The sequence below is a fragment of the Occultella aeris genome (assembly GCF_902703175.1).
Lineage (GTDB): Bacteria > Actinomycetota > Actinomycetes > Actinomycetales > Beutenbergiaceae > Occultella > Occultella aeris.
Genome location: NZ_CACRYJ010000053.1, coordinates 111,386 through 167,238, shown reverse-complemented (window position 1 = coordinate 167,238; position 55,853 = coordinate 111,386). Strand labels below are relative to the sequence as shown.

Below are 55,853 nucleotides of genomic sequence, written 5' to 3'. Positions count from 1 at the left end.
GCGAGCGCCATCCGTGTGGACCCGGACCTGTACCAGCACATCGACCCGCGCAAGGTCGGCAACGACATGCGCATGCTCGTCTCGGACATGGCCGGCCGGGCCAGCATCGAGCTGAAGGGCCGCGAGCTCGGGTTCGACCTCAGTGGCCAGAGCGACCTGCTCGGCCGGGTCACCGAGCGGGTCAAGGACGCAGAGGCGAACGGGTACACGTTCGACGCCGCGGACGCCTCGTTCGAGCTCCTGCTGCGCGAGGAGATCGCGGGGACCCGGCCCGCGTACTTCCGCACCGAGTCCTGGCGCGCGATCGTCGAGCACACCCAGCAGACCGGCGAGGTCAACGCCGAGGCCACTGTGAAACTGCACACCGGGGACGTCCGGGTGGTGTCCACCGGTGAGGGCAACGGCCCCGTGAACGCCCTGGACGCGGCCCTGCGGCAGTCCCTGGTGACGGCCTACCCGGCGATCGAGGACTTCGAGCTGATCGACTACAAGGTGCGGCTGCTGGACTCCTCCCACGGCACCGACGCCGTCACCAGGGTGTTGCTGGAGATGACCGACGGCCAGGACTCCTGGAGCACGGTCGGGGTCGGCCCGAACATCCTCGAGGCGTCCTGGGAGGCGTTGGTCGACTCCCTCGTCTACGGGCTGGTCCGCCACGAGGTGGTCCCGCTCTGAGCGCACCGGGCGCCGTCGCTGCAGGCCCGACGGCGGGGCGTGCGACCTGCACGGAATCGTCACGTCCGTAGTCGTTTCCCCAGGTGCACGCCCGGTGCCCCGGTGCTAGACCGGTAGGGACCGAACAATCGCTGATCGGGGGCGGCGGCCGGTGGCAGTGGCCCCTGCGGGAGGACACATGCGAAGCACCAGGACCGCGATCCTGTCTCGTGCCACGGCTCTGGCCGCCGGCCTCACCCTGCTGATCGCGGGCTGCGGCTCGTCCGGAGACGACGGCGCCACCTCGCCGCCGAGCAGCGACGGCTCGGCCGGGAGCACGACGGAGCCGGCGCCGTCGGGCGACGGGACGTCGGCCGGCGACGGCACCACCGACGGTGGTGACGCCACCGGGGAAGGGTGTCCCGCCGTCGGGGCCGACGCGAGCGAGGTACCGCCGGACGCGACCCCCGTACCCACCGTGGATCTTGACGGCGACGGGCAGGACGACGAACTCTGGCTCTCCGACGCCGAGGGCCGCACGCTTGGCGTCACCACCGCTGCAGGCGGGGTGTTCGCGACGACCTTCGAGGCCGGAGCACCGCAGGCGGCGACCGCGATCGCCGGGCGGCTGGGCGACGGTTCGGCGATCGTGCTGTTGAACACGGGGCGCTCGGTGTCGCTGTACGCCGTCCAGGACTGCGCCCTCGTCCCCACCCAGAACGACGAGGGCGAGCAGTACACCTTCGACCTCGGCTTCACCGGGTTCGGCACCGGAGTGGGCTGCGTGGACCTCGGCGACGGGCTCGCCCTGGTGGGCCTGAACGCCGTCAGCGACGATGACGGAGCGACGTTCGAGGTGACCCGCACCGAGATCCTGCTCGAGGCGATGGGCACGTCCGCGTCCAACGGCGAGTCCGAGGTCGTCGCCGAGGGGGCGACGGCGGACGATCCGGCGGTCACGAGCGCTCAGTCGGTCAGTTGTGGCGAGCCGCAGGAGGAGGCCGTGGAGCCGGGCGGCGCCTAGGGTGAGTACGTGACCAGAGGTGAGTACAAGGTTCCGCAGGGCAAGCTGGTGGCGGCCGAGGTCGAGGTCGCCGAGGGCAGGCTGAGCAGGGTCGAGATCAGCGGGGACTTCTTCCTCGAACCCGACGAGGCTCTCGAGGCCATCGACGCCGCACTGACGGGCCTGACCCAGGACACGACCGTCACGCAGATGACCGAGCTGGTCGAGGCAGCGGCTGCGGACGCGCACATGATCGGGTTCACGCCGCAGTCAGTGGCGATCGCCGTCCGGCGGGCTCTCGGGCGCGCGTCCGGGTGGAGCGACCACACCTTCGAGGTCGTGCACCCGCGGGCGCTCCCGCCGATCATGAACCTTGCCCTGGACCAGGTGCTCCTGGAGGAGGTGGCCGCCAGTCGGCGCGGTCCCACCCTGCGCCTGTGGGAGTGGGACTCGTCCTGTGTGGTGATCGGCTCGTTCCAGTCCCTGCGCAACGAGGTGGACATGGAGGCGGCCGACGAGCTCGGCGTCCAGGTGGTGCGCCGGATCTCCGGCGGCGGCGCCATGTTCATGGAGCCCGGCAACGCGATCTCGTACTCGTTGTACGTGCCCGGCAGCCTCGTGGACGGGCTCAGCTTCGAGCAGTCCTACGCATTCCTGGACGACTGGGTCCTCGGCGCCCTGACCGAGATGGGCGTGGACGCCCACTACGTCCCGCTGAACGACATCGCCTCACCGACCGGCAAGATCGGCGGCGCGGCCCAGAAGCGGCTCGCGAACGGCACCGTCCTGCACCACGCCACGTTGTCCTACGACATCGACGCGGACAAGATGCTCCAGGTGCTGCGGATCGGACGGGAGAAGCTCTCCGACAAGGGCACCAAGTCCGCCAACAAGCGGGTCGACCCGATGCGCCGGCAGACCGGGATGAGCCGGGCCGCGATCATCGAGTCGATGAAGAACCACTTCCGCGCCCGGTACGACACGGTCGACGGCCTGCTCAAGCCCGAGGAGCTCGCCCGAGCCGAGCAGCTGGTGACGGAGAAGTTCGCGACCGCTCAGTGGCTCGAACGCGTGCCCTGACGGACCGGTACGGATCCGCGGTGTGCCTCACGCGGTGCCGGGTGCCTGGACGCGGGATGCCGTCAACTGTTGTGCGGACGGGCGCGGGCGTAGCCTGGGCGCATGTGGACGCTGATCGTGATCCTGCTCGTTGCGTGGGCGATCCTGTCCGTCGTGGGCTTCTTCTTCGAAGGCCTCCTCTGGCTGGCCATCATCGGGATCATCCTGTTCCTAGGCACGCTGTTGGTGGGCATCATTCGTCGTCGGTCCGGTGCGGCGACTCGGCCTCCCCGCTGAGCAAGGGCCGTGAGCCGGCCGCAGGCTCGACCCGCGCAGGCGTCCGTGGCGACTGAGCACGAGGGCTCGCCGGCAGTCGGGCACAGGGCCGTCGTGATCGTCAACCCGACGAACGTCGATCTGCCACGGCTGCGGACCGCGGTGGCGCAAGCGCAGGAGCAGCACGGGTGGCTGCCGACGGTCTGGCTCGAGACGACCATCGACGATGCCGGGCAACGGGCGGCGGTCAGGGCGCTCAAACATGACCCAACGGTCGTGATCGTCGCGGGCGGTGACGGCACGATCCGGGCCGTCACCGAAGGGCTGCACTCGAGCGGTACCCCGATCGCCGTGGTACCCGCGGGCACGGGCAACCTGCTCGCGCGCAACCTGGGCCTGATGCGTGACATCGAGACCGCCGTGCGCACCGCGTTCACCGGAGCGACCCGCGCCATCGACGTCGGCCTGGTCTCACTCGAGCACGATGACGGGTCCACGACCTCGCACGCGTTCCTCGTGATGACCGGGGTCGGGCTGGACGCACGCATGGCGACCGACACCAGCAGCGCGCTGAAGCGGAGGATCGGTTGGCTCGCATACGTGGACCCGATCAGCAGGTCGGTCCTGGGCAACCAGCGCTTCCTGATGCACTACGGGGTGGACGGCCGGCGAGAACAGTCGATCCGGGCGCACACCGTGATCGTCGGCAACTGTGGCACCCTCACCGGCGGCATGGTCCTGCTGCCCGACGCCAGGGCCGACGACGGGCTTCTCGACGTGGTGCTGTTCCGTCCCACCGGGTTCTGGCAGTGGCTGCGCGTGGCCACCCGCCTCGGTGTCGGAGGCATCCTGCATCGCTCGAGGAACGGCCGGGCCGTGCTGCGCGCAACCCCGGACCTGCGCGTCCTGCCCTACGTCCGGGCCCGCACGCTCACGGCGCGGTTCGACCCGCCGCAGAGCATCCAAATCGACGGCGACGGATTCGGCCGGGTGGTCGCCGTCACGGTGACCCTTCGCCCGCGCGCCATCGGCATCCAGGTCCCGAGCGCCTGAGGCGCCCGGGACGGGGACGTCAGTTGCTCGGTACGGCGGTGGGGTCCGCGGATCCGACCTCGGTCTCGCCGGCCTGCTGCTTGGCGACCTCGGCCCGGACCGCGTCCATGTCCAGGCCCTTGACGCCCTCGATGAGCTGCTCGAGGGACGGACCCGGCAGGGCACCGGCCTGGTTGAAGACGAGGATCCCGTCGCGGAACGCCATCAGCGTGGGAATCGCCTGGATCCCGGCCTGCGCGGCGAGTGCCTGCTCGGCCTCGGTGTCCACCTTGGCGAATGTGACGTCGCCGTGCTTCTCGGAGGACTTCTCGTAGACCGGCGCGAACTGGCGGCACGGGCCGCACCAGGACGCCCAGAAATCGACCAGCACGATGTCGTTGTCGCTGATGGTCTTCTCGAACTCGTCGGTGGTGACGTTGATGGTGGGCATTGCTCTCCTTGATCGGCTGTCCACAAGTTTCAACGACGGCGGAGCCTGGGTATTCCCCCGACGGTACGGTCAGCCCGGGAAGGGTGGTCGGTCATGGTGACCTGGGTGGATGTGGTCGGAACTGTCGTGCTCCCTGGCGCCGCGTTGCTGTTCGCCGTCGTCGGCGTGTGGACGGCGTGGTCCAGTTTCAAACAGCGCAAGGAGGCTGACGCGCGCGGCCATTGGTGGCATCGTGCGCGTTGGGCGACCGAACGTGCCCAGGACCCGAGAGGGAGCGTGGCCCTGTTGGGCGTCAACATTCTCCGGGAGTTGCAGACATCCGAACTCGCCGGCGACGAAGAAGGGCGTCTCGCCGGAGTGCTCTGGGGGGCGATCACCGGCTTTCCGGCCGAGCCATCCGGGCTGCCCTCAACCACCTTGGCGTACGATATTTTTGAAGCAGGAGGCGATCGCGATGAGTAGCGTGGAAGACCTCGACATGAAGCTGGCCGACCGGATCCGCTACGCCCGCGACGGCCGGGTCGCAGTCACCCGCCTTGAGGTTGCAGCAGCGCAGCTCAAGGTCGAGGCCGACAAGAACCTCGGGCAGACGACGCCCCAGTGGATCCTTGACCTTGCTCGTGTGCCACTCGACAGCGCGACGACGAGGCCGCGTCGTCCTGCTCAGCCCATCGACGGTGATTCTGAGCACGAAGCATTCGGAACGAGTCGCGTCAACGAGTCCGAGGACGTGACCCGGATCCGCGCGTGGGCACGAGAGCACGGCTACGAACTCCGCAAGCGTGAGGCCGGCGAACCGAGTCGCGAGCCCGAACGCGCGTAGGCGCGCTCACTGCTCAGCCCCCTGCTCAGCCCCGGGCGCCGAACACCCCGGCACCGACGCGCACCATGGTCGCCCCCGCGGCGATCGCGACCTCGAGGTCGCCGCTCATGCCCATCGACAGTTCCCGCGCGTCGGCGGTGCCGGGCTGCCCCGAGGAGACGACATCGTCACGCACCCGTGCGAGGGCGTCGTAGGACGCGCGGACCCGCGCCGTCTCGGGGGAGTTGGCCCCGATCGTCATGAAGCCGCGCAGCCGCAGGTGCTCAAGGCCGCCGACCACGGCGGCCAGGTCCCTCGCGTCGTCCGGGCGCACCCCGTCCTTCGTGGCCTCACCCGAGGTGTTCACCTGCACGAACACGTCCAGGTTCCGGCCGCGCGCGGCAGCGGCCCGGTCCAGGCGCTCGGCGAGCCTGGTCGAGTCCACGCTCTGCACGCAGTCCACCCAGCGCAGCACCGCGTTCACCTTGTTCGACTGCAGGTGCCCGATGAAGTGCGAGGAGTGCGCCACCCGGACCAGGTCGGGCTCGGTCGTGGCGAGCTCCTGCGCGCGGTTCTGCCCGATCAGGGTGGTGCCGCTCGCCTCCAGCAGCGCCCGGATCCGGGCCGCGTCGATCGTCTTGACGGCCAGCAGCAACTGCACGTCGACGGCGGCGCGACCGCTGGCGAGGGCCGCTGCGTCGATCCGCTCCCGCACCCGGGCGAGACTGGCGGCGTCGTCGCTCATCGGCGCGGGCTCGAGCCGTCGGGGTCCTCCGTCAACCGGATGCCCAGGTGCTCGGCCAGGGACGGCAGCACCGAGGTCGCATCCGACCACGCCAGGGTCGAGCCGCGCAGCGAGTCGACGCCGGTGGCACCCGCGAGGTCGCACCCGGTGAAGGAGACCCGATCGGCACGCAGCCCGGCGAAGCGGGCCTCGGTCAGGTCGCACTCGACGAACCGGACCCGCAGCATGGTCGCGTCCGAGAAGTCCGCCTGGCGCAGTCGTGCTCCGGTCAGCGTCACGTCGGTCCAGGTGGCCGAGTGCGCGGAGAGCAGGTCCGCCTGGACACCCTCGGCGGTGACCTCGCGCCAGCGCGAGCGCAGCCACGACGATCCGGTCAGCCGGGCGTCGTTCATGGAGGTCCGCACCAGCCCGCAGTCCCGGGTGGTGAGCCCGGCGAGGTCGGCGCCGTCGAGGTCCACGCCGGTGAACTGGCACCGTTCCCACGTGCCGCCACCGGCCCGGGCGCGACGAAGGGTGACCGAGTCGAGGTCCAGTTCGTCGATCTCGGCGCCGATCCACACGGCGCCGTCCAGGTCGGTGTGGGACAGCGTCGCGCCGCACAGTTCCTCGGGGGTCATCGCAGCATCGTCCACGTGCGGAGCCTACCCAGGCCCGCGCCCGGCAAGCGGGTCGGTCTCACCCTGCCCCGGTTGTTCCCATACCGCCCGGTCGGGGAATGAGACAATGGCCAGGTGCGCACGATTCTGAACATCATCTGGCTTGTCTTCGCCGGGTTCTGGCTGGCCGTCGGCTATGCCGTGGCCGGCGTGATCTGCTGCATCCTGATCATCACGATCCCGTTCGGGATCGCGTCCTTCCGGATCGCGAACTACGTGCTGTGGCCGTTCGGCCGGGAGGTCGTCAAGCGCCCGACGGCGGGAGTGATCTCCGGGATCGGGAACGTCATCTGGTTCATCGTGGCCGGGTGGTGGCTCGCGATCGGGCACATCATCACCTCGATCCCGCTGTTCATCTCGATCATCGGGATCCCGATGGGGTGGGCCAACCTGAAGCTCATCCCGATCTCGATGACCCCGCTCGGCCGGGAGATCGTCACCACGCACGAGCCGTTCGCGTCCTGACCCGGGCGCGGCCTGCCCCGCGCGTCGGGTTCAGGACGGAGCGGACTCAGTCCCGCTCGCGGACCCCGAGTTCGAGCGAGTACTCCTCGCGCCCGTTGATGAACACCCGCTGCGCGCGCGAGAAGACGTCGAGCGGATCCCCGGACCAGATCACCACGTCGCCGTCCAGCCCTTCCCGCAGTGCCCCGACCCGGTCGTCGAGCCCGAGGAACTGGGCGGGGTTGGTAGTCAGCGCCTGCAGCGCGAGGTCCCGGTCGAGGCCCTCCTTCACCGCCAGGGAGGCCTGGTGGACCAGGAAGTTGATCGGGACCACGGGGTGGTCGGTGGTGATCGCGATTCGCACGCCGGCCTCGGCGAGGCGGGCCAGGTTCGCTATGTCCCGGGTGCGCAGCTCGACCTTCGACCGGGACGTGAGCATCGGGCCGAAGATGACCGGGATGTCCTTCTCGGCCAGCACGCCGGCGATCCGGGCGCCGTCGGTGCCATGGTTGACGACCAGCCGGTAGCCGAACTCCTCGGCGAGCCGGATCGCCGTGGCGATGTCGTCGTGGCGGTGGGTGTGTTGGTCCCAGATGAGCTCGCCGTCGAGAACGGCGACGAGGGTCTCCAGGCCGAGGTCCCGTGCGAACGGCTTGCCGTCGGTTGCGGCGCGGGCACGCTCGGCCGCGTAGTTCTGTGCGGCCACGAACGCCTCGCGGATCACCTTCGCGACCCCGAGCCGGGTGGCCGGGGTCTGCTTGCGCTCGCCGTAGACCCGCTTCGGGTTCTCCCCGAGCGCGGACTTCACGGACACCGCGGTGCGGAACGCCTGCTCGTCCACGGTCCGCGCACCCCAGGTCTTGATGGCCACGGACTGCCCGCCGATCGGGTTTCCCGAGCCCGGCTTGATGACCGCGGCGGTCACCCCGCCCACGAGCGCGTCCCGGAACCCGAGGTCATCGATGTTGATGGCGTCGATCGCCCGCAGCGCCGCACCGTTCGGGTTCGTCATCTCGTTCGTGTCGTCACCGGCCGGTCCCTCGGCCTCCTCGTGCACGCCCAGGTGCGCGTGCGGCTCCACGAAGCCGGGCAGCACCCAGCTGCCGGCCGCGTCCACGATCTCGGCGCCCTCGGGGATGTCCACGTCCGCGCCCACGGCGCGGATCACGCCGTCGACGATCAGGACGGTGCCGGACTCGATCGGGTCGCCGTCGATCGGGACGACGTATCCACCGGTGATGGCAACGGTGCTGCTGGTGACGAAGGATGTCTGCATGACCACAAGTCGTATCACCTGGGGCGGACCGGGCGCGATTCGCTGACGTGCCTCAGCGCGCGATCGGCGCGAACGTACCCCCGGTGACCACGACCAGATCCGCGGGGGCGAGCCCGATGTCGAAGCCTCGCCGACCGCCGGAGACGTACATCGTCGCCAGTGTCTGCGCGGAGGAGTCCACCACGGTGGGCAGCGCCGTGCGCTGCCCGATCGGCGCGATCCCACCCATGACGTAACCGGAACTACGCTCGGCCGCTGCGCCGTCGGCCATCGTCGCCTTCTTGTGCCCAAGGGCCGCGGCGATCGCCTTCAGGTCGAGGGAGGTGCTGACCGGCACCACCCCGACCGCGAGGCCGGAGCCGTGCAATCCGTCCACGTGCACCACGAGGGTCTTGAAGACGACCTCGGGCGGCACCCCGAGCGCCGCCGCAGCCTCCAGCCCGTAGCCGACGTCGCTGCCCGGGTCATGTGTGTACGGATGCGTGGTGAAGGTCAGCCCGGCACGGGTCAGCGCGGTGGTGGCGGGTGTCCGGGGACCGGCCGCCACCTTCTTCCTGGCCACGTCAGGGTCCGGTGACGGTGATGTCGACCGATGTCGCGTTGCCGAAGTACTCGGTCACGATGACCACGAGCGGCCCGGCGGCGAAGGACTCCTCGAGCAGCGGGTCGTAGTCGCTGGCGTCGTAGTCCCGGTCGTCGTTGACGAGGAACCGGCCGTCGGCGTCGAACGTGTACAGGCTCGGGTCCTCGCCCTCGGTGTCGGCGACGTCGACGGTGTAGGTGCCGGCCTCGGGCAGGTCCACCACGGCGTAGTACGCGCCTCCGGACGGGACGTCCGCGGATGTCGTCACGCCCAGCTCGAGCCGGTCGGAGATCTGGGTGGTGGTGAGCTGGAAGCCGGCGTCGGCACCGTTGTGCTCGGACACCACCACCTCGTACTCGCCGGCAGTCAGCGTCACGAACGCGAGCGGGTCGAGGGAGACCCCGCCGAGCTCGGACAGGTCACGGCCGCGGTCGTCGTTGCCGCCGAGGGACGCGCCGCCCGCGTCACGCACGTCCAGCTCGAGGTCGAGGGTGCCGTCGTTGGCGCGAGCGTCCAGCAGGTAGGTGGTGTTCTGCGTGATCGTCAGGGTGCCCACCCAGGTGCCGCCGCCCGGGACCTCGCCGGAGGTGTTCCCGTCGACGACCACGCTGCCGGTGTTCGTCTGGCCACCGCTCTGCGGTCCCGAGGTCGTCGGTCCGGCGGTGGGGTCCGGGTCGGAGGGGTTGCGCCCGTTCACGAGCCACCACCCGACGCCGACCACCAGCATGATCACGAGCAGGGATACGGCGACCACGGCGGCCATCCCACCGGGCGTGCCGCGCACCCCGGAGGTGAACACCTTCGTCTCGTCCGCGCCGCCCTGGGGCTGCGCAGCCGGCCCCCAGGTGGAGGACGTCGGCCAGGAGCTCGGTGTGGTGCCGGGGGCGACCATGACGTCCGGGTGGTTGGCCTGGGCCAGGTAGGGATAGTCGGCGGCCGCGGTGGCGGAGCCGTGCACCTCGGGAACCTTGGGCGCGAGCGGCGTGTAGTACTCCGTCCAGGCGTCCCCGTCCCAGTACCGCTGACGGTTCTGGCCGTCCGGGTCCGGGTAGAAGCCCGCTACCTTGTCGCTCACCCCGCCATGGTAGGCGAGGCTCCTGACCGGACCCGCCGCCTCATGGGGCAGAACTGACCATCCCGACGTCGACCATCCGCAGCACCGCACGGCCCAGCTCGGCGCTCGCGGCCAGGTCCACGCTCGCCCGGAACCGCCAGTCCCGGTCGCCCTCGGGGTCGTCGAGGACCTGGGTGACCTCCCAGTGCTCCGCCCCGGGGGAGATGCTGGTCATCGACGCCGACCTGGCCGCCGCACCGATGCCGAGCTCGCCGTACTCGGCCCAGTACTCCTCCATCGCGTCGGCCCAGTCGTCGGCGCTCCAGCGCTGGTCCTCGGGCAGGGCGGCGTCGAGCTGCGCGAGCCGGTGGTAGTCCTCCCGGGCGGCCAGCTCCACGCGGCGGAACATCGCGTTGCGCACCAGGATGCGGAACGACCGCTCGTTCGCGGTGATCGGCCGGTCGGCGTCGTCGCCGCCGAAGCGGGCTTCGTCCGCGTCGGTGCCGTCGATGCCCGACGGCGTCTGCTCGCTGAGCGCGACCGCTGCGTTCTGCAGGCCGCTCTGCAGGGCCTCCCACTCGGCGAGCAGGGAGGAATCCACCTGCCGCACGGCGTCGCCGAGCCACTCGATGATCTCGGTGAGCTCTTCGGTCCGAGCGGCCGCCGGCACCATCTGGCGCAGCGCCTTGTACGCGTCGGTCAGGTACCGCAGCACCACGCCCTCGCTGCGGGCAAGGCCGTACCGGGAGATCACCTCGGAGAACGTCATCGCGTTCTCCACCATGTCCCGCACCACGGACTTGGGCTTGAGCTCGTAGTCGTCCACCCAAGGGTTCGCGGTCCGGTACTCGGCCAGCGCCGCGGTCAGCAGCTCGGCCAAGGGCCGCGGGTAGGTGATCTCCTCGAGGGCGGCCATCCGCTCCTCGTACTCCAGGCCGTCCGCCTTCATGGCACCGATCGCCTCGCCGCGAGCGGCCTTCTCCTGGGCGATCAGCAACGGGCGCGGGTTCTCCAGGGTGGCCTCGACCACCGAGACCACGTCGACGGCGTAGTCCGGGTCCTCCGGGTCGAGGAGTTCCAGGGCCGCAAGGGCGAACGGCGACAGCGGGGCGTTCAGGGCGAAGTCGGCCGGCACGTCCCGGGTGAGCCGGATCCGGCGCCCGAACGCGTCCGGCTCGGGCAGCTTCTCCACCAGACCGGCGGCGCGCAGGGACCGGTAGATACCGATCGCGCGGCGCACGTGCAGGTTCCGGTCGGTGGGCTCGTCGTGATTGTCCGTGAGGAGGCGGGTCAAGGTGGCGATCGCGTCGTCGTCACGACCCAGCACCCCCAGCACCATCGCGTGCGAGACCTGGAACTGGGACGTGAGCTTCTCCGGCTCGGCGTCGCGCAGGCGCTCGAACGTCTTGTCCGTCCAGTTCACCACGCCGGTGGGGGCCTTCTTGCGCACGATCTTGCGGCGCTTGCGCTCGTCGTCGCCGGCCTTCGCGAGCGACTTCGCGTTCTCGATGACGTGCTCGGGCGCCTGCACGATCACCTCGCCCACGGTGTCATAGCCGGCGCGGCCGGCCCGCCCGGCGATCTGATGCAGTTCGCGAGCCGACAGATGCCGCGAGCGGACGCCGTCGTACTTCGTCAGGCCGGTGAGCACCACCGTTCGGATCGGCACGTTGATGCCGACGCCGAGGGTGTCGGTGCCGCAGATGACGCCGAGCAGCCCGGCCTGGGCGAGGCGCTCGACGAGCCGCCGGTAGCGCGGCAGCATGCCGGCGTGGTGCACGCCGATGCCGTGCCGCAGCAGCCGGGACAGGGTGGCCCCGAACCCGCGGGCGAAACTGAAGTCGCCGATGGCCTCCGCGATCTGTGCCTTGCGCTCCTTGTTGGCGACCTGGATGGACGTCAGCGACTGCGCCTGCTCGACGGCGGCGGCCTGGGTGAAGTGCACCACGTACACCGGGGCGCGGTGGGTGCCGAGCAGTTCCAGGACGAGCTCGTGCAGCTGTTCGGTGGAGTAGGTGAAGGTCAGCGGCACCGGGCGCTCGGTGTTCGCGATCACGGCGACGGGCCTCTTCGTGCGCCGGACGAGGTCCTCGGCGAAGAAGGACACGTCACCCAGGGTGGCGCTCATCAGCACGAACTGGGTCCGCGGCAGCTCCAGCAGCGGCACCTGCCAGGCCCAGCCGCGCTGGGGGTCGGCGTAGAAGTGGAACTCGTCCATGATCACCTGCGCGGCGTCGGTGTCCGCGCCGTCCCGCAGGGCCTGGTTCGCGAGCACCTCGGCGGTGCAGCAGATGATCGGGGCGTCGGTGTTGATGGCCGAGTCGCCGGTCATCATGCCGACGGCATCCGCACCGAACACCTCCACGAGGTCGAAGAACTTCTCGCTCACGAGCGCCTTCAGCGGTGCGGTGTAGTAGCTGCGCTGCCCACGGGACATCGCCACGTAGTGCGCCGCGACCGCGACCAGGGACTTGCCGGATCCGGTGGGCGTGGACAGGATCACGTGCGCGCCGGTCACGATCTCCAGCAGCGCCTCCTCCTGGTGCTCGTACAGCGTGAGGCCACGTGAGCTCGCCCAGTCGGTGAAGGACTCGACCAGGGCGTCGTCGTCGGTCGGGTCGGCGGGCGGGGAGAGTGTCATCTCCTCCAGTGTCTCGCGGATCCACCCGGGTGCGCGCCGCCACCGGATGCGCGATCGCCATCGGCACCGCGAGCACTGTGAGCGGTCCGGGCACAGGAGTAGGTTCGGTCCCCGTGACAACCGCGGAGCACACGGAAGCCGACCGGCACGCATCCTGGCTGGAACTGTTCTTCGACCTGGTCGTGGTCGCCGGCATCGGCACCCTGGCGCACCTGTTGCACGCCGACCACGGGCCGGGGGGCCTGGCGCTGTACGCGATCGCGTTCGTGGCGTTCTGGCTGGTCTGGGCGTGCTTCACGACGTACGGCAACATCGCCGGTGAGGCGACGCGGGCCCGGCCGATGCTGCTCGGCATGGCCGCCCTGGCCGTGATGATGGCGGCCGTGCCCGAGATCAACGGCGAGCACGCGACCGCGTTCTCGATCGCGTACGTGATCGGCCGGATCCTCGCGTCGCGGCCGTTCCAACGAGGGACCGTGGTGCTGGACCTTCCCGTCGTCCAGGCACTCGGGGGCGTCGTGCCCTGGATGGTGTCCTGGTGGTTCGACGGATCGGTCGTCTACATCCTGTGGGCGATCGGCCTCGCGATCGACGTGGGCGTCCTGCTGCTGATCTCCGGGCCAAGGCTCGCCCAGAACGCCCAGGAACACCTGGACGGACTGCGGGACCGGATCGACGGCGGCGAACGACGCGGACGCGCCGGGCGCCGCGACGCGGCTCGGTCCGGTCGGCGGGGCCGCGCGGGTCGCGGCCCTGGGGAGGGTGCCGACCTGCTCGGATCGGGCCGCGGGCGGGACCCGCGACGCGGCGACCGGGACCTGCCGGAGACGGTCAGAACCCTAGCCGGGGACGAGGCGCACCTGGGTGAGCGGCTCGGGCTGTTCGTCATCATCGTGCTCGGCGAAGGCATGATCCAGGCCGTCGCGGCCGCCGGTGAGGCCACCTGGGACGTCGACCTCCTGCTGGCCGGAGCGGGCACGTTCGCGCTTCTGGTCACCCTGTGGGCCCTCGCGGTCCGCGGCGGCTACGCCGGGGTCGCCCTGCTCGCCACGGGCGCCGTGTCCCCGCGGGCGGCGTGGCCGCTGCACCTGGTCACGACCGGTGCGCTGGCCACCCTGGTCGCGGTCCTCGGCGGTGTCCTCGTCGAACCCGGCGAATCCCTGACGGCGGACGTGCGGTGGCTGCTGCTCGTCGCGTTCGGCCTCTACGGGCTGCTCGGCGCCGTGGTGCATCTGGTGCTCGGGATCCGCCGGGCCGACCCGCGCGGCCGGCAGACCGCATTGCTGCTCGCCGTGCCGACCCTCGTGGCCGGCGCCGTGATCGTCATCGCCGGGGATCGGCTCGCGGCCGTCGGGCAGGTCTGGGTGCTCGCGGCGGCCCTGCTGGTGAGCTACGCAGGCTCCGTGCGGGTGTCGCCGCGACCTGCGGACACCGGCGCTCCGCACCTGGCATGATGACCCACATGCTGACGACATTCCGCTCCATGCAGTGGTGGCCCGCCTGACCGGCGGACCACGTTCGAAGCATTCAACGAAACGGCCGCCCATGGGCGGCCGTCACGCGTTTCACTGAGAGATCGACAGCACCCGTGGGCTCGCATCGAAGGAGTCCCGATGATCAACCTGTCCATGCTCAAGCCCACCGGTCACCTCACGCTGGGGAACCTGCTCGGCGCACTGCGTCCGATGGCGGCCGCGCAGGTCTCCCCTGCGCGGAGCACCTGCTACTACGGCATTGCCGACCTCCATGCCCTGACGGTCGGCCACGACCCGGCCCGGTTGCGGGAGGTCCCGGCTGAGATGGCGCGCCTGCTGCTTGCCGTCGGGCTCGACCGGAGCACTCTGTTCATCCAGAGCCATGTGCCCGCGCACTCCGAACTGTCCTACCTGTTGGAGTGCACCGCCCACGTCGGCGAGCTGAACCGGATGATCCAGTTCAAGGAGAAGGGTCGCAACCGGCCCTCGACGCGGGTCTCACTGTTCACCTACCCGGCACTGATGGCTGCCGACATCCTGCTCTACCGGCCGACCGATGTGCCGGTCGGCGACGACCAGCGCCAACATGTCGAACTCACGAGGGACCTGGCCCTGCGGTTCAACCGCAGCTACGGCGAGGTGTTCACGGTCCCCGAGATCGTCACGGCGCCGGCAGGTGCGCGCGTGATGGACCTGCAGGACCCGACCTCGAAGATGGACAAGTCCCGCGACGACGGCGGCGGGACCATCTACCTGCTCGACCCGCCCGACGTGGTACGCCGGAAGGTCGGTCGCGCCGTGACGGACTCGGAGGTGGGCGTGGGCTCGGTGCGACCCGATCGCGAGGCCAAGCCCGGAGTGACGAACCTGCTCGACATCCTCGCGGCCTGCGGCGGCTCGACGGAGGGCATCACGACCTACGGCGCCCTGAAGGCTGCGGTGACCGACGCCGTGATAGCCGAGCTCGAGCCGATCCAGAAGCTGTACGCCGACCTCGATCCCGGCGACGTGTCCTCGGTGTTCGCGTCCGGCGCCGAGGTCTGTCGTCGAGCCACCGCCCCGGTACTCGCCGCGGCCCGGACGGCGATGGGGTTGGCGTAGGTCGCCCCGCAAGTCACCGGCCCGGCTGGGGGCCGGTGACCACGGACTGAGACGGAACTCGGCCCCGCCAGGGCGAGGGGTCGCCGTCGGGAAGACTTGCCGCATGCGCCCCTTCCTCCTGCTCGCCTCCCGTGCGGAGGACGCGGCGGCGGATGAGGAGTACCGCAGCCTGCTCCGCCACGGCGGCCTGCACCCGGACGAGCTGGTGCGGGTGCGTCTGGAGGCCGGGTCCGTGGCCGACCTCGACCCAGCCGACTACGCCGGCGTGATCATCGGCGGCAGCCCGTTCACCGTCTCCGACCGGCACAAGTCGTCCGTGCAGCGCCGGGTGGAGGCCGACCTCGGTGTGATCGTCGACGAGATCCTCCGCCGGGACCTGCCGATGCTCGCGCTCTGCTACGGCGTCGGGATCGTCGGCGCACGCACCGGCGGCGTGGTGGACGCGACCTACGGCGAGGAGACCTCCGCCGCCGAGATCCGGCTCACCCCCGAGGGCGCCGTGGACCCGTTGCTCGCCGGCCTGCCGGCCGGGTTCCAGGCCTATGTCGGGCACAAGGAAGCCGTCACGGTGCTGCCGCCGCGCGCCACCGTGCTCGCCACCTCGCCGACCTGCCCTGTGCAGATGTACCGGCTCGGCCGGCACGGATACGTCACCCAGTTCCACCCTGAGATGGACCTGGCCTCGGTGATCACCCGGATCGAGGTCTACCGCGACTCCGGCTACTTCGACGCCGCCGAGATGGCCGCCGTCATCGACCGGGTCACGCGGGCGGACGTGAGCGCCGCTCACCACCTGGTGCGAGCATTCGTGCTGCGTTACCGTGGCGCCGCGGTGCAGCGCGTGGACGCGGAGCTGCTCGCCGGTTGACCGCGGGTGCCGTCCACCCCGATCGAGGGGAGCCACGCGAGAGCATGGCCAAGGACAGCGCCACGATCTGGCCCACCGTCCACGCCGAGCGTGCCGCGCTGATCGAGGACCTGCGGGACCTGCCCGCCGAGCGGTGGTCGACGCCGTCGCTGTGCCCGGGCTGGAGCGTGCATGACGTGCTCGCGCACCTCGTCGACGACGCCCGCACCACCACGCTCTCGTTCGCAGGCGCGTTCGTGCGGGCCGGCTTCGATTTCGACAGGTTCAACGACCGCGGTGTGGCCCGGGAGCGCGCGGCGGACCCGGCGCAGACGTTGGCCGCGTTCGAGTCCGTCAGCCGACGCAGCACCGGGGCCCCGGCGCCGCTCCCGACCCGGCTCGTCGAGGCGATCGTGCACGGCGAGGACATCCGGCGCCCGCTCGGGATCGAACACGACTACCCTCCCGCGGCGGCCGTGACGGCGATCCGGCACCAGCTCGCCACCTCCACGAGGATGGGCGGCGGCAGGGAGCGGGCCGCCGGGCTGCGACTCACCGCGACCGACGCGGAGCTGACCGTCGGCGACGGCGAGCACGTGCGGGGGAGCGCCGTGGCGCTGCTGCTCGCCCTCTCCGGGCGACCGGTGCGCCCGGGGGAGTTGACCGGACCCGGCGCACAGTCGTTGACGGGCCAGTAGCCTGACGTCTGTCCCGGCGCGGATGCCGGCCTGACGCTCGACGGAGGTCGTCCCATGGCGAATCACAGGCGCCGGTACTGGTGCGTCGGACTCCTCGTGCTCGTGGCGAGCGCGTGTTCCGCAGGCGGCGCCGGGGGCGGGCCGCCGCCGCCGCCGACCGGTGGAGCGATCGAGCTGGCGGTGGCGCAGTCCTGCACTCCCGGCTCCAGCGCGGACTGTGTTCAGGTCAACGGCGAGCACGTCGAGGTCGGCGCCGCGCAGTTCTCGCGCGCCGGCGTCGCGGACGCCGTGGCGGTGCCCGATGCGGGCGACCACGACTCTGTGGACCTGACGTTAGATCCGGACGGTACGGCCGTCCTTCAGGACCTGTCCGCGCAGGCCGCCGGGGCCGGGGAGACGGCCCGCCTCGTCATCAGGGTCGGCGAGACGCTGGTGTCCGCCGCCGCCGTGCCCGAACCGCTCGAGGAGCCGACCGGCACCGTGCGGATCGCGCTGCCCGAGGGCACGAGCGCCGACGATGTGGTCGAGCTGATCCTGGCCGGCTGACGCAGCGGTCCCCGGCGTCAGGCCCGGTGCGCGGCGAGGATCTCGTCGTTCAGCAACGGCCACAGTTCGCCGTGCACCTCGGATCGGAACGACTCGGCGCCGAGGAACGCGGCGACCAGGCCCGCGTCCGGGTCCACCCAGACGAAGCTGCCGGACTGGCCGAAGTGCCCGAACGTGGCGGGGGAGTTCGAGGCCCCGGTCCAGTGCGGGGACTTGTGGTCGCGGATCTCGTAGCCGAGACCCCAGTCGTTGTGGTCCTGCCGTCCGAACCCGGGCAGCACTCCGGACAGGCCGGGAAAGGCGACCGTGCGGGCCGTCTCGCCGAGTTCCGCGGAGATCAGCGTCGGCGTGAGCATCTCGAGGCCGAGCGCGAGCACGTCGTGGGCGGAGCCGCTCGCCGCATGCGCGGGGCTGCCGTCCAGGGTGACGCTGGTCAGCTCCAAGGGCTCGAGCACCGCCGCACGGGTCCACTCGGGGAACGGCTCGCCCACGGCCGCCGCGACGTGGTCGCCGAGGACCTCGAAGCCCTGGTTCGAGTACACCCGGCGCAGCCCCGGCCGCTGCAGCACCGCGCCGGCCTCGAACGGCAGCCCGGAGGCATGCGCGAGCAGATGCCGCACGGTGGACCCCTCCGGGCCGGCTGGATCGTCGAGGCCGACCCGCCCCTGATCCACTGCCACGAGCACCGCGAGCGCAGCCAGTGGCTTCGTCACGGACTTCCACGGATGGACCGCCTCGACGTCGCCGTCGAACGAGAGCACCTCGCTCGCCGAGGAGACCGCCAGCGCCACCGGGAAGTCGAACCGGGCCAGGGTGGGGTAGGAACTCATGCGCCCAGCCTGCCACGCCACGATCGTGCCAGGCGCACGCCTCAGCCCGCGGCGCTCGGCCGTGTGCTCGGGTCCGCCCCGGGTGCGATTGACTGGACACATGCCTCTCGACTCGAGCCCTGAACCCCTGAGCTACCCGCCCGCCCGCCGGTCCGACGTCGTCGACGTCCTGCACGGGGTCAGTGTCGCCGACCCGTACCGCTGGCTCGAGGACCCTGATTCGGCGCAGACGCAGGCGTTCGTCGCCGCGCAGAACACGCTCAGCGAACCGATCCTCGCGGCGCTGCCGGAGCGCCCCGCGTTCGACGACCTCGTCTCGCGGATCCTGCACGCACCGAGCGTGGGCCTCCCGCACGAGCGGCACGGTCGCACGTTCGCGTGGGTGAACGACGGGACCGCGAACCAGGACCGGCTCGTCGTCTCCGACGACGGCGGCGTGCCGTCCCTTGAGGACCGTGTGCTGCTCGATCCGAACGAACTCGACGCCGCCGGCACGACGGCGGTGACCAGCTGGTCGGTGAGCCCGGACGGGGAGTTGCTCGCCTATGCCCTCGCCGAGGCAGGCTCGGACTGGCGCACGATCCGCGTGCTCGACGTCGCGACCGGAGCCGTCCTACCCGACCAGCTCACCTGGACGAAGTGGGTCGAGCCCACCTGGCTGCCCGACTCGAGCGGCTTCCTGTACTGGGTGCACGACGCCCCGACCGGCGCGACCTTCGCCGATGTCACCGAGGCCGGCTACCTGCGGCTGCACCGGCTCGGCGAGGCACCGGCGGACGACGTCACCGTGTGGCACCGGCCGGATGCTCCGAAGCTGTTCGCCTATCCGGACGTCGCGGGGGACTGGCTCGTCATCAGATACGCGGCGGGCTCCTCGGGGCCGAGCGACCTCGCGGTACGGCGGCTCGTGCCAGGACCAGGTGGCATCGACATCGATGCCGATGAGGTCGCGCTGACCTCCGATGCCCGCGCCCGGTGGGCGGTCCTCGGCGCGCGAGGCGGCCGGCTCGTGCTGCACACGGATGACGGCGCGCCACGCCGCCGGATCGTCACGATCGATCCCGACGGCGTCGGTGCGGGTTCGGAGCCCGAGTTCCGCGAGCTCGTGGGGGAGTCCGCGGACGGTGTGCTGCGTCCGGAGTCCGCGCTCACGGTGGACGGTCTCGTGCTGGTCTACTCCCGCGACGCCACGCACCGCGTGGTGCTCGCCGGTTTCGACCAGGCGGACGGCGATGACGTCCCGGTGGGCATCACCGAGGCGCGCCGCGCCGTCGACCTCGGCGAGGCCGTGACCGTGGCGGGCCTCGACGTTGAGGAGGGCTCCGCCGTCGTCCATGTCCGCACCGTCTCGTTCACCGATGCCGGGACGAACCACCGGGTCGTCACCGCACCGGCGCCGAAGCACAAGGTGCTGGCCGGGCCACCCGGCGCGTTCGACGTCGGCGAGGTCTCCGTCACCCGACCTCGCGCGACGTCCACGGAGGGCACCGAGGTACCGATGTTCCTCGTCCAGCGCGCGGACCTCGCCGACGATGCGCCCCGGCCGACGCTCCTGTACGGCTATGGCGGGTTCCGGATCGAGGTGAACCCGGAGTTCCGGGCGATCTTCGTCGCGTGGGTCGCGGCCGGTGGCACGCTCGCGGTCGCGACGCTGCGCGGCGGCGGGGAGTACGGCGAGCAGTGGCACGACGCAGGCACGAAGGATCGCAAGCAGAATGTGTTCGACGACCTGTATGCCTGCGCCGAGTGGCTCCGCTCGTCCGGCACGGCGTCCGCGATCGCGGTCCACGGGCGATCGAACGGTGGGCTGCTCGTCGGTGCCGCGATGACCCAGCGGCCCGAGCTGTGGGCGGCGGCGCTGCCGACCGTCGGCGTGCTCGACATGCTGCGGTTCCACCGGTTCACAGTCGGTTGGGCCTGGTGCAGCGACTACGGCGACCCGGACGACGCGGCGGAGTTCCCCGCGCTGTACGCCTACTCACCGCTGCACCGGGTGCGCGACGACGTCGCCTACCCGCCCACGCTCATCTGCACCGGCGACCACGACGACCGCGTGGTGCCCGCGCATTCCCTGAAGTTCGGAGCCGAGCTGCAGCACGCCCTGTCCGCCGGCTCCGAAGGGGCCGGGCCGGCCCTGCTGCGCGTGGATACCCGAGCCGGGCATGGAATGGGCAAGCCCAAGGACGCCCAGGCGGCGGAGTTCGCCGACCAGCTCGCGTTCGCGGCCCACCACACCGGGCTCGATCCCATACCTGACGCATGACCGGCCGCACATCCGAGGGCGTGCGGTCGACCCATCTCGGCGGTGGGTCGCCGTCGGCCTACTCGAACAGGTGGCGGTTGGCCCGGGACCAGGCGACCCGGGCGGCCAGTACGTCGAGGTAGCCCTCGTTCACCCACCTCGCCTGGGGTAGCACGCCTTCGTTCGCGAGCGCCCGGACCTGGTCGGCCGTAGTCTCCTGCCGCGCGATGACGGCGTCCAGAAGCCCTGCGCTCGAGCCGAGGCCGTAGGCCGCCGCGAACACCTCGGTGCGCCGACGTCGGTCAGGTGGCAACGTGAACCCGTGCCAGCGCACCGCCTCGGCGTCATCCCGGAACGGCGCGAAGTACTCGAGCGCGTATGCGACGTCGTCGAGCGCCGGGCCGGGGTAGGCGTGATCCCAGTCGAAGAGGCCGGTCGCCACGCCACCGGTCCAGGCCATGTTCCACGGGCCGGGGTCGCCATGACAGATCACGGACGTTTCGGCGGCCGCGTCGGATCTGGGCGGGTGGGCCCACCGAGCACTCGGGGGCGGACGCCAGCCACGGGTCGCGTCGTGCACCGCCCGCAGGAGTCGGGCAGCCGAGGCCAGCCCTGGTTCGGTCGCCTGGTACGGCCAGCTGGCCGGCCCGGCATCGCCCGGCACCAGGCGGTCGGTCTCGACGTCCCCCACGATGCCGAGTGGCTCAGGGACCACGTCGGCCAGCCCGTTCGCGGCCAGGTGGCGTAGCAGGGCATGCACGGTGGTCGTCCAGGCCTGCGCGGGGCGGTGCACGACGTCGCCGACGATGGCAACCCGCAGCTCCTCCGGTTCGCTCACCCGATCAGTACACCAGGGACTACGGCTGGTCGGCCCGCGGCACCCTGCCGTCGTCGGCGGCCGCACGGAGCGCGTCGAAGTCCTGACGGGACTGGTCCGCGTAGGCGTATGCCCACTCCGTGATGGCATCGGTGAGTGCGGCCCCGTTGCCGATGTAGCCGACGATCTTGCTAGCGGTCGGGCTCTGCGAGTGGGCCCGCGCCAGGATGGACGCGCAGGCGGCGACATACTGACGGAACGCGGCCGCGTCGAGCGAGTCGAGGTCGATCGAACCCTTCATGTCGTGGAACTGACGCAGGTAGTAGTCCCGCCCAGCCACCTGCACGTGGCCGAGGTAGGGATCGGAGACCCCCTGGAGGACGCGCTGCAGCGCCACCACGCGTAGACCGTTGCCGGCCGCCGCGATCCCTCGGGCGATGTCCGGTGGTTGCTCGACGCGCCCGTACCGGACCAGGACGGACTCGCCTGCCTCCTTCACCTGCAGGAGCATCACGTCATCATCCGCGCCGCCCATCAGGTGCAGATAGCACCGCGTACCGACGCTTCCCACACCGACCACGCGCCGAACGAGATCCAGTGGTTCGTACTGGCGCAGGACGACGGCGATGTCGACGCTCATGCTCGAAAGGACGCGCTCGACGATGTCCGTCATGGCCTCGACGACGGCGCCGCTCGGGTGCGTCATCGTCGGCGGGGTCTCGACGAAGCGCAGCCGTCCGTCCGGGCCGCGTTCGGTGGTGCGCCGGACCGCCCGCTCGGCGGTCCGCTTGCGCGCCGACTCGACCGCGCCCTTCATCGCCGTGCGCGAGGTCTTGTCGAGCCACCCCCGCGCCTTGGCCTTGCCGGTGTGCATGAAGTAGCGGGCCGCCGGAGACAGCGCGGCGAGTTCCTTGAGGCCGGCGGCATAGACCGCCACGGCTTCGCGAGCGGCCCGCTCGGTCTCGGCAGCGGCGTACCCCGCGTGTCTGCCGCCGATGACGGCGCTCGTGACGAGGCGCTTGAGATCCCACTCCCATGGTGCGGCGGCCGCCTCGTCGAAGTCGTTCAGATCGAAGGTGAGGCGCCGCTCGGGGGTCGCGTAGATGCCGAAGTTGCTGAGGTGGGCGTCACCGCAGGCGATGACCGGCAGCCCGGAGCTCGGGGAGTCGGCGAGGTCGAGAGCCATCAGGCCCGCGGTGCCGCGATAGAAGGCGAACGGGTCCTGGAGCATCCGTGCCATCCGGAGCGGGACGAGTTCGGGCAATCGGTCGGCGTTCTGCTCCCTGAGGTGGGCGACGGGGTCCCGGTCGGACGTCGCCAACGTGCCGAGGGTGCGGCGCGGCGCCACCTTGCGTGTCTGCCGGCCCGCCGCGTGCGCGGCCCGTCGCGTCGGGTACCGCTCGATCCTGTTGTGGCCGGTCACGGTCACATCATTCACCCTGCGCGGGACCGCACGCCCGCTCCGGTGGACGGGCGGCGGTGGCGGGGGTCAGCCGATCCGGCGGTAGGTCACGCCGAGCGTGTTCTCGTCGTGCGGCGGGACGTGCAGTCCGTACAGTGTCCCGAGCGCGTCCGTGAGCTCCGGCAGCCGGCCCTGCGCGGCGAGGTCCCGGGCCCGGGCGGTGGGGGAGTGCACGAGGACGCCGGCGAAGTGGCGCAGGGCCCGCTCGACGTCCTCGGAATGCTCGCCGCGCTCGCGGGCGCGGGCGATCTCGGCATCGAGCAGTTCCTCGATGTGGCCGCGGTAGGCCACGATCGCGGGGCCGGCGGTCTCGGCGGCCGTACGGGTCTCGTACTCGCGGGCCGCCGCAGCCACCAGGTCATGGGCCTGCGCGCTCGCGTTCAGTTCCGCCACCGGGGCGTGCCGGCTGATCGTCTCCAGGTCCAGCAGGTCCACGCCGGGCACGGTCGTGACGTCCTTGGCGACGTTGCTGGGCAGACCCAGGTCGATGACCAGCAGCGCCCGCGCGTCCGTGCCGCGGGCGGGCGCGAGTCGCTCGGCATCCAGGGCCGGCACGTTCGTTGAGGTGATGATCAGATCCGCGCGCCCGAGCGCGGCCGGCAACTCGGCCGCGCCGACGGGCCGGACGCCCTCCCGGCTCGCGAACATCTGCTCGCGCCCGGACGGTGAGGACACATCCACGGCGGCGACCCCGCGCTCGCGCAGCGCCGCCAGGGTGGTCCGCGCGTACGCACCGGTGCCGATGATCAGCACCCGGGCGCGGGCCCACTCCGGGATCCGACTCTCGGCGAGGTCCAGCGCCAAGCGCACCATGGACCGGCCGGCCGCGTTGATCCCGGTCGTGTTCTTCACGCCGCGGGAGGTGGTCGAGGCCATCTGGAACAGGCGCTCCAGGGCACCGGTCGTGGCGCCGGCCTCGCGGGCGTCGCTGAGCGCGCGGCGTACCTGGCCCGCGATCTCGTCCTCGCCCACCACCACGGAGTCGAGGCCGCTGGCCACCGCGAACAGGTGCGCCGCCACCCGGCTGGAGGTCATCACGCGGGCCTTGGCCCGCAGGTCGTGCGTGGTCAGCCCCGCCGGCCCGGCGAGGCGCCCGAGCGCGGTCTCGACGGCCGCCTCGACGTCCGCCTCGGACTCGGCGTCCACGTCGAGGTAGGACTCGTGCCTGTTGCACGTCGCGACCACGACGGCGCCGCGCACGCCGGCGTCGGCGAGATGCGCCGTCGGGTCCGGATGCGCTGCGGAGAGTCGCTCGAGGACCGCGAAGCTCGCGGTCCGATGGTTCGCACTCACACACACCAGCACGCCCGCCATCGTACGTCCGCGGCCCGCTGATCGTTATGACGCGGTGTCCGAACCCTCGCCCACGATGCGCGCGAGGGTGGCGGCGAGCGGTCCGGGGTGGGAGATCATGCCCATGTGGCCACCGGGTACCAGACCCAACTCGAGACCCAGCCGCTCCGCGGCGATCCGCCGCTGGAACGTCGGCGGGAAGAGCCGGTCGTCGGCGAACGCGAGCACCGTGGTCGGCAGGTCCGGCCACGCCGGCAGCGGCCAGGGCGCGACGAACGGCGTGCCCGATTGTGGCCGATCCCACCACCTGGCCTGCTCGATCTGCGCCGGGGTCAACCCGTTGTAGAACAGGGCCTCGAGGGAGTCGTCGGGTTCCCGGTTCGCGGCGAGGTCGGCGTCGCGGCGCGCGGCGGCTTGACCGGTCGCCTCCCACCAGTCGCCGGGTGCCTCCCCGGGGCGCGGCACCATCGCCGAGAGCAGGACCAGCCGCGCCGAGGTCAGGCGCTCGGCGGCGAGCGGCGCGGTGAAGGCGCCGAACGAGTGGGCCACCAGCACGACGTCCCCGGGATGGTCCGCGGTGACGGCAAGGACGGCGTCCGTGTATGCCCGCAGGTCGGCGGTGTCGTCGGCGCAGGGGAGATCGACCGCCACCGAGTCGAGCCCGACGGCCTCGAGGGCGGCCCGGAGTGGTTGCCAGTAGCCGGGGTCCGACCCGGCGCCCGGAATGAGAGCGAGAAGCGGGCGGCCGTCGGTGGCCCGGTCGTGCGGCGACGTGGTCATGGTGGCTCCCGATGGGTCGTGCGGCTCAGCGTATCCCCCGATGGAACCCGCATTGCCGGGGGCCTCGAGCTCGGTCAGGACGGTCCTCGGTCGGTCCCAGCGCGACGGAGCCGCTCACGGGCCTCGCTCTCGCGCAGTGAGGTGATGGGCTGTCCGACCGTGTGCTGATACTTGGCGTCGTATGCCCTGGTCCAGACGCCGGCCGCCCACGACCGCTCGAGTTCGTCGGCGCTGAAGTCCCGGCCACGCGCATCGCAATACGCAACGAGGAACTGCTCGGTCTCCTCCACGGTGGCAAGGTCGTCCACGTCGACGGTCGAGTACAGGGCGGCTGCCAACCCGACGAGGACGGCCTCGCTGTCGACGGTCATGCTGTCCCAGTCGTGCACCACCAGCAGCGCGTCGCCGCTCCACCGCAGGTTGCCGGCAAGCCAGTCGCAGTGGCCGATCACCGCGTCCGACTCGCCGGCTCGAAGCCTGTCCCGGGCCCGGCGCCCGGCGTCGTCGATCCAGTCCGCGCCGGCCACCTCGTTGAGGTTGACGTCAGGGCCCTCCGGGCGCGGCCACAGTCCGCCCTCGGCGTGGTTCCACGCCGCCCACGACGGTGCCGGTTCGAGGGTCGACACCTCAGCCGGCCGGGGTGCGAGCCGAATCAGCCGCGCGAAGGCCTCCGCAGAGGATCGGACGGCCTGGTCCGTGCTCGGGAGCAAGGCGCCGTCAGGGACGTAGGCTTCCGCGGTTGCGATGTCGCGGCCGAGAGGCACGGCGTCGGTGAGCGGCTCAGGGCACGGATAGCCGGCCTGGAACATGCGGCGCTGGATTTCGACACAGGCCGCGATCCGCGGCGAGTCCGGACGAACCTTGACCACCACCTCGCGGCCGTCGGCGAGCCGCAGCCCGATGACGACAGACAGGTGCCCGGATCTGAAGATCTCCTCCGCAGGCGGGCTGCCCAGGCGCTCCGTGCACCACTGGGTCAAGAGGGCAGGATCGATCGCATCCGCGCGAGAAGACACGTGGACATCCTGACATGAGCGGGGTGACACCTCGGAGCCGAGTGATGTCGCGTCAACCTCACCATGGTCACGACGCCCGCGCCCGAGATGTCAGAATCGAGCGCGTGACCCTCCTGCCCGCCGACCACCCGCTCACGGGTGCAACGGCTTCCTCGCCCCTCGTCCGCGCCTACTCCGGGGAGCGTTCGCCGACCACGCCGGTGTGGTTCATGCGGCAGGCGGGACGATCGCTACCCGAGTACCGGGCACTGCGCACCGGGATCCGGATGCTCGAGGCCTGCCTGGACCCGGACCTGGTCACCGAGATCACCTTGCAGCCAGTCCGCCGGCACGGGGTGGACGCCGCGATCTTCTTCAGCGACATCGTCGTCCCGCTGCGCCTGATCGGTGTGGATGTGGACATCGTGCCCGGCAAGGGTCCGGTGCTGGCGCACCCGGTGCGGACCGCGGCAGACGTCGCCGCACTGCGCGCTCTCACGCCCGACGGCGTCCCCGCGGGCCTGTTCGAGCCCGTCACCACCGCGGTGGGCCGGTTGGTCGGCGAGCTCGGCAGCACGCCCCTGATCGGGTTCGCGGGTGCCCCGTTCACGCTCGCCGCATACCTCGTCGAGGGTGGCCCGTCGAAGGACCAGCTCGCTGCGCGGACGCTGATGCATAGCGAGCCCGAGGTGTGGGCGGACCTGATGTCCTGGCTCGCCGAGCTGACCGGGGCGTTCCTGCTCGCGCAGATCAGCGCGGGTGCCTCCGCGGCCCAGCTGTTCGACTCCTGGGCCGGCGGGCTGTCCCTGGCCGACTACACCGCGCTGGTCGCGCCGCATTCGTCGGCCGCGCTCGCGCCGGTCCGCGACCTGCGGGTGCCCGGGGCGAGCACCGGGGTGGCCGCGAACGGCGGACGCGTGCCGACGGTGCACTTCGGCGTCGGCACCGGCCACCTGCTCGGTGCGATGCACGACGTCGGGGTAGACGTCGTCGGCGTCGACTACCGCACCCCGCTGGACGCCGCCGCCGCGGTCGTGCCCGGCGTGCCGCTGCAGGGAAACGTGGACCCCGCGCTGCTGGCCGCGCCGTGGCCGGTGCTCAAGGCGCACGTCCACGACGTGCTCGCTCGCGGCGCTGCGGCTCCCGCGCACGTGCTCAACCTCGGCCACGGTGTGCCGCCGGACACCGACCCTGAGGTCCTGACCCGGATCGTGGAGACGGTGCACGCGGCCGCGGACCGATGAGCACGCCGCCCGCCGAACCTGACGACGGCGCTTCCGCGCGAGCGCAGAACCCGACCTCGACCGTAGGCGTCGTCGTCATCGGCGGCGGCGTCGCCGGACTGGTCGCCGCGTGGGAGGCGGCCCGCGCCGGCAGCTCGGTCACGGTCCTGGAGGCCGCGGATTCCTTCGGCGGGCTGGTCGGCTCGAACCCGGTGGCGGGCGTGGCTCTGGACTCCGGTGCCGAGAGTTTCGCCACGCGCGGCGGCACCGTCGCCGCCCTCATCGACGACCTCGGGCTCGCCTCCGAGATCGTCACCCCGAGCCGGGTCCCGGCGCGGGTCCACCACGACGGCTTCTCCCGCGCCATGCCCGCCACCGGTGTGCTCGGCATCCCGACCGACCTCGACGCCCCCGGTCTGGCCGAGGTTCTGGGGGCGGACGGCCTGGCGCGCGCCCGGCTGGATCTGGACCTGCCCGTCGACGTCACCGGCGCCCGACCCGCCGCCGGACCGGGCGCCGTCGCCCGTGGCGTCGGTCCCTCGCCCGCCCCGGGCCCGACGCTGGCCGCCCTGGTCACCGCCCGGATGGGCGAGGCCGTCACCGATCGGCTGCTGCGTCCGGTGGTCCGCGGCGTGCACTCGGTCGAACCCGAGGAACTCGCCGCGACGGATCTGCTCCCCGGGGTGCTTGACCGGCTGGCCCGGACCGGGTCGCTTGCCGCCTCGCTCGCCGAGATCCGCGCCGCCGCCCCCGCGGGCAGCGCGGTGCAGGGTGTGCGGGGTGGCATCCACCGGCTCGTCGAGGCGCTCGTCGCGGACCTGACCCGCGCCGGCGCCGACCTGCGCCCGGGCACCCCGGTCGATTCCCTCACGCCCGACGGCGGTGGCTGGCTCGTGCACGCGGGCTCGATCCGCATCCGCGCGGGCAAGGTGCTGCTCGCCAGCCCGCCGCACACCTGGGGCTTCCTGGGTGCGCCGCCGCAACCCGGTGCCACGACCGGCGACCCGGCGCGTACCGACGGCCGCGACGGCATTCGCAGTACGCCCGAGGCGACCAACGCCCTGGCGCGCCTCGCCGCGGACTGGCCCGCGCCGTCGGGCGTTGACCTGGTGACCCTCGTCCTCGACGACACCGCCCTGCCCGAGCACCCCCGCGCCGGCGTGCTCGTCGCCGTCCCCGGCCGCGGTGCCAAGGCACTCACCTACGCCAGCGCCAAGTGGGACTGGGTGGCGCAGGCGGCCGGCCCGGACCGAGCCGTCATCCGGCTCTCCTACGCGGCCGGGATCGTGCCGGGGGACGCTGCCGAACGTGCCACGCTCGCGCTCTCGGACGCGGGCCGGCTGCTCGGGATCACGATCGGAGCCGACGCGCTCATCGACCATATCCGGGTGTCTCTCACGCTGCCCCGCCCGACCCGGGCGTGGGGAATGTCACAGCACGTCGAGGCCGCCCGTTCCACGGTCACTGCGATGGGCTCGCTCGACGTGGCCGGCACGTGGATCGCGGGCACCGGGCTGGCCTCCGTGATCGCCGATGCGAGGGACGCCGGACGGCGGATCTCCGGGTTCTGACGGACCGTCGTCATCGGCATTCTGGTGCGGGTTTATGGTGATCGGGTGACCACCGAGAGCAACGCGTCGAACCCCCAGCAGACGGCCGCCGAGGAGAACCCCGAGGGCTACACACTCTGGTCGGTCCTGCGCCGTGACCCCCACCGCGCCGCGGACGTCTCCGATGCCGCCGTCGCCGAGGTCGAGGCCACCATCGAGCGCTTGGCCGCAGCCGGCGTCACCACGCGCGGGCTCTACGACGTCTCCAGCATCAAGGCCGACGCGGACGCGCTGATCTGGATCCACGGCGACCGCGCCGAGGACCTCCAGGCGGGCCTGCGGGACCTGCGTCGCACCGCCCTGCTGAGCAGCCTCCTACCGACCTGGAACACGCTCGGCATGCACCGTGAGGCGGAGTTCAACGCCCGGCATGTGCCCGCGTTCCTGCGCGGCAAGGAGCCGGCCGCGTGGCTGACCGTCTATCCGTTCGTGCGCTCCCACGAGTGGTACCTGCTGCCCGAGGACGAGCGCCGGCAGATGCTCGCCGACCACGGCCGCCGCGGTTCACAGTTCCGGTCGGTGCTCTCCAACACCGTCGCCGCGTTCGCGCTCGGCGACTACGAGTGGATCCTCGCCCTCGAGGACGACGACCTCGCGAACCTGGTGGACCTGATGCGGGACCTGCGCTACACCGACGCCCGCCGCCACGTGCGCGAGGAGACCCCGTTCTACACCGGCCGCCGGGTCAGCGTCGCCGAGCTCGCGCAGGTGCTGGCGTGAGCACGGTGGACACCACGGAGCAATCGAGCAGCGCCCCCCGACGGGGCCGCAAGCCCGCCCCCGCCACCACCGTGGCGATGGCTCCCGGCGCCGTCGTCCCCGCGGCCCCGCCGGCCGCCCAGGCCGGACCCGAGCACGTGACCGAGCCGGTCGCCTACGACGCGATCGTGCTGGCCGGCTTCGGCGGCCCCGAGGGACAGGACGACGTCCTACCGTTCCTGCGCAACGTCACCGCCGGCCGCGGTATCCCGGACGAGCGCCTGGAGGAGGTGGCCCACCACTACCGAGCGTTCGGTGGGGTGAGCCCCATCAACTCCCACAACCGCCAGCTCAAGGCGGCGCTCGAGACCGAGCTGGCCGGCCGTGGCATCGAGCTGCCGATCTACTGGGGCAACCGCAACTGGGACCCCTACCTCAACGACGCGCTCCGGGAGGCCGACGCCGCGGGGCACCGCCGCCTGCTCGCCATCCCGACCAGCGCGTACTCCTCCTACTCCAGCTGCCGGCAGTACCGCGAGGACCTCGCCGACGCGCTCGAGGACACCGGCCTCGGGGGCGTCCTCGAGGTGGACAAGGTGCGCCAGTACTTCGACCACCCGGGCTTCGTGGCCCCGTTCGTCGACGGTGTCGCGGCCGGGCTGGCCACGCTGCGCGAGCACGGCGCGAGCACCATCGAGGTGCTCTTCGCGACCCACTCCATCCCGATGGGCGACGCGCAGCGCTCCGGCCCCGCCGAGCTCGGCCTCGGCGACGGCGGCGCGTACGCCGCGCAGCACCGTGCGGTCGCCGAGGTGGTCATGGAGGCGATCGGCGAGCCCGAGACGCCCTGGCAGCTCGTCTACCAGTCCCGCTCCGGCCCGCCCAGCCAGCCCTGGCTGGAGCCGGACGTCAACGACGCCATCGCCGAGCTCCCGGCCAAGGGCGTCGACGGCGTGGTGATCGTGCCGCTCGGGTTCCTCTCCGACCACATGGAGGTGGCCTGGGACCTCGACACCGAGGCCATGGAGACCGCCGCCGAGCACCAGATCGCGGCCGCGCGGGTGCCCACGCCAGGCATCCACCCGAAGTTCGTGGCGGGCCTGGTGGATCTCGTCGTCGAACGGCTCGAGGGCACTCCGGTCGCGGCCCGGCCCGCGCTGACCTCCCTCGGGCCCTGGTACGACGTCTGCCGCCCCGGGTGCTGCGAGAACGCCCGCCGGGGCTTCCGACCCGCGGTGGCCGGGCTGGCACCGTGACCGCCGTCGCCCTCACCCGCATCGGCACCCGTGCATCACGGCTCGCACGGACCCAGACGCAGACCGTCGCCGACGCGCTGACCGCCGCGGGGCTGCGCACCGAACTGGTGCCGATGACCAGTGAGGGGGACCGGAGCCGGGCCTCGCTGGCCTCCCTCGGTGGCACCGGGGTGTTCGCCGCGGTGTTGCGGACCGCTCTGCTGGCGGGGGAGTGTGATGCCGTGGTGCACTCCCTCAAGGACCTGCCGACGACCCCGCACCCCGGCCTGGTCGTGGCCGCCACCCCACCGCGTGAGGACGCCCGCGACGCCCTGTGCGCTCGGGACGGACTGACCCTGGCCACCCTGCCTGCCGGCGCCCGGGTCGGAACCGGGTCCCCACGCCGCGCGGCCCAGTTGCGCACCGCGCGCCCGGACCTGGAGGTCGTGGACATCCGCGGCAACGTCGACACCCGCCTCGGCTTCGTCAGCGACGGCGAGCTCGACGCCGTGATCCTCGCCGCGGCCGGGCTGCGCCGCATCGGCCGGGCCGACGCGATCACCGTCGAGCTCGGCCTCGACACGTGGCCGGGCGCACCCGGGCAGGGGGTGCTCGCCGTCGAGATCCGCGAGGGTGACGCGACCGGCACGCCCCTGGCTGCGGCCCTGGCAGGGATCCACGACGTGGACGCCTGGGCCGCCGCGACGGCCGAGCGGTCCCTGCTCGCCACCCTCGAGGCCGGCTGCGCCGCCCCCGTGGGTGCCACGGCAACGGTGTCCGACGGCGTCCTGACGGTCTCCGGGTCGGCGTACCGTCCGGGCGGTGGCGAGTCACGAACCGCCACCGCGAGCGGCCGGCCGGATGAGGCGGCGGCAATCGGGAGCGCGGTCGCGGCCGACCTGATCGCCGCGGGCGCCGGTGCATGGATCACGGGCTGAGGCGTCGATGACGCTCGCCGGTCGCACGGTGCTGGTCCCTCGGGGCGGTAGCTGGGGTGAGCGGGTCTGTGACCTGCTCGCCGAGCGCGGCGCGACCGGCTGGGTGGTGCCGCTGGTGGACACCCGCCCGCTGCACACCGCGCAGGTCCGTGGCGCACTGGACCGGCTCGCCGCGGGCGGTTACGACTGGCTGGTGGTGACGTCGGCGGCCACCGTCGGAGTCCTCGATGCCTCCACGGACGTGCTGGCCAAGGTCGCCGCCGTCGGCCCGGCCACGGCCGCCGCCCTCGAGGGTGCCGGATTCGCGGTGGACCTGGTCCCGGAGTCGGACTTCAGCGCCGAGGGCCTGTTGCAGGCCTGGGAACTCGCGGGCATCGAGGCCGTGTCACGTAGGGCATCGGCGATCCCCAGCCCGTCCCGGGTCCTGGTGCTGCACTCCGAGCTCGCCCGGGACACCCTGGCCGACGGGCTGAGCGAGCGTGGGCACTGGGTGGACAGCGTGGTGGGCTACCGCGTCGAGGAGCTGGCCGTCGAGGGGGCCACTGCCGCGGACCTGGCCGCCGGCCGGGCGGACGCCGCGCTCGTCACCAGTGGTTCCGTGGCAAAGTCGCTGGCCCGGTTCGACCTGCCCGCCGCCATGACCATCGCCTGCCTCGGCCCGGTGACCGCGCAGGACGCGGCCGCCGTCGGCCTCCGCGCGGACGTCGTCGCACCCGAACGCACGATCGAGGCCCTGATCAGGGCACTGGAGGACGTCAGTTGAGGATCCGACCCCGCCGTCTGCGAGCCACCCCGGCCATGCGCCGACTCGTCGCGCAGACCCGCCTGCACCCGAGCGACCTGGTGCTGCCGATGTTCGTCATCGAGGCCGCCGAGTCCCGGCCGATCGCCTCGATGCCGGGGGTGCTCCAGCACTCCCTCGACTCCCTGCGCCGGGCCGCGACCGAGGCCGCCGAGGCCGGGGTCGGTGGGCTGATGCTGTTCGGCGTGCCCGAGGTCAGGGATGCGACCGGCACCGGCGCCACCGACCCGAACGGCATCCTGAACGTGGCCACCGCCGCCGTCGCCGCGGAGGTGGGGGACGCCGTCGTCGTCCAGACGGACCTGTGCCTGGACGAGTTCACCGACCACGGCCACTGCGGGGTCCTGGACGCCGCCGGCCGGGTCGACAACGACGCCACCCTCGAGCGGTACGCAGAGATGGGCCTGGCGCAGGCCCGCGCCGGGTCCGCGCTGCTCGGACTGAGCGGCATGATGGACGGCCAGGTCGCCGCCGTCCGGGACGCCCTCGATGCGCAGGGCCACACCGACGTCGCGATCCTGGCTTACGCAGCCAAGTACGCCTCCGCGTTCTACGGGCCGTTCCGCGAGGCCGTCGACTCCCAGCTGACCGGGGACCGGCGCAGCTACCAGCTGGACCCGGCGAACCGCCGCGAGGGTGCCCGGGAGGCGGACCTGGACGTCGCCGAGGGCGCGGACGTGGTCATGGTCAAGCCCGCGCTCAGCTACCTCGACGTGCTGGCCGACGTCGCCGCCACCTCCCCGGTCCCGGTCTGGGCCTACCAGGTCTCCGGCGAGTACGCGATGGTCGAGGCCGCCGCCGCGAACGGCTGGCTGGACCGGGACCGCACGATCGCCGAGACGGTGCTGTCCATCAAGAGGGCCGGCGCGGACGCCGTGCTGACCTACTGGGCCGTGGAACTGGCCGACCGACTCACTCGTGGGCAGCTGCCCGGAACGGACCCCCGATGACCCTGTTCGACCGCGCCGCCGCCGTGATCCCCGGCGGGGTGAACTCGCCCGTGCGCGCCTTCAACGGCGTGGGCGGGGACCCGCTGTTCCTCGTCTCCGCGAGCGGCCCGCGGGTCACCGACTCGGCCGGGCGGGAGTATGTGGACCTGGTCGGCTCGTGGGGGCCGGCGCTGCTCGGGCATGCGCACCCGGAGGTCGTCGCCGCGGTGCAGGAGGCCGCGGCCCGTGGGCTCTCGTTCGGGGCGCCCACCCCGGGGGAGATCGAGCTGGCCGAGCTGATCCGGGAGCGGGTGGGCGTCGCCGAGCTGGTCCGGCTCGTCTCCACCGGCACCGAGGCCACCATGACGGCCCTGCGGGTGGCCCGCGGGTTCACCGGCCGGGACCTGATCATCAAGTTCGCCGGGCACTACCACGGCCACTCCGACGGCCTGCTCGCCGAGGCCGGGTCCGGGGTCGCCACCCTGTCCCTGCCCGGCTCGGCCGGGGTGCCCGCCGCGTTCGCCGCGCAGACCATCGTGATCGGCTACAACGACCTGGATGCCGTGCGAGCCGCGTTCGCCGCCCACCCCGGCAGGATCGCCGCCGTCATCACCGAGGCCGCCGCCGCGAACATGGGCGTGGTGGCGCCCAACCCTGGATTCAACGCCGCAGTCGCCGAGATCGCCCACGCCGAGGGTGCCCTGTTCATCGCCGACGAGGTGCTCACCGGGTTCCGGGTGGGCCCGGCCGGCTGGTGGGGCCTCGAGGGCGGCTGGACCCCGGACCTGCTCACGTTCGGCAAGGTCATCGGCGGCGGCCTGCCCGTCGCGGCGCTCGCCGGCCGGGCGGACGTGATGCGGATGCTCGCACCGGCAGGGCCGGTCTACCAGGCCGGCACCCTGTCCGGGAACCCGGTGGCGGTCGCCGCCGGCGCGGCGACCCTGCGCCTGGCCGACGGCGGCGTGTACGCCCGGGTGGACGCCGCCGCCGACACGATCGCGGAAGCCGTGCGGGCCGCCCTGGCAGCCGAGGGAGTCCCGGTCGCGGTGCAGCGGGCGGGCAACCTGTTCTCGTTCGCGTTCGGCAGCCCGGGCGAGTGCGGCTGGTCCGGGCCCGGGCCGCGCACCTACGACGAGGTCAAGGCCGCGCAGGCGTGGCGTTACCCGCCGTTCTTCCACGCGATGCTCGACGCCGGGGTGAACCTGCCGCCCTCGGCGTTCGAGGCCTGGTTCGTCTCGGCCGCACACGACGACGCAGCAGTCGAGCAGATCCTCGCGGCCCTGCCCGCGGCCGCGCGGGCGGCCGCCGCGGCCACGCCGGGCTGACCGGAGCCGGCCGATGACCGACGTGAGGTGGTGACCGAACCCACGTGGACGCCGTCGACCTGTTTGGCTACCCTGGTCGATGAGGCCCGAGGAGGGTCTGCGGACGAGGGAGCAGTACCCGCATCGCGACAAGACTGACTCAGAAGGCCTCATCATGGCTTGGTTGATTCTTGTCCTGTCCGGAATGCTCGAGGCGGTCTGGGCCTCGGCTCTGTCCGCCTCAGACGGCTTCAAGCGGGTTCGCCCGTCGGTGCTGTTCGTCGTCGCCATGCTCGCCAGCATGGCCGGTCTCGCGTACGCGATGACGACCCTGCCGACCGGCACGGCCTACGCCGTCTGGGTCGGCATCGGTGCGTCACTGACCGTCGTCTGGGCGATGATCACGCGCAAGGAACCCGCGTCGATCGCGCGGATCGCGCTGCTGGTCCTGCTCGTCGGCAGCGTCGTCGGCCTCAAGGTGGTGAGTTGAGATGCCGTGGCTCATCCTGCTCCTCAGCGCCGTCCTCGAGGCCGTCTGGGCGACCGCGCTCGGGCAGTCGGACGGCTTCAGCGAGTTGGTCCCGACGATCGTGTTCGTCGTCGCCCTCACGCTCAGCATGCTCGGGCTCGGGCGAGCCATGAGGTCCATCCCGATCGGGACCGCCTACGCGGTCTGGACGGGGATCGGCGCAGCCCTCACGGTGACCTACGCGATCGCCACCGGTGCCGAATCGGTCTCGGTGTGGAAGGTCGTGTTCATCCTCGGCATCATCGGCGCGGTCGTCGGCCTCAAGCTGGTGCCGACCCGATCCGAGGCGTCCGCCGCGGGCACTGACGCTGCGGTGGAGTCGGTGCCGACGGAGTCGGATCGGGACTGACGCAATCCTGCACCATCCGTCCACGGCGCGCGCCCGCGAGTGTGCGGATATCGGCGCGCAGTGATCCTAAAATCGGGGCGATGCCATCCGCCCGCCACGCCAGGTCTTCGGTCCCGATCCGACGGTCCGGCCGCCCCACGACCGAACGCGCCCGGAACTCCACACCCACGGATCGAGGGTTGCCCACACGTCGGCCTCGGCATGCCCGGAGGATCCGGCGCGGCCCGCTGAGAACCGCAGCGGTCGGCGTGGTGGGCGCGCTCGCCTTCGCCCTCACCTTCGGCGGCACGGTGTTCGCCCAGTTGCAGTCCGAGGTGGAGGTCATCGATCCGGGCGCTCTGGTCGTGCAGCCCACCGGTGATGATGGCGAGACCGTCGCCCCGGCGCCGCCGGCCGACCCGAACGCGGGCACGGCGCTGAACATCCTCATCATCGGTTCGGACAGTCGCGCCGATGGTGCCGTCGCCGACGGAACCGACTCGGTGCTGGCGGACACGCACATCATCGCCCACATCTCCGCGGACCGGTCCCGCGTCGAACTCGTCTCGATCCCGCGCGACACCATGATCCAGATCCCGGACTGCCCGACGACGTCCGGCGAGACGATCCGCGGCTGGTACGGGCAGTACAACGCGGCCTACGCGACCGGGTGGCAGGTGGGCGGCGACAAGGAGTCCGCGGTCGCCTGCGATATCAACCTCGCCCAGTCGGCCACCGGGCTCATCATCGACGGGTTCGTCCTGGTCGAGATGGGCGGCTTCGTCGAGATGGTCAACGCGCTCGGCGGCATCGACATCTGCATCCCGGAGGAGATCTCCGCACCCAAGGCGAACCTCTACCTCGATGCCGGGCAGCAGACCCTCACCGGGGAGCAGGCCCTCGGCTACGCCCGCGCCCGCACGGGCGCCGGTCTCGGCGACGGTTCCGACACGAGCCGGATCCAACGCCAGCAGCACTTGATGTCCGCCATGGTGGCGGAGGTCCTCTCCCGGAACATCCTCACGGACGGCCCGGCGCTGTACGGGATGGTCAACGCGGCACTCGGCTCGCTGACGATGAGTGCGAATCTCTCGTCCCTGACCGGCATGGCCGGTCTGGCCCTGAGCCTGCGGTCCCTCTCCGCTGATGACGTGGTGTTCCTCACCACCCCCTACGCCGCGTACCCGCAGGACCCGAACCGGGTCGTCTGGACCAACGCGGTCGATGACATCTGGGAAGCGATGGCCGCGGACGAGCCGATCCTCGGCGCCGAGGACTCCGACGGTGCCACCACGCCGGGCGCCTCGGCGACCACCACACCGGGCGACGTCGACGCCCCAACGGGCGCGCCGCCGTCGGACAGCACGGAATCGGAGGGAGCAGCCTCGCAGGCGCCGTCCGAGGCCGGGACGACCGGTGCCAGCGCGGGTGATCTCACCGGCGCCTGCTGACGCCGGTAGTGGGACACTCGAGGCATGAGCTCCGTCGCCGACACTGAGTCCACACCGACGCGCGCCCCGTACCGGACCACCGCGCGGGTGTGGCAGTTCGTCGCGTTCGGCCTCGCCTGCGCGGCATTCGTGCTGCTGCTGGTGATGCCGCTCTATACGGGAACCACGACCACCCCCGAGGGCACCGAGGACTTCACGGCGACGCTGGTGGAGGTGAACGGACCCGGGGTGCTGGTTCCGCTGCTCGTACCGGTGCTGCTGACCGTGGTGCCACTGCTGATCCCGAGCGGGCGGCTGCCCGGGGTGACCATCGCGTGTGCGGCGCTGCTCGTGTTCCTGATGGCGCTCGGTGGTGCGTCGATCGGGCTGTTCTACGCGCCTGCCGCCATCGCGGCCGTGGTCGCCCTGCTGGTCCGGCGGCGCTCAGGGCAGGAGTGAGGCCCGGTTGTAGTTCAGGGCGTGGTCGCACCTGCCCCAGGGCGGCGCACGGATGACAGACTCGTGCCCATGACTGCACCTACCCTGACGTTGACCTCCGGAACCACCATCCCCGCCCTGGGTCTCGGCACCTGGCCGATGGACGACGCGGATGTCGCCACGGCCGTCGAGACCGCGATCGGCGCGGGCTACCGGCTCATCGACACCGCCGAGAACTACGGCAACGAGGCAGGCGTGGGCGAGGGCGTGCGCCGCTCCGGGATCGACCGTGGCGAGGTGTTCCTGACCACGAAGTTCAACGAGAAGTGGCACTCCTACGACGGCGTCCGGCAGGCGTTCGAGGCCAGCGCGGCCCGGCTCGGTGTGGACTACATCGACCTGTTCCTGGCGCACTGGCCCCGGCCCGCGTTCGGCGGGTTCGTCGAGGCCGTACGAGGCCTCGTCGCACTGCGTGAGGAGGGGCTGATCCGCGCCGTCGGGGTCTCGAACTTCAAGCCCGCGCACCTGCAGGCGGTCCTCGATGCCGGCCTGGTGCCGGACGTGAACCAGATCAAGCGCGACCCTCGCAACCCGCGTCGCGCCGAGCTGGCCTTCCACGCCGAGCACGGCATCCTCACCGAGGCCTACACGCCCCTCGGCAAGGCCGGTGACCTGCTCGCCGAGCCCGCGATCACGCAGGCCGCGCAGGCGCACGGGCGCACCCCGGCCCAGGTGGTGCTGCGCTGGCACACCCAGACCGGGGCGGTGCCGATCCCTAAGTCCGCGAACCCGGGGCGGATCGCTGAGAACATCGCGATCTTCGACTTCGAGCTGACTGCCGACGAGATCGCCGGGATCGACGCCCTCGACACCGGCGACGCGGACGTGGCCGACTCGGACGTCGTCGGCCACTGACCCGGGTTCGGGCCGCGTGGTCAGCCGCGGTGCAGGGCCTCCGCGACATCCTTGAGCCGGGACAGCCGGGCGTCCCAACCGCGGCCGATCGTCTCGAGGTGCCGGGCGAGCTGACCGAGCCGGGCACCGAGGGCGCGGTAGCGGATCGCCCGGCCCACCCGGACCGGCTCCACGAGCCCGACGGCCGCGAGCTGCTGCAGGTGCTTGGCGATCGCCTGCCGTGAGATCGGCAACTCCTCGGCGAGATCGCTGGCCGAGGCGTCCCGGTCGCCGAGCACCGCGAGAATCTCCCACCTGGTCGCGTCCGCGAGGGCCGCGCACAGCGGCACCGGGTCGAGCACGGCGGTGCCCGACGGCGCACCTCGCCTCGCGAGGGCGGGCGCCGCTCGGTCGGTGGTCGGCGGGGGCGTCATCGCACGGCCTGGAGGTCGGCGGGAGTGGCCCGGCCCGCGGTGTAGTCGCGGAGGGCGTCCAGGACGGTGTTCCAGCCGCCGGTGTTCTCGTCCATCGCGGCGCGCCGGGCGGCCGCGTCGAGGCGGTCGAAGCCCGTCTCGAGGACGGTGACCGTGGTGGTGTCGCCGTCAGCGGCGAGGGTGAACCGAACCTGTGTGGCGGCCGCGGACTGCTCCAACGCGGTGGTGTCCAGATCGCCCCAGGTGAGGGCGAACGCGGACTGCGGTTCGAGTTCGTCGATGCGGACCGGGAACGTGTGGTCCTCCCAGACGAAGTGGCCAAGGGAGCCGGCCCGCCAGCCGTCCGGGAACTCCGAGGGGTGGCCCCACCAGGTGGCGATGTGTTCGGCAGAGGTGAGGGCGGTCCAGACGGTTCGGATCGGTGCCTCGATCCGGATCGTGCGGGTGATGGTGCCTGCGTCGAGGTCGGCGACGGCGTGGTCGATGCTCATGGGAGATTCTCCTGGTCAGTAGCTGCTGTGTGGTTGATCGAGGCGTGGCCGATTCAGCGAGTGCCGAATCGAGTCTGCTGCAATCGTTCGGTTGCAGTTAAACCATAGATCACGGATGACAATGGCGCAACGTTTCGGTTGCAGTCCCGGAGGGACGGTCGATCGATAGGGTCAAGTCATGTCCGACACCCCGGCCGTCGGCGGCAAGCGTGACCCCGACCGCCACCGCAGACCACCGCTGACCCGGCGGTTCGCCCACCGGGTCGCGCTCGTGCTGGCCGCGGTGGCGTTCGTGGTCCTGGTGTTCGTGCCGATCTTCCTGGTCCCGGGTCAGGCCGCTACGGAGTCCCCGGCGGACATCGAGCGGATCAGCCTGATCGCGCTGAGTGGTCCGGCCGTGCTGGGTGTTCTCGCGGTCCCGGTGCTGCTGGCCGGGCTCCCATTGTTCGTGAAGGGCCGGATCACCGCGGTGCTGACCGCTGTGCTGCTGATCGCGTTCGCCCTCTTCACGCTCCTGGGCATCGGCGTCTTCTACATTCCCGCGGCCCTGACCGCGGTCGTCGCACTGTTCCTGCCCAGCGACGACTGAGCGGACCGGTCGCCCCCCACCGCCGTCAGCTCATGGCAGGTCAGGGCTCAACTCGCGGCGGAAGAACTCGACGGTGCGACGCCAGGCCTCCGCCCGCCCGGCGGTGTTGGCATGAGGCGACCCGCCCATCTCGAAGGTCACGCCAGGGCCGGGCGAGAGGGTGCTCGTGAACGGGGGCCCGGAAGGCCCGGCGATGGGGTGCCCCACGCCGGTCAGCACCACGTGCTCGATGTCACCGGCTCGGTCGTGGGCGGCCAGCCGGTTCACGGCTACTCGGGTGTAGGCGTCGCTGGGCCACATCCGGTCCTCGTCGCCGCAGATGGAGAGTACCTTCCCGGAGATGCGCTCGACCGGGATGCTCACGCGTTCGAGCTCGTCTGGGTCGGTCGGCACCGGCGGGAACGCGACGCCGAGCGGCACCGGCTCGGTCGCGGCCACGAGCCGGTCGATCTCGTCGAGGTTCCCGTACGGCAGGTAGGGGAGTCGCTCGCCGCCGAGCGTCCAGGACGCGACCTCGCGTCGCAGGATCTGGGGCAGGAGCCCGGCGCCGTAGTCGATGCCCTGCGTGACCACACCGCTGCCGGCGATGCTCGCCACCGCGCCGACCCGGTGGTCGTGCGCGGCGACCAGCAGGGCGGCCTCGCCGCCCCGGGAGCCGCCGGTCATACCGAGGGTCCGGCCCTCGCTGACCGACTCGAGCAGGTCGAGGCCTCGTGAGAAGAGTTCGAGCGGGATGTCCACGAGGACCCGCGTGAGCCCGCGGTCGGCGAAGTAGGAGAGGGCGAGCACGGTGAACCCCTCAGCGGCGAGGACCATCGCATCCTGGTCGTGCCGTCCGCCCTCGGACCCGCCCACGAGGAGGACGCCCGGCGCCGGCGCGTCGGTGCGCGGCGTGCAGAGCAGCCCGACGAGGCCATGCTTGCGGATGGGGGTCTTGTCGACGTCCATGAACCATGGATCCTAGTGCGGCGATGCGGAAGGCGTCCGTCCGCGGTCCTCCGTGCTCTCTGCTTGTTCCCAACCGGACGTGGAGGTGGGAGACGATCGTCCGCTCGCCCTCAGCAGCTCGAACAGGCTCGAAAAACCCTGATCGCCGTGGCCGTCGGCGATCCGCCGATCCATCAGGATCTTGACCTCCCGCATCCGCACCGCATCGATGCCGAGAGACTCCCGGTGGCTGATCAGGTCGTCCATCAGGGCGGCCTGAACATCCAGGGAGCCGAGATCGGGCGCGTACTCGCCGTCCGCGACGGCGGTGCCGAAGGCGTTCACCAGCGGCACATACCCGCCGATCGAGGCGGCGACACGCTGCGCGAACTTCGCGACGTCGACCCCCTCCGCCCTCACGAGCCTGAAGGTGTGCAGCAGTCCGATGAGGAACTCGTAACCCACCGCCACCTGCGCCAGGAACTCCACAGCCGCCAGACCGGCGTCCTCGCCGTAGTACGCGATTGCACCCAGCGCCTGCAGCGTCGACTCATGGGCTTCGAAAGCACCACGGTCGCCGCTGAAGGAGAACATGACACTCGGGGTGCCCACGTACGTCGGATCTCCCATGATGCCGCCGTCGAGGTACTGCGCACCGCGCTCGCGCGCCCAGTCCGCGTTCGCTCTCGCCTGGACAGGAGAACCACTGGTCACATTCACCAGGACTTTGCCCGATACGGACGACTCGATCCTGGGGAGGACTGCGTCCACCGCCGCGCTGTCGAGGAGGCAGACGATGACGAGCGGGCTCGCTGCCACGGCTTCCACCGCCGTGGCGGCGACGCCTGCACCGGTCGCGGCCAGTGGCGCGGCCTTGGTCGCGGTGCGGTTCCAGACTGTCGTGCGATATCCGCGGTCTACGAGGGTTCTCGCGAGCGCCGACCCCATCTCACCGAGACCGAGCACGGTGACCTGGCTGTTCGTGGTCATGATCTTCCTTTCGTTCAGTTTGCGGCAGCTCGACGGCCGACGCCCGAAGCGGCTCTGCCTGCGGCGATCACGCCGAGAACGGAGATGCCCGCGAAGACGAGCATCAGCAGTTGCGCTGAGCGGACGAGGTCAGGTGCGGCGACGTTCACCACCACTCCGGCGAGCGCGGCGCTGAAGGCGCTCGCGATGATGAAGACCGTGTTGACCGCGGCGGCCGCCTTCGCTCCCTCTTCCTCGCCGTCGGTGCTGCCGAGGGCTGCGACGGTCAGGTGCGGGAATCCGAGCCCGATCCCGGCTCCCGCTGCGAACAGGGTGAGGAACCACGCGGCGATGACCGTGCCCGATGGGCCATCCTGCTGAAGCAGTCCGTATGCCGTGAGGCCCGCTGCCACCACCAGCGGTCCCGCCACGATGAGCCTGCGACGGGCCCTGTCTCCCGTCACATTCGCAGCGAACATCTGAGTGACGGACCATCCCAGCGACAATGCTGCTCCGAGCAGTCCGGCCACGAACGGGCTCAGCGCTCCGATCTCCTGACCGAACAGCGGGATGAATGCCTCGGTGCCGATTCCGAAGGCCAGAACCGCGACCGTCAGGTAGACCCAGCGAAGCGAGGACGCCCGCGCGAACGTGACCTTCGGCAGGATGCCCCTGCCGCTGCGCCGCTCATGGCGGATGAACCGCGCACCGAGCCCGACGCCGACGAGCAGTGCCACCGCGGTGGCGAGACCCGTCGGGACGACACTCGCCACGCTCACCGCGGCGACGCCACCCGTCAGCAGGAGCAAGGACGCCCACGGCACCGGCTCGGTTGGGCGACCTCGAGAGGTTCGCGGCATCGATCGAACGACGAGCACGCAGATGACAACGGCCACGACCGCCAGCACGACGAATGCGGCGCGCCAGGCGTCGAGCTGTCCGAACACGCCTCCCACGACGGGCCCGACGATGTTGCCGACCCCCCACATCGCCGACACCAGCGCAGCGGCACGTGCCCAGAGCCGTTCGGGCAGCGCTCGCTGGATGAGCGCATAGCCGAGGCCCGCGAGCAGACCGCCGCCGAGCCCCTGCACGGCACGCCCAGCAAGCAGTGCCGACATCCACGGGCTGCCCGCGCACAGTAGGGATCCGAGCGCGAAGAGGCCGAGGGCGAGGAGGTACGCCCGCACGGCCCCTTGCTGAGTGAGGATCCTGCTCACCAGCATCGAGCTGACCACGGAAGCCAGCAGGAATACCGTCATCGTCCACGCGTAGAACTCCGCGCCGCCGATCTCACCGACGATCGTAGGGAGGAGGCTCGTGGTGAGGTAGACGTTGCTCGCCTCCAGCAGCACACCGCCGGCGAGAACGGCTGCGATGGGTGCGTACTGCCGGCCGAGTAGCTCGCGCCATGTACCGGTGGGATCCGTGACCTGCTGGTCCTGCGTCATTCAGCGATGTCCTTCGCGCGTGGGTGGAGTCGGGCGGACGAAGTGTGTCTCGGACGCCTCTGCGAGCGTCCTGATGGCACGCTAATACCTCAGGTGAACTTGAGGTCAAGGAGAGAAACGATGGCGCTGGAACCCGACGATCTCCTCGCCATCGGCGAGGTCTCGCATCGCACCGGCGTCCCAGTGTCGGCGCTGCACTTCTACGAGCAGCTTGGCCTGATCGCCTCTACGCGCACCGCGGGCAACCAGCGCCGGTATCGACGCCACATGCTGCGACGGATCTCACTGATCGTCGTCGCGAAGCGGCTCGGCATTCCGCTGAGTGACGTGCAAGAGGTCTTCACGAGCCTCCCGCTGGATCATTCCCCGTCCCTGCGTGACTGGCGGCGGGTGGCGAAGCTGTGGCACACCGAGCTCGAGCTGCGACGGACCCAGCTCGACCACTTGCAACGCGAACTGACCGGATGCATCGGATGCGGCTGCGTCTCCCTCAAGGCGTGCCGCCTCCTCAACCCCGAGGACGCGCTCGGAGAGGATGGCCCCGGACCTCGACGAATCTGACGTCAGGAGGTGGGGCGCACTAGCCCGTGGCGAGAAATGAGCGGACGGTGTCGATGGTGTCCGCCTCGCCGGCCGTCTTGTCGTCGCGGTACCTGAGCACGCGCGCGAATCGGAGGGCGACGCCGCCCGGATAGCGCGACGACGTCTGGATGCCGTCGAACGCGATCTCGACCACCTGCTCCGGGCGCACGCGCACCACCCAGTCGTCGCGTTCGGTCGCCAGTTCCTCGAACCGGGCGGTCTGCCAGGCGAGCATCTCGTCGGTCATCCCCTTGAACGTCTTGCCGAGCATGACAAAACTGCCGGTCTCGGGATCACGGGCGCCGAGGTGGATGTTCGAGAGCCAGCCACGGCGTCGTCCACTGCCGCGCTCGACGGCGAGTACCACGAGGTCGAGGGTGTGTACCGGCTTCACCTTCACCCATGCCGAGCCGCGCCGGCCTGCGGCATACGGGGCGTCGGTGGACTTCACGACGACGCCCTCCTGCCCTGCCGCGATGGCGCCGGCGAGGAAGTCCCGGGCGGCGTCGGCGTCGTCGGTCAGCAGCCGCGGCACCCGCTGTGCGGCCGGCACCAGCTCCTCCAGGTGGCGCCACCGCTCGGAGGCGGGCGCGTCGAGGAGATCGGTGTCGTCGCGCAGGAGGAGGTCGAAGAAGTAGGGCGTGATCGCACCAGCGCGGGCTACCGCGGCCGCGCCGGCGGTGCCCGTCGAGGTGAGCGACGCCGTCTCCTGGAACGGCCGGGGCCGGCCGTCCGGGCCCAGGGCGAGGGCCTCGCCGTCGAGCACGACGCGCTCGGCCGGCAGCGCCCGGACCACCGCGACCACGTCCGGCAGCCGGTCGGTGATGTCCTCGAGGGAGCGGGTCACGAGCAGCACCCGGTCGCCGTCCTTGTGCGCCTGGATCCGTATCCCGTCGAGCTTGTGGTCCACCGCGAGCGGGGCCGCATCGCCGCCGAGCTTCTGCCACGCCCCGTCGAGGTCCGGTGCGCTGGAGGCGAGCATCGGCAGCACCGGCCGGCCCACCTGGAGCCGGAACTCCGCGAGCGCTGCCGTCCCGCCGGTCAGAGCCGCGACGGCAACCGGCAGCGTGGCCCCTGCGAACATCGCCGCCCGGCGTACCTGCGCCACCGGCACCCCGGCCGCGGCCGCCACGGCGTCCTGTACGAGTGCGTCGGAGGCGCCCTGGCGCAACTCGCCCGTGATGGCGCCACGCAGCCACGACTGTTCCTCCGCCGTCGCCTGCCCGAACAACTCGGCGACGGCCGCGGACCGCGCCGCCTGGGACCCGGCCCCAGCGAAGCGGGAGATCGCATCGAGGCCCTCGTGCACCTCGGAGACGCCGAGCGACGGAGACCCGGCCGGCGCCGGCAGTTCCGTCAGGGAGCGCCACCCGACGCCGACGCGTCGCTGCCGCAGAGCTCCGGACAGGTACGCCGTCACCGTCTCGATCTCCTCCGGCTCGGCGCGCTCCAGGGCCTGCGCCAGGGCGGCCACCTTTGCCTTCCGGGACCGGGTCGAGGCCACCACGGCCGACGTGGCCACCACCTCCGCGAGTCGCATCAACCCATTGTGGCGCGTGACACCGACAACCGTGGGGGAGCGGGAGCAAGGCGTGCACCTACGCTCGTGTCCATGCTCGACGAACCTGCGTCCGCCGCTGCGCCGGTACCGCTGCGGATCATGACCTTCAACATCAAGTTCGACGACGTGGCCGATCCGCGGGCCGCATGGGCGGGGCGTCGCGCCGCCGTCGCCGGGGTGATCAGGGACTCGGGCGCCGGTGTGGTCGCCCTGCAGGAGGTACTCGCCGGGCAGCGCGACGACCTGGCCGCGGATCTGCCCGACTACAGCGTGCTCGGCGTCGGCCGCGACGACGGCGCACGGGCCGGTGAGGCCGCCCCGCTACTGGTCCGTTCGGACCTGACCGTCCTGGACGCGGGCACGTTCTGGCTCTCGGCCACGCCCGAGGTGCCGAGCAGATACACCGACGGTGCGCTACCCCGGATCTGCACCTGGGCGCACGTGCGGCCGCCCGACGCGCCGGCGTCCGGCCGCGGACTGCACGTCTGGAACGTCCACCTCGACCACCTGGACGAGACGCTCCGCAGGCGCCAGCTCGCCGTCGTGCACGATCGGGCCAAGACCGCGGCCCGAGCACCTGGCCAGGCCCAGGTCCTGCTCGGCGACTTCAATGCCGGTCCCGGGTCCACGACGCTGACCGACACCCGGCGGGCGGGCTGGGAGGAGGCCCACGCCACCTCGCGGACCCGGCCTGCCGGTCCGGCGGGCACGTTCCACGACTGGACCCCCGGTACGGCGCTGGCGGACGCGAACGCCCGGATCGACCATGTGTTCGTCCGGGGCGGCATCACCGTGCACGCCCACGAGACCCTCCGGCCCGCTGCCGCGGTGATCCCGAGCGACCACTTCCCCGTGGTCGTGGACCTGACCGTGCCGGCCTGACCGGCGCCGGGGCGGCCCGGCCTCGGTCCGGCCGATGGGACGTAGATGACCGGTCGTGGTCGCGCCGTACATAATCGTGACGTCCCATCCGGCTCGTCGTGAACGGGAGCCCTACATGCAGGCGTGGCGCACGGACTCCGAACTGGCTGCGGCGCGCCGCGATCTCGCCGCCACCATCCCGGGGTACGTGGCTCCGGCGTCCTACGGGATCGCGCGCGTGGACTCCGGAACGCTGACGTTCGGCGCCGTGAACGCCGTGGGGAGCTCGCACCGGCTGCCCGCGGTCGTGCTGGCCTCGGTGTGCGGCTACACCGACCGCACCGGCACCTACCCGCTGACCCGGGAGCAGTTGGCCGCCGCGGCCGTGCTGCTCGCCCCTGCGGAGGCGGCCACGCACGTGGACCACCCGAACCTGTGGTCCTGGCGCGAGCTGCTCACCGACGCCGAGCCGTCGAGCACGTTCCTGGCGTTCTTCGTCGCGACCGGCGACGATGCTGAGCCCGTGGACGCCCACGACGCCGAGTTCCGGGCGCTGCTGCGCCGATCAGCGGGTGCGTAGCGCGGGCAGCACGTGCCGGGCCAGCAGCGGGGCCAGGTCCGCGGGCGAGGTTCCGATCGGCGTCCATCGCAGTTCCGCGATCTCGCGGGCGGCGTCGGGTGTCCCGGACAGCTCGGCCGTGTAGACGGTGGCATCCACGTGGGTGTCCGGCTCGTTCGCGGCCTCCTCGCGGAACGTCCCGAGTGGGACCAGGTCCGCCTCGTCGAGCTCGATGCCCAGCTCCTCGGCGACCTCCCGCACGGCTGCCTGCGCGGGTGATTCGCCGTCGTCGAGTTTGCCACCCGGGAGCATGAAGCGGGAGGTGCCGCGCTTGCGGACGGTGAGCAGGTGGTCGTCGGTGGTGAAGCACACCGCGGAGATGGTCAGGGTGGTGGGCACCCGAACACGGTACGCCGGGGCTGCGTCAATCGGCCGCAGCGTCCGAGGCGTGCCGCCCGTGCCGGCGCAGGGCGCCGTCGTGCAGCTCGACCGCCCGGTCCGCCCGCGCCATCAGTAGCGGGTCGTGCGTGGAGACCACGGCCGCCACGCCGCGAGCGTGGGTGAGTTCGGAGAGGAGCTCCATGATGGTCGCGGCGGTGCCGGAGTCGAGCTGACCGGTCGGCTCGTCGGCGATCAGGATCTTCGGCTCCGTCACCAACGCCCGGGCGATGCCGACGCGCTGCTGCTGCCCACCGGAGAGCTCGTAGGGGCGCTGGTTCGCGTGCGCCCCGAGCCCCACGAGCTCCAGCGTGGCGGCGACCCGCTCGTCCCGCTCGGCCGGTTCGGTCTCGAGCAGCCGCAGCGGCACCTCGACGTTCTCCGCTGCGGAGAGCACCGGGATCAGCCCGAACGACTGGAAGATGTAGGACAGTTCCCGGCGGCGCACGTCGAGGGCCTGCGTCTCCGGCATGGCGGTAAGTTCCCGCGTCCCGAGGTGCACGGTGCCCGACGTCGGGGCGTCCAGGCCACCGAGGATGTTCAGCAGGGTCGTCTTGCCCGAGCCCGAGGGCCCGCGGACCACGAGCAGTTCACCGGAGTGCAGGTCGAGGCTGACGTCCTCCAGCGCCTGGACGTCCCCGGACGGGCTCGGGTAGACGCGGCTGATCCCGGTCGCCGTCAGCGCAGCGGTCGAGGTGCTCATCGGGTCTCCTCAGCAGCGGGCGGCTGGGTCGGTCCGGTGTCGTCCACGCCGCTCGGGCCGGCTTGGTCGAACGAAGCGCCCGACGGCGGGGCGTCGCCTTCCGGCGCGGGCTTCGGGTCGTTCGTGGCGTCGCGCCAGACGCCGACGTGGTCCGGTTCCAGGGCCAGGCGCACCCTGTCCTTCAGTTCGAGGGCGCCGACGAAGTCGTGTGGCAGCTGCATCCGGCCGACCTTGTCCAGCACCGCGAACTCCTCGGCGATGTGCTGTTCCTGACCGTGCTCGTCGGTCTCCCGGCGGCGCAGCACCTCGGTGGAGGTGCGCCCGTCCCGGATCTGTACCGTGCGGCGCACGTGCTCGGAGACCGTCGGGTCGTGCGTCACGATCAGGACGGTCACGCCGAGCTTGGCGTTCACCGCCCGCATCATCTCGAGCACCTCGACGCTGGTCGCCTCGTCGAGCTCACCGGTCGGCTCGTCGGCAAGTAGCACCTTCGGTGAGTTCGCCACGGCGACGGCGATCGCAACACGTTGCTGTTCGCCGCCGGACATCTCGGTCGGCCTCCGGTCGCGGCAGTGCTCCACGCCGAGCAGCCGGAGGAGCTGTTCGGCGTGGGGGACCGACGCCTTGCCGGCCAGTGACATCGGCAGGCACACGTTCTCGAGCGCGGTGAGGTAGGGCAGCAGGTTGCGTGAGGTCTGCTGCCAGACGAACCCGACGGTGTGTCGCTGGTAGTCGACCCGGGCACGGCGGCGCATGGTGAGCAGGTCGGTGCCGGCCACGCTCGCCTTCCCCGCCGTTGGCGTGTCCAGGCCGGACAGGATGGTCAGCAGCGTGGACTTCCCGGACCCGGAGGCGCCCACGATCGCGACCAGGTCCCCGGCCGCGACGTGCAGGTTGAGGCCCTGCAGCGCCTGCACCTCGATGCCGTCGGCGGAGAAGATCCGCACCACGTCCTCGCAGAGGATCTCCCCGCCGCGCGGTGGCGCATCGGCGGCGGGCGTCGTCGTGTCGGTGGTGGTCATTGGGCATCTCCGATCCGCAGGACGGACAAGGACAGCCGGCGGGCGATCCCGCTGGCGAGGACGACGCAACCGGCCAGGATCGCCACGACGCCGGCGATCACCCCGACCAGGAGCAGGGGGTCATAGATGATCGGAGGCTGGGCGTCGTCACCCGTGAAGGGTCGCAGATCGACCGTGGCTCCCACGAGCTGGGGCAGGACCAGCCCGAGGGCGGTGCCGACCACGATTGCCACCACTGTCAGCGGCGCCGTCTCCCAGGCGACCAGGCTCCGGGTCAGCCCGGGGCCCACCCCGAGGGTGCGCAGCACGGCCATCAGCCGGCCCCGCGCCGGTGCCGCGAGCACGAGGGTCATCACGAGAGCGACGATGCTCAGCAGCACCGAGACCACCAGCGCGATCACGAAGCCCCGGATCATCGAACCGGCGCTGGGCGAGGCGAAGACGTCGGCCGCATTCTGCGCCGGCGAGGTGACCTGGCCCTCGCCGCCGACGACGTCATGCAGCGTCTCGGCGATGAGCGCGGGGTCCGCGTCGTCGGCGACGTCCACAAGCAGCAGCCGGGGGGACAGGTTCTGACCGGTGGCCCCGCGGAGCAGGCCGAGGTCCACCACTGCCCAGGACCGGCCTTCCGCCACCCCCGATGCGGCTTCCGCCTGCCCCACGACGCTCACCGGGACCGCGTCCGAGAAGACCAGTTCGAGTGGTACCTCGGTCTCCACCTCGTGCCCGGTGGACACCACGATCGGCAGCGAGTCGCCGTCGGGCGTGGCGAGCTCGGAGACGTCCAGCGCGCCAGGCACGTCCTCCTGGACCCGGGCCAGGGCGTCGGAGTCGACGGCGTACAGGTCGAGTCGACGGATGGTGCCATCCTCGCTGAGCGGCGTGTTCGGGATCGCGGTCACCGCCGCGACGTCCGTCACGCCGTCGGTCGCTGCGATCTGTGCGATCAGCTCCTCGGAGTAGACGGGGCCGGACATCCTGATGTCCGCGCCCGCGTCCGCCAGGGCGCCGCTGTCCGTGCCCGAACGCAGCGTCGTGATCATCGTGGTGGAGAACACCGCGATCGAGATCCCCACGATCAGGGCGAGCATCGGCACCACACCGGCGGAACCCTCGCGGATCGCGCGGGCGGACCCGAGGAAGCCGCCGAGGCGCCGCCGGGACCGGGTCAGGGCATGGACCATCCTGAGTGGGACCGGGTACAGCCGCAGCGCGATCACACAGGCGGCCAGGGCCAGCAACAGCGGGGTGGCCGTGGCGACCGGGTCCGCCTCCGCCGTCGCGTCCCCGATCCCGCGCTGGAGCATCAGGTAGACCGCTGCCGCCGCAAGGGCGAGCACCACCACCTCCACGACCCACCGCCACCGGCTCGTCGACCGGGCGCTCAGGTCCGGCCGGGACGCCCGCAGGCTCGGTACCGGGGAGGCCGCGAGGAAGACCGCTGGCGCGAGTCCGGCGGCGGCAGGTAGCAGGTAGTCGGTCCAGCCCGGCTGCGGACTCGGCACGAGGGCGGTCGCGAGCACAGCCCCGAGCGCTGCGGCGGGTAGGCCGAGTACCAGGCCCTCGAGGGCGAGCATCCCGCGGACCTGGCCACCGGAGCCACCGCGGGCACTGAGCAGGGCCAGTGTGGTCCTGCGCCGGGACACGGCGAGCCGGGCTCCGAGCGCGAGGATCGCGAAGACGACCCCGGCCGGTCCGGCCGCGACCATCGTCAGTACCGCCGCCGTGCCCTGCCAGCGAGCCGTCGCACCCGAGAGCACGTCGGTCAGGCCGCTGTCGAACCGCACCTCGACGGGCGGGCTGTGGCTGGAGTAGTCGAGACTCTGCGGCGTGCCGGTGAAGGAACGCAGGTCGGCGATCAGTGCGAGGGTGTCCGTCGTGGTCGGTTCGATGGGGATCCAGAACTCGGCACTCATCGCCGCCAGGCCGGTATTGGTCAGCCACGCCACGGTCTCCGGACTCACGTACCCGGTCGCGGTGAGATGCAGGCCGGTGTTGGGGTCGTCGATGATCAGCGGGCGCACCGTGTTCAGCTGGAACTGCCACTGCGGGTCTGCCGGATCGGCCGGCTCGAAGACCCCGCTCAACCGCAGCGGGATCTCCGCGCCACCACCGAAGCGCGGCAGGACCAGGACGTCCCCGACAGCCAGTCCGAGCCGCTCCGCCGTCTCGACCGAGAGGATGATGTCCGTGGCCGGGAAGGTACCCGTCAGGAGCGCGTCCCACTCCTCCTGGTTCTGCGCCTCGTTGATGAGGTCGTCCACCGGCGACGGGGCGGGGAGATCCCCTTCGACCATCCGGAGGTGGTCGGCGATGCCGGGATCGATCCGCAGCAGCAGACCCGCCTCAACCAGGTCCGAGGGCAACCCATTGGGCAGGGTCGGCAGGAACGGTTCGTCCGAGGTGACCGAGTAGCGCGGGGTGCCCGCGCTCGCGGCGAGCGCGGGACCGCCGTCCGCCACGGCGTCGGCGAGGGACGCGTCGAGCCGGGACCACGCGTCGGGATCCTGATCGAGGAACCAGCCGCTGTAGCCGCCGGTCAGAGCCCGCACCGGTGCCGGGGTCTGATCGATCTGGTAGTTGATCTCGTCGTTGAACGTGGACTGCTGCAGCCGCGGCCACGCGGTGAACAGGCCGGCCGCGACCAGGACGATCAGCGCGAGCGCGATCGACGCACCGGGAGAACTCGCGGCCTGGCGGCGCATCAGAGAGAACCTCATCGGATCTCCTCCCGCCACGTCGTGTCGAGGGCCTGGGCACGCACCCGGCGGCCGTACCAGAACGCGACGCCGGCCACGGTCGCGACGATCACGCCGAGCAGGGCCAGGCCGACCGGCAGGTCGAAACGCAGCCCGAGCGGCACGGCCTCGGAGATCTGCGGGGTGGTCGAGCGGACCAGGTCCACCATGACGAGCCACGACACACCGGCCCCCGCCACGATCCCCGCCAGGACCGCGCCGAGCTCGAGGCCCAGCAGTTCCTGACGCCGGGACCTGGCCTGCTGCGCGGAGCCCACCCCGACGGCGCGCAGCACCACCACCTCACCCCGCCGGGCCGCGGCCTGGGTCAGCGCGACCGCGGCAACCGCTGGGATCGCCAGCAGCAGCGCGCAGACCGCAGCCACCCAGTACACGGTGCGCGCGGGCGCTGCGATCGGGTCCGCGGAGCCGTCGGCGCCCAGCTGCACCTCGGCGCGCGGGTCGGCGATCGCGCGGGCCGCCGTCGCGACCTCGCCGGCGGCACCGGGCTCGGCGTCGATCCACGTCTCGGTGATCGCTGGGACGTTCACGGTGGACCGCAGCATCACGTCCGCGAAGGTCGGCAGGTCCGCGAGCGCGGCCGCCGGGTTCGGGTTGCCCGGCACCACGGCCACTTCTCCGGCCGCCTCCATCCGCACGGTCACGCCGTTCACCAGCACGTCGGTGCCACCGGGCAGGATCAGGCCGTCCCAGGCGCCAGTGGTGACGACCGGCAGGGTGGGTCGATCGGTGGACGCCGGCATGAACCGGACCGGCTCGGCGCGGTTCGTCCGCCCGGCGAAGCCGATCTCCGGCCCGATGCTCAGCACCGACGCGGACAGGACGCCGTCGTCGCCGGGGCTGATCGTCGATGTCGGATCGGCGAGGGGGAGGATGTCCGGCGTCCAGTCCGCGCCGACGTCCGCGAGCACGTCTGCCCCGTCCGCGGTGAGCGAGTCCACGGAGAGGTCGTAGTCGGTCACTGCCCATCCGGACTCGATGACGGCGTCGACGGCAACCATGCGCCAGGTGCCCGGTGACACATCCAGGGTCGTGGTCGTGGTCACCGGTTCACCCTGTCCGGGTGCCTCGACGATCTGCGCGCTCTGGGTGGCCTCGTCGAAGGTGAACGTCCCCTCGGCGCGCGCGATCGTGGTGTCGGACTGCAGGCGCACGAGCTCGACGCCGTTGAACAGCCAGAGGGCGAACACCACCTGCCGGTCGGGTCCGCCGCCGATGTCGCTGGAGTGGGCCGCCACCGTGGTGGTCAGGGACAGCTCGGTGGTGCCCGCGGGTAGCTCCGGCCCGCTCAGCACGTCCGGGTCTGCGCCGAGGAGGTCCGCCACGGCGGCCGGGTCCAGGACGGTGCTGGGTGCTGATCCGACGCCCAGGTCCGTGGCCGGCATGACGGTCAGCTGGCCGTCGAGCTCCTCCTGGCGCATCGAGGTCTGCAGCACCCCGGTGACTCCGGCCGCCCCGGGCACGTCGAGGTAGTCGGTCACGCCGCGCGGCGTCTCGCCGGATACCCGCGAGCCGTACACCACCCGGACGTCCGCGCCGCTGCTCACCTGGGCGGACATCGTGCGCAGTTGCGTCCAGGTGCCCGCGTACCCGGCCGCGAGGGTGGTGATCGCGGTGGCGAGCACCACGAGGATCACCGGTACCGCGTTCAGCGAGATCCGCCGCGCCGTCTGACGCAGGGGCATCGTGGGGGAGTAGGACCGGCCGCGCTCGGCCCGGCCGGCGAGCCACGCCGTCACCGGGCCGGCCAGCGCCACGGCGACGAGCGCGACCGCCAGCAGACCGAGCGCGGGGCCGACCACGGCGAGTGGATCCGGCACAGCCGTGCCCGGCACGAGCGGGGAACCGTTCAATGTGAAGCGCCAGAGCGTGAACGCCGCGGCAAGGACCACCAGCACCAGGGCACCGCCGGCCATGATGGTGGAGGACCGGCCACTCTCCGAGGTCGGCCGGAGGCCCCGCAGAGTCGCGACGGCGCCCACACCGGTCAGGATCACCGCCGTGATCACGGCCACGGCCGCGGCGATGGCCGCGATCGCGAGCGGGCGCGCCCCGGCACGGGTGCCGAGGGCGACGAACACGATCACGGCGCCGAGCACCGCGCCGGGCACGGCCAGGAGCACCGCCTCGGCCGCACCCATGCGGATCAGCTGGGCGTTGGCCGTGCCACGGGAGAGCAGCACCGTGGTCTCGCGTTCGCGCAGGGCAGCGAGGAGCCGGGCGATCTGCCAGACGGCCACGAGCGAGACGAGGGCGACGATCACCAGCGGGATCGTGGTCGCCGCGTCCACCGCGGCGAGCCCGGACGCGGCATCGTCGAGCGTGTCCGCCAGGCCGGCGGCGACCGTCAGCCCGCGGACGTCCACACCGGCGTCGTTCATGGCCTGCTCGAGCCCGGCCAGGCCAGAGCGCCACTCCGGCAGGTCCGCATCCGTCACGGTCGCTGGCGGCGTGATGGTCCACCGGACGTACGGCACGGAGCCGAGCTGATCTAGGGCCGGCTCCGTGACGATCAGGGGACCGAACTCACCGGTGATCGGGTCGGTGCCGCCCGCCACGAGTGCCTCGCCGGCCCAGTGCGGGTGCTCCGGATCGGCGGCCCGCCACGTGCCCGCGAGCGTCAGGGGGACCTCGGCCTCCTCGACGCCGAGGGCGATCACGTCACCGACCTCGAGGCCGAGGGTCTCGGCGGCGTCGGCCTGCAGCGCCGCCTCGGTGGGTCCGGTCGGCCACGCACCCCCGGTCAGCTCCGCGAACTCCATGATCGAGTCGTCGACGCCGAGCACGAGGGTCGCGTCGGACCCGCCGGCAGGGTCGCCGTCGGAGTCCTCACCGGAACCGTCGGAACCGTCGTCCTCGACGCCCGAGGCGACCGGCACTCCGACCGTACGCAGCGTTCGCCAGAGGACGGCATCGTCGGGCAGTTCCGCCGCGATCACCGCTCGGGCGGCCTCGTCCTGATCCAGCCCGTCGCCGTCGAGCCGCGTCTGCACCGTGGTGGTGGACCGGGCACCGCCGGCGTCGGCGAGCACGGTCCGGACCGCCGCGGCGGACGCGGTGTCGAGGTAGGTGACCGTTCCGGCCAGCGCCGCCGTGACCAGCGCGGCCATCAGGAGCAGGACCGTCACGATCGCCGACCGGGCACGGGTGCGCTGCAGCGCGTAGGTGTAACGCTGCATCTGCCGCCCCTCGTGGCCCCATAGTCACCGAAGGTGGCATCGTAGCGGTCCCGGCCGGGCTGCTACGCCGTCATCGGGCCGGGCGTGGCATGCGGGCGCAGGTCAGGCGCCCTTGCGCCGCCGTCCGGCGGTCGGGTCCAGCGGTGGCAGCGGCTTGCTCCAGAGCCAGGACGTGAAGAACTCCTCCAGGTCCACCCCGGTGCGCTCCTGGGCGAGCTCCGTGAACATCTGCGTGGTTACGCCGCCGTGCCGGTAGGTGGTGGCCCAGGCGTGCAGCAGGCCGAAGAACGGTTCGTCGCCGATCCGCAGCCGTAGCGCATGCAGGGCGAGCGCACCGCGCTTGTAGATCCGGTCGTCGAACATCAGGTCCGGGCCCGGGTCGGCGAGCACGAGGTCCTGGTCCAGGGCGGCCAGCCGCTTGGCCTGCCGGGCTGCGTGTTCGGCGGCGCTCGGGCCGCCACCGGCCTCCGACCACAGCCACTCGCTGTAGCAGGCGAAGCCCTCGTGCAGCCAGATGTCGCGCCAGTGCCGCAGCGTGAGGCTGTTCCCGAACCACTGGTGCGACATCTCGTGGGCGACGAGCCGCTGGGTCTCCCAGTCGGTGCTCAGGTGGTTCGCGCCGAAGATAGACAGGCCCTGCGCTTCGAGCGGGATCTCCAGGTCGTCCGGGGTGACCACCACCGTGTAGCCGCTTGCGAACGGGTACGGGCCGTAGAGCCGCTCGAACAGCGTCATCATCTCGCGCTGGCGACCGAAGGTCGCCCTGACCTTGCCGTTCGACCCGGCGGTCTGCGCGACCCGCAGCGCCGGGGACCCGCCGTCGTCGGCGATCGTGTACCGCCCGATCTGCACGGTCGCGAGATACGTCGCCATGGGTTCGGGCTGGTCGAACGTCCAGGTGGTGCGGCTGGACCGGCGCCGGCTGCCGGTGAAGGTGCCGTTGGCGACCACGAGATACTCGTTCGGAACGGTCACCGCGATCGCATAGCTCGCCTTGTCAGAGGGCCGGTCGTTGCAGGGGAACCACGACGGCGCCCCGTGCGGCTGGGAGGCGACGATCGCCCCGTCCTCGAGCTCCTCGAAGCCGGCCTCGCCGTCGATGCCGGGTACGGTCTCCGGTGGGCCGTCGTAGTGCACGGTCACCGTGAAGGTGGCGCCCGCCGTGATCTGCTCCCGCGGCTTGATGACGAGCCGGCCGGACCGGTGT

The 55,853-nt window shown here is 71.9% G+C and carries 56 protein-coding genes and 1 riboswitch (2 of these 57 running past the window's edge); of the genes, 31 read left to right on the top strand and 25 right to left on the bottom strand.

From position 1 onward, the window contains the following. The 5 genes from cimA to HALOF300_RS18265 all read left to right on the top strand — a co-directional run. Nucleotides 1–675: the 3' end of a citramalate synthase gene (gene cimA, locus HALOF300_RS18280; RefSeq protein WP_156742335.1), read on the top strand. 933 nt of this gene lie to the left of the window's left edge; the window shows 675 of its 1,608 coding nt (coding positions 934–1,608); its start codon lies beyond the left edge, outside the window; it ends in the stop codon at nt 673–675. A gap of 178 nt (nt 676–853) precedes the next feature. After that, entirely contained in the window at nt 854–1,678 is an 825-nt protein-coding gene (locus HALOF300_RS18275; protein WP_156742334.1) for a hypothetical protein, read from the top strand. A 9-nt stretch (nt 1,679–1,687) separates the two neighbouring features. Further along, nucleotides 1,688–2,737: a lipoate--protein ligase family protein gene (locus HALOF300_RS18270; protein WP_156742333.1), complete on the top strand. Its 1,050-nt coding sequence runs from the start codon at nt 1,688–1,690 to the stop codon at nt 2,735–2,737. Between the two features lie 102 nt (nt 2,738–2,839). Further along, a complete protein-coding gene (locus HALOF300_RS27085; RefSeq protein WP_197522659.1) occupies nt 2,840–3,013 on the top strand; it encodes a hypothetical protein in 174 nt (57 codons plus the stop codon). Between the two features lie 45 nt (nt 3,014–3,058). Next, a complete protein-coding gene (locus HALOF300_RS18265) occupies nt 3,059–4,045 on the top strand; it encodes a diacylglycerol/lipid kinase family protein (protein ID WP_197522658.1) in 987 nt (328 codons plus the stop codon). Nucleotides 4,046–4,064: 19 nt separating this feature from the next. Here HALOF300_RS18265 and trxA read toward each other — a convergent pair whose 3' ends face one another. Then, entirely contained in the window at nt 4,065–4,475 is a 411-nt protein-coding gene (trxA, locus tag HALOF300_RS18260; RefSeq protein ID WP_156742332.1) for a thioredoxin, read from the bottom strand. 93 nt (nt 4,476–4,568) lie between these two features. On the opposite strand from trxA, the gene HALOF300_RS18255 reads away from it, so the two are divergent. Then, nucleotides 4,569–4,937, top strand: coding sequence for a hypothetical protein (locus tag HALOF300_RS18255; protein ID WP_156742331.1), 369 nt, complete (start codon nt 4,569–4,571; stop codon nt 4,935–4,937). Continuing rightward, nucleotides 4,909–5,298, top strand: coding sequence for a hypothetical protein (locus HALOF300_RS18250; protein ID WP_156742330.1), 390 nt, complete (start codon nt 4,909–4,911; stop codon nt 5,296–5,298). The genes HALOF300_RS18255 and HALOF300_RS18250 overlap by 29 nt, the downstream gene beginning before the upstream one ends. Nucleotides 5,299–5,323: 25 nt before the next feature. Here HALOF300_RS18250 and HALOF300_RS18245 read toward each other — a convergent pair whose 3' ends face one another. Continuing rightward, nucleotides 5,324–6,022 carry a YggS family pyridoxal phosphate-dependent enzyme gene (locus tag HALOF300_RS18245; RefSeq protein WP_156742329.1) on the bottom strand — a complete coding sequence of 233 codons (699 nt, stop codon included), beginning with the start codon at nt 6,020–6,022 and terminating at the stop codon, nt 5,324–5,326. Continuing rightward, a complete protein-coding gene (locus HALOF300_RS18240) occupies nt 6,019–6,639 on the bottom strand; it encodes a pentapeptide repeat-containing protein (RefSeq protein ID WP_156742328.1) in 621 nt (206 codons plus the stop codon). The genes HALOF300_RS18245 and HALOF300_RS18240 overlap by 4 nt, the downstream gene beginning before the upstream one ends. Before the next feature lie 114 nt (nt 6,640–6,753). Here HALOF300_RS18240 and HALOF300_RS18235 point away from each other — a divergent pair, with 114 nt between their 5' ends. Then, nucleotides 6,754–7,143: a YccF domain-containing protein gene (locus HALOF300_RS18235; RefSeq protein ID WP_154794939.1), complete on the top strand. Its 390-nt coding sequence runs from the start codon at nt 6,754–6,756 to the stop codon at nt 7,141–7,143. Nucleotides 7,144–7,189: 46 nt separating this feature from the next. Here HALOF300_RS18235 and HALOF300_RS18230 read toward each other — a convergent pair whose 3' ends face one another. Genes HALOF300_RS18230 through HALOF300_RS18215 form a run of 4 tightly spaced genes read right to left on the bottom strand, consistent with a single transcriptional unit; the run spans nt 7,190 to nt 12,676 of the window. Then, nucleotides 7,190–8,398: an amidohydrolase gene (locus tag HALOF300_RS18230; RefSeq protein WP_156742327.1), complete on the bottom strand. Its 1,209-nt coding sequence runs from the start codon at nt 8,396–8,398 to the stop codon at nt 7,190–7,192. Between the two features lie 52 nt (nt 8,399–8,450). After that, nucleotides 8,451–8,960, bottom strand: a complete 510-nt coding sequence (ybaK, locus tag HALOF300_RS18225; RefSeq protein ID WP_156742326.1) for a Cys-tRNA(Pro) deacylase — start codon at nt 8,958–8,960, stop codon at nt 8,451–8,453. Between the two features lies 1 nt (nt 8,961). Continuing rightward, nucleotides 8,962–10,056, bottom strand: coding sequence for a DUF2510 domain-containing protein (locus HALOF300_RS18220; protein ID WP_197522657.1), 1,095 nt, complete (start codon nt 10,054–10,056; stop codon nt 8,962–8,964). 40 nt (nt 10,057–10,096) lie between these two features. Beyond that, a complete protein-coding gene (locus tag HALOF300_RS18215; protein ID WP_197522656.1) occupies nt 10,097–12,676 on the bottom strand; it encodes a DEAD/DEAH box helicase in 2,580 nt (859 codons plus the stop codon). Between the two features lie 113 nt (nt 12,677–12,789). Between HALOF300_RS18215 and HALOF300_RS18210 the strand changes: the two genes are divergently transcribed. The 5 genes from HALOF300_RS18210 to HALOF300_RS18190 all read left to right on the top strand — a co-directional run bounded on the left by HALOF300_RS18210 (nt 12,790) and on the right by HALOF300_RS18190 (nt 17,343). Then, nucleotides 12,790–14,130 carry a low temperature requirement protein A gene (locus tag HALOF300_RS18210; RefSeq protein ID WP_197522655.1) on the top strand — a complete coding sequence of 447 codons (1,341 nt, stop codon included), beginning with the start codon at nt 12,790–12,792 and terminating at the stop codon, nt 14,128–14,130. Nucleotides 14,131–14,289: 159 nt separating this feature from the next. Next, a complete protein-coding gene (gene trpS, locus HALOF300_RS18205) occupies nt 14,290–15,252 on the top strand; it encodes a tryptophan--tRNA ligase (RefSeq protein WP_156742322.1) in 963 nt (320 codons plus the stop codon). Nucleotides 15,253–15,355: 103 nt separating this feature from the next. Further along, nucleotides 15,356–16,120, top strand: coding sequence for a glutamine amidotransferase (locus HALOF300_RS18200; RefSeq protein WP_156742321.1), 765 nt, complete (start codon nt 15,356–15,358; stop codon nt 16,118–16,120). Between the two features lie 44 nt (nt 16,121–16,164). Then, nucleotides 16,165–16,797: a maleylpyruvate isomerase family mycothiol-dependent enzyme gene (locus tag HALOF300_RS18195; RefSeq protein ID WP_156742320.1), complete on the top strand. Its 633-nt coding sequence runs from the start codon at nt 16,165–16,167 to the stop codon at nt 16,795–16,797. 54 nt (nt 16,798–16,851) lie between these two features. Beyond that, on the top strand, nt 16,852–17,343 hold the full coding sequence (locus HALOF300_RS18190; protein WP_156742319.1) for a hypothetical protein: 492 nt from the start codon (nt 16,852–16,854) through the stop codon (nt 17,341–17,343). Nucleotides 17,344–17,360: 17 nt separating this feature from the next. Here the strand turns inward: HALOF300_RS18190 and HALOF300_RS18185 are convergent, their stop codons facing one another. Further along, nucleotides 17,361–18,173 (bottom strand): serine hydrolase domain-containing protein, encoded by an 813-nt coding sequence (locus tag HALOF300_RS18185; protein WP_156742318.1) that lies wholly within the window; start codon nt 18,171–18,173, stop codon nt 17,361–17,363. 100 nt (nt 18,174–18,273) lie between these two features. On the opposite strand from HALOF300_RS18185, the gene HALOF300_RS18180 reads away from it, so the two are divergent. Beyond that, complete coding sequence (locus HALOF300_RS18180; RefSeq protein ID WP_197522654.1) at nt 18,274–20,436, top strand: prolyl oligopeptidase family serine peptidase; 2,163 nt, start codon at nt 18,274–18,276, stop codon at nt 20,434–20,436. A gap of 58 nt (nt 20,437–20,494) precedes the next feature. Here HALOF300_RS18180 and HALOF300_RS18175 read toward each other — a convergent pair whose 3' ends face one another. The 5 genes from HALOF300_RS18175 to HALOF300_RS18155 all read right to left on the bottom strand — a co-directional run bounded on the left by HALOF300_RS18175 (nt 20,495) and on the right by HALOF300_RS18155 (nt 25,783). Then, complete coding sequence (locus HALOF300_RS18175) at nt 20,495–21,253, bottom strand: phosphotransferase (RefSeq protein ID WP_156742316.1); 759 nt, start codon at nt 21,251–21,253, stop codon at nt 20,495–20,497. A gap of 19 nt (nt 21,254–21,272) precedes the next feature. After that, nucleotides 21,273–22,655, bottom strand: coding sequence for a DUF2252 domain-containing protein (locus HALOF300_RS18170; protein ID WP_231955570.1), 1,383 nt, complete (start codon nt 22,653–22,655; stop codon nt 21,273–21,275). 66 nt (nt 22,656–22,721) lie between these two features. After that, entirely contained in the window at nt 22,722–23,987 is a 1,266-nt protein-coding gene (locus HALOF300_RS18165; protein WP_231955569.1) for a glutamyl-tRNA reductase, read from the bottom strand. Between the two features lie 45 nt (nt 23,988–24,032). Further along, entirely contained in the window at nt 24,033–24,767 is a 735-nt protein-coding gene (locus tag HALOF300_RS18160) for an alpha/beta fold hydrolase (protein WP_156742314.1), read from the bottom strand. Between the two features lie 74 nt (nt 24,768–24,841). Continuing rightward, on the bottom strand, nt 24,842–25,783 hold the full coding sequence (locus HALOF300_RS18155; RefSeq protein WP_197522653.1) for a phosphotransferase: 942 nt from the start codon (nt 25,781–25,783) through the stop codon (nt 24,842–24,844). 104 nt (nt 25,784–25,887) lie between these two features. Here HALOF300_RS18155 and hemE point away from each other — a divergent pair, with 104 nt between their 5' ends. The 13 genes from hemE (at nt 25,888) to HALOF300_RS18090 (ending at nt 38,142) form a co-directional block, all read left to right on the top strand. Continuing rightward, entirely contained in the window at nt 25,888–27,006 is a 1,119-nt protein-coding gene (gene hemE / locus HALOF300_RS18150) for a uroporphyrinogen decarboxylase (protein WP_231955567.1), read from the top strand. Then, nucleotides 27,003–28,556 (top strand): protoporphyrinogen/coproporphyrinogen oxidase, encoded by a 1,554-nt coding sequence (locus HALOF300_RS18145; RefSeq protein ID WP_156742312.1) that lies wholly within the window; start codon nt 27,003–27,005, stop codon nt 28,554–28,556. Before hemE ends, HALOF300_RS18145 begins: the two co-directional genes overlap by 4 nt. A gap of 45 nt (nt 28,557–28,601) precedes the next feature. Next, on the top strand, nt 28,602–29,315 hold the full coding sequence (hemQ, locus tag HALOF300_RS18140; protein ID WP_156742311.1) for a hydrogen peroxide-dependent heme synthase: 714 nt from the start codon (nt 28,602–28,604) through the stop codon (nt 29,313–29,315). A 77-nt stretch (nt 29,316–29,392) separates the two neighbouring features. Then, a complete protein-coding gene (locus HALOF300_RS18135) occupies nt 29,393–30,550 on the top strand; it encodes a ferrochelatase (protein ID WP_156742366.1) in 1,158 nt (385 codons plus the stop codon). Beyond that, a complete protein-coding gene (gene hemC, locus HALOF300_RS18130; RefSeq protein ID WP_156742310.1) occupies nt 30,547–31,467 on the top strand; it encodes a hydroxymethylbilane synthase in 921 nt (306 codons plus the stop codon). Before HALOF300_RS18135 ends, hemC begins: the two co-directional genes overlap by 4 nt. Before the next feature lie 7 nt (nt 31,468–31,474). Next, complete coding sequence (locus tag HALOF300_RS18125; RefSeq protein ID WP_156742309.1) at nt 31,475–32,230, top strand: uroporphyrinogen-III synthase; 756 nt, start codon at nt 31,475–31,477, stop codon at nt 32,228–32,230. Next, a complete protein-coding gene (hemB, locus tag HALOF300_RS18120) occupies nt 32,227–33,219 on the top strand; it encodes a porphobilinogen synthase (RefSeq protein WP_269455310.1) in 993 nt (330 codons plus the stop codon). Before HALOF300_RS18125 ends, hemB begins: the two co-directional genes overlap by 4 nt. Next, a complete protein-coding gene (locus HALOF300_RS18115) occupies nt 33,216–34,523 on the top strand; it encodes a glutamate-1-semialdehyde 2,1-aminomutase (RefSeq protein WP_156742308.1) in 1,308 nt (435 codons plus the stop codon). The genes hemB and HALOF300_RS18115 overlap by 4 nt, the downstream gene beginning before the upstream one ends. A 78-nt stretch (nt 34,524–34,601) precedes the next feature. Next, a riboswitch (guanidine-III (ykkC-III) riboswitch) is annotated at nt 34,602–34,667 on the top strand. A 10-nt stretch (nt 34,668–34,677) separates the two neighbouring features. Next, a complete protein-coding gene (locus HALOF300_RS18110) occupies nt 34,678–34,992 on the top strand; it encodes a DMT family transporter (protein WP_156742307.1) in 315 nt (104 codons plus the stop codon). Between the two features lies 1 nt (nt 34,993). Continuing rightward, the gene (locus tag HALOF300_RS18105; RefSeq protein ID WP_156742306.1) at nt 34,994–35,380 is read left to right on the top strand and encodes a DMT family transporter; all 387 of its coding nucleotides are present in this window, start codon (nt 34,994–34,996) and stop codon (nt 35,378–35,380) included. Nucleotides 35,381–35,631: 251 nt separating this feature from the next. Continuing rightward, entirely contained in the window at nt 35,632–36,810 is a 1,179-nt protein-coding gene (locus tag HALOF300_RS18100; RefSeq protein WP_197522652.1) for an LCP family protein, read from the top strand. 24 nt (nt 36,811–36,834) lie between these two features. Beyond that, entirely contained in the window at nt 36,835–37,248 is a 414-nt protein-coding gene (locus HALOF300_RS18095; RefSeq protein ID WP_156742304.1) for a hypothetical protein, read from the top strand. Nucleotides 37,249–37,317: 69 nt separating this feature from the next. Then, a complete protein-coding gene (locus HALOF300_RS18090; protein ID WP_156742303.1) occupies nt 37,318–38,142 on the top strand; it encodes an aldo/keto reductase in 825 nt (274 codons plus the stop codon). A 20-nt stretch (nt 38,143–38,162) separates the two neighbouring features. Here HALOF300_RS18090 and HALOF300_RS18085 read toward each other — a convergent pair whose 3' ends face one another. Both HALOF300_RS18085 and HALOF300_RS18080 read right to left on the bottom strand, forming a co-directional pair. Next, a complete protein-coding gene (locus tag HALOF300_RS18085; RefSeq protein ID WP_197522651.1) occupies nt 38,163–38,555 on the bottom strand; it encodes an ArsR/SmtB family transcription factor in 393 nt (130 codons plus the stop codon). After that, on the bottom strand, nt 38,552–39,046 hold the full coding sequence (locus tag HALOF300_RS18080) for an SRPBCC domain-containing protein (RefSeq protein ID WP_156742302.1): 495 nt from the start codon (nt 39,044–39,046) through the stop codon (nt 38,552–38,554). Before HALOF300_RS18080 ends, HALOF300_RS18085 begins: the two co-directional genes overlap by 4 nt. Nucleotides 39,047–39,224: 178 nt before the next feature. On the opposite strand from HALOF300_RS18080, the gene HALOF300_RS18075 reads away from it, so the two are divergent. Next, nucleotides 39,225–39,635 (top strand): hypothetical protein, encoded by a 411-nt coding sequence (locus HALOF300_RS18075; RefSeq protein WP_156742301.1) that lies wholly within the window; start codon nt 39,225–39,227, stop codon nt 39,633–39,635. Between the two features lie 30 nt (nt 39,636–39,665). On the opposite strand, the gene HALOF300_RS18070 is transcribed toward HALOF300_RS18075, so the two are convergent. Genes HALOF300_RS18070 through HALOF300_RS18060 form a run of 3 tightly spaced genes read right to left on the bottom strand, consistent with a single transcriptional unit; the run spans nt 39,666 to nt 42,982 of the window. After that, a complete protein-coding gene (locus HALOF300_RS18070) occupies nt 39,666–40,583 on the bottom strand; it encodes an acyl-CoA thioester hydrolase/BAAT C-terminal domain-containing protein (RefSeq protein WP_156742300.1) in 918 nt (305 codons plus the stop codon). A 12-nt stretch (nt 40,584–40,595) separates the two neighbouring features. Then, nucleotides 40,596–41,552: an NAD(P)-dependent oxidoreductase gene (locus HALOF300_RS18065; RefSeq protein ID WP_156742299.1), complete on the bottom strand. Its 957-nt coding sequence runs from the start codon at nt 41,550–41,552 to the stop codon at nt 40,596–40,598. A gap of 14 nt (nt 41,553–41,566) precedes the next feature. After that, the gene (locus tag HALOF300_RS18060; RefSeq protein ID WP_156742298.1) at nt 41,567–42,982 is read right to left on the bottom strand and encodes an MFS transporter; all 1,416 of its coding nucleotides are present in this window, start codon (nt 42,980–42,982) and stop codon (nt 41,567–41,569) included. A gap of 120 nt (nt 42,983–43,102) precedes the next feature. Between HALOF300_RS18060 and soxR the strand changes: the two genes are divergently transcribed. Continuing rightward, complete coding sequence (soxR, locus tag HALOF300_RS18055; protein ID WP_156742297.1) at nt 43,103–43,543, top strand: redox-sensitive transcriptional activator SoxR; 441 nt, start codon at nt 43,103–43,105, stop codon at nt 43,541–43,543. 19 nt (nt 43,544–43,562) lie between these two features. Here the strand turns inward: soxR and HALOF300_RS18050 are convergent, their stop codons facing one another. After that, nucleotides 43,563–45,104 (bottom strand): ATP-dependent DNA ligase, encoded by a 1,542-nt coding sequence (locus HALOF300_RS18050; protein WP_156742296.1) that lies wholly within the window; start codon nt 45,102–45,104, stop codon nt 43,563–43,565. 72 nt (nt 45,105–45,176) lie between these two features. Here HALOF300_RS18050 and HALOF300_RS18045 point away from each other — a divergent pair, with 72 nt between their 5' ends. Both HALOF300_RS18045 and HALOF300_RS18040 read left to right on the top strand, forming a co-directional pair. After that, nucleotides 45,177–46,007 (top strand): endonuclease/exonuclease/phosphatase family protein, encoded by an 831-nt coding sequence (locus tag HALOF300_RS18045; RefSeq protein ID WP_156742295.1) that lies wholly within the window; start codon nt 45,177–45,179, stop codon nt 46,005–46,007. 115 nt (nt 46,008–46,122) lie between these two features. Beyond that, a complete protein-coding gene (locus HALOF300_RS18040) occupies nt 46,123–46,566 on the top strand; it encodes a hypothetical protein (RefSeq protein ID WP_156742294.1) in 444 nt (147 codons plus the stop codon). Here the strand turns inward: HALOF300_RS18040 and HALOF300_RS18035 are convergent. The 6 genes from HALOF300_RS18035 to HALOF300_RS18010 all read right to left on the bottom strand — a co-directional run. Further along, on the bottom strand, nt 46,552–46,944 hold the full coding sequence (locus HALOF300_RS18035; protein ID WP_156742293.1) for an NUDIX hydrolase: 393 nt from the start codon (nt 46,942–46,944) through the stop codon (nt 46,552–46,554). The genes HALOF300_RS18040 and HALOF300_RS18035 overlap by 15 nt on opposite strands. 25 nt (nt 46,945–46,969) lie before the next feature. Further along, complete coding sequence (locus tag HALOF300_RS18030) at nt 46,970–47,686, bottom strand: ABC transporter ATP-binding protein (protein WP_156742292.1); 717 nt, start codon at nt 47,684–47,686, stop codon at nt 46,970–46,972. After that, nucleotides 47,683–48,708: an ABC transporter ATP-binding protein gene (locus HALOF300_RS18025; RefSeq protein WP_156742291.1), complete on the bottom strand. Its 1,026-nt coding sequence runs from the start codon at nt 48,706–48,708 to the stop codon at nt 47,683–47,685. Before HALOF300_RS18025 ends, HALOF300_RS18030 begins: the two co-directional genes overlap by 4 nt. Next, nucleotides 48,705–51,428 (bottom strand): ABC transporter permease, encoded by a 2,724-nt coding sequence (locus tag HALOF300_RS18020; RefSeq protein WP_156742290.1) that lies wholly within the window; start codon nt 51,426–51,428, stop codon nt 48,705–48,707. The genes HALOF300_RS18025 and HALOF300_RS18020 overlap by 4 nt, the downstream gene beginning before the upstream one ends. Beyond that, a complete protein-coding gene (locus tag HALOF300_RS18015) occupies nt 51,425–54,646 on the bottom strand; it encodes an FtsX-like permease family protein (protein WP_156742289.1) in 3,222 nt (1,073 codons plus the stop codon). Before HALOF300_RS18015 ends, HALOF300_RS18020 begins: the two co-directional genes overlap by 4 nt. Before the next feature lie 102 nt (nt 54,647–54,748). Next, nucleotides 54,749–55,853: the 3' portion of a M1 family metallopeptidase gene (locus HALOF300_RS18010; protein ID WP_156742288.1), read on the bottom strand. 227 nt of this gene lie beyond the right edge of the window; only the last 1,105 of its 1,332 coding nucleotides appear in the window; its start codon lies beyond the right edge, outside the window; its stop codon occupies nt 54,749–54,751.

Coding starts and splice junctions, on each gene's coding strand:
- HALOF300_RS18275 (WP_156742334.1), top strand. CDS start 854: ATGCGAAGCACCAGGACCGCGATCCTGTCTCGTGCCACGGCTCTGGCC.
- HALOF300_RS27085 (WP_197522659.1), top strand. CDS start 2,840: ATGTGGACGCTGATCGTGATCCTGCTCGTTGCGTGGGCGATCCTGTCC.
- trxA (WP_156742332.1), bottom strand. CDS start 4,475: ATGCCCACCATCAACGTCACCACCGACGAGTTCGAGAAGACCATCAGC.
- HALOF300_RS18255 (WP_156742331.1), top strand. CDS start 4,569: ATGGTGACCTGGGTGGATGTGGTCGGAACTGTCGTGCTCCCTGGCGCC.
- HALOF300_RS18245 (WP_156742329.1), bottom strand. CDS start 6,022: ATGAGCGACGACGCCGCCAGTCTCGCCCGGGTGCGGGAGCGGATCGAC.
- HALOF300_RS18240 (WP_156742328.1), bottom strand. CDS start 6,639: ATGACCCCCGAGGAACTGTGCGGCGCGACGCTGTCCCACACCGACCTG.
- HALOF300_RS18230 (WP_156742327.1), bottom strand. CDS start 8,398: ATGCAGACATCCTTCGTCACCAGCAGCACCGTTGCCATCACCGGTGGA.
- HALOF300_RS18215 (WP_197522656.1), bottom strand. CDS start 12,676: ATGACACTCTCCCCGCCCGCCGACCCGACCGACGACGACGCCCTGGTC.
- trpS (WP_156742322.1), top strand. CDS start 14,290: ATGATCAACCTGTCCATGCTCAAGCCCACCGGTCACCTCACGCTGGGG.
- HALOF300_RS18200 (WP_156742321.1), top strand. CDS start 15,356: ATGCGCCCCTTCCTCCTGCTCGCCTCCCGTGCGGAGGACGCGGCGGCG.
- HALOF300_RS18195 (WP_156742320.1), top strand. CDS start 16,165: ATGGCCAAGGACAGCGCCACGATCTGGCCCACCGTCCACGCCGAGCGT.
- HALOF300_RS18190 (WP_156742319.1), top strand. CDS start 16,852: ATGGCGAATCACAGGCGCCGGTACTGGTGCGTCGGACTCCTCGTGCTC.
- HALOF300_RS18185 (WP_156742318.1), bottom strand. CDS start 18,173: ATGAGTTCCTACCCCACCCTGGCCCGGTTCGACTTCCCGGTGGCGCTG.
- HALOF300_RS18180 (WP_197522654.1), top strand. CDS start 18,274: ATGCCTCTCGACTCGAGCCCTGAACCCCTGAGCTACCCGCCCGCCCGC.
- HALOF300_RS18160 (WP_156742314.1), bottom strand. CDS start 24,767: ATGACCACGTCGCCGCACGACCGGGCCACCGACGGCCGCCCGCTTCTC.
- HALOF300_RS18145 (WP_156742312.1), top strand. CDS start 27,003: ATGAGCACGCCGCCCGCCGAACCTGACGACGGCGCTTCCGCGCGAGCG.
- HALOF300_RS18135 (WP_156742366.1), top strand. CDS start 29,393: ATGGCTCCCGGCGCCGTCGTCCCCGCGGCCCCGCCGGCCGCCCAGGCC.
- HALOF300_RS18125 (WP_156742309.1), top strand. CDS start 31,475: ATGACGCTCGCCGGTCGCACGGTGCTGGTCCCTCGGGGCGGTAGCTGG.
- HALOF300_RS18115 (WP_156742308.1), top strand. CDS start 33,216: ATGACCCTGTTCGACCGCGCCGCCGCCGTGATCCCCGGCGGGGTGAAC.
- HALOF300_RS18110 (WP_156742307.1), top strand. CDS start 34,678: ATGGCTTGGTTGATTCTTGTCCTGTCCGGAATGCTCGAGGCGGTCTGG.
- HALOF300_RS18105 (WP_156742306.1), top strand. CDS start 34,994: ATGCCGTGGCTCATCCTGCTCCTCAGCGCCGTCCTCGAGGCCGTCTGG.
- HALOF300_RS18095 (WP_156742304.1), top strand. CDS start 36,835: ATGAGCTCCGTCGCCGACACTGAGTCCACACCGACGCGCGCCCCGTAC.
- HALOF300_RS18090 (WP_156742303.1), top strand. CDS start 37,318: ATGACTGCACCTACCCTGACGTTGACCTCCGGAACCACCATCCCCGCC.
- HALOF300_RS18085 (WP_197522651.1), bottom strand. CDS start 38,555: ATGACGCCCCCGCCGACCACCGACCGAGCGGCGCCCGCCCTCGCGAGG.
- HALOF300_RS18080 (WP_156742302.1), bottom strand. CDS start 39,046: ATGAGCATCGACCACGCCGTCGCCGACCTCGACGCAGGCACCATCACC.
- HALOF300_RS18075 (WP_156742301.1), top strand. CDS start 39,225: ATGTCCGACACCCCGGCCGTCGGCGGCAAGCGTGACCCCGACCGCCAC.
- HALOF300_RS18070 (WP_156742300.1), bottom strand. CDS start 40,583: ATGGACGTCGACAAGACCCCCATCCGCAAGCATGGCCTCGTCGGGCTG.
- HALOF300_RS18065 (WP_156742299.1), bottom strand. CDS start 41,552: ATGACCACGAACAGCCAGGTCACCGTGCTCGGTCTCGGTGAGATGGGG.
- HALOF300_RS18060 (WP_156742298.1), bottom strand. CDS start 42,982: ATGACGCAGGACCAGCAGGTCACGGATCCCACCGGTACATGGCGCGAG.
- soxR (WP_156742297.1), top strand. CDS start 43,103: ATGGCGCTGGAACCCGACGATCTCCTCGCCATCGGCGAGGTCTCGCAT.
- HALOF300_RS18050 (WP_156742296.1), bottom strand. CDS start 45,104: ATGCGACTCGCGGAGGTGGTGGCCACGTCGGCCGTGGTGGCCTCGACC.
- HALOF300_RS18045 (WP_156742295.1), top strand. CDS start 45,177: ATGCTCGACGAACCTGCGTCCGCCGCTGCGCCGGTACCGCTGCGGATC.
- HALOF300_RS18040 (WP_156742294.1), top strand. CDS start 46,123: ATGCAGGCGTGGCGCACGGACTCCGAACTGGCTGCGGCGCGCCGCGAT.
- HALOF300_RS18030 (WP_156742292.1), bottom strand. CDS start 47,686: ATGAGCACCTCGACCGCTGCGCTGACGGCGACCGGGATCAGCCGCGTC.
- HALOF300_RS18025 (WP_156742291.1), bottom strand. CDS start 48,708: ATGACCACCACCGACACGACGACGCCCGCCGCCGATGCGCCACCGCGC.
- HALOF300_RS18020 (WP_156742290.1), bottom strand. CDS start 51,428: ATGAGGTTCTCTCTGATGCGCCGCCAGGCCGCGAGTTCTCCCGGTGCG.
- HALOF300_RS18015 (WP_156742289.1), bottom strand. CDS start 54,646: ATGCAGCGTTACACCTACGCGCTGCAGCGCACCCGTGCCCGGTCGGCG.